Below are 56,284 nucleotides of genomic sequence, written 5' to 3' on the forward strand. Positions count from 1 at the left end.
GGCCAGGAACGAGGTGATCCGCTCCGACGTGGCCACGGTCCTGCGCGGCAGCGGCCCGTCTCCGACGACGGCGAGCAGCCCGTGCGCCCGCAGGGGCGAGGACGGCCCGACCCAGTGCGGTCCGGACAGTGACGGGATGCGGCACAGCTCCAGGGCGAGCCCGACGCTGGCCCGTCCGTCGCTCCCGGGTCCGGACAGCAGCTCGAACGCGCGGGCGAGGTTGGCGTCGAAGTCCGGGGCGGCGGCGACGGCCAGCAGCCGCAACGAGGTGTCGTCGAGGCCGAAGGCCCAGCCGATCCGCGCCAACGGGTCCCGACGCTCGGTCGGTCCGGTGGCCTCTGCCGGTCCGGTGGGCTCGGTGGCCGGTGGCCGGCCGTAGTCGGCGGCGAGGACCCGGAGGATCGCATCGAGGGCATCTCGGACGTCCGACCCCACGTGGTCGACGCGCCGATGCACGGCGGCGACCACCTCGGTCGCCACCTCGGCCAAGCGTTCGTGCACGACGCCGCCTCGCTCTCTCCTGCCGGACTCAGCTCTGGTATCGCTCCCGCGGCAGCAGCGCGCAGGTGATGCGGGAGGTGCACACCCGCTTGCCGTCCTCGTCGGTGATGACGACCTCGTACGACGCGGTGGTCCGGCCGAGGTGGATGGCGGTGGCCGTGCCGGTGACCGTGCCCGACGTCGCCGAGCGGTGATGGGTCGCGTTGATCTCGATGCCCACCGACAGCTTGTCCGGGTGTGCGTGGACGGCCGAGCCCACCGACCCGAGGGTCTCGGCGAGCGCCACCGAGGCGCCGCCGTGGAGCAGCCCGTAGGGCTGGGTGTTGCCCTCGACGGGCATCGTGCCGACCACCCGCTCGGCGGAGATCTCGACGAGCCGCACGCCCATCTTCTCGTTCAGCCCGCCCATGCCCTGGGGCATGGCGGCGACGTAGTCCTCGATGCTCAGCTCGCCCTGCTGGCCGTCGTGTTGAGGGGTGCTCATGGCCCCATCCTGCCTGTCCGTGGGCGCCGCTAGAGTCGCAGGGTGCCACGCCTGCTGCTGCTCGACGGTCACTCGCTCGCCTACCGCGCCTTCTTCGCGCTGCCGGTGGAGAACTTCTCCACCACCACCGGCCAGCACACCAACGCCGTCTACGGCTTCACCTCGATGCTGATCAACGTGCTGCGCGACGAGCAGCCCACCCACGTCGGCGTCGCGTTCGACGTCTCCCGCCAGACGTTCCGCCTGGAGGAGTACTCCGAATACAAGGCGAAGCGCAACAAGACGCCGGGGGAGTTCAGCAGCCAGCTGCCGCTGATCGAGGAGGTCCTCTCCGCGCTGCGCATCCCGTTCCTGAAGAAGGACGGCTACGAGGCCGACGACATCATCGCCACGCTGGTCACGCGGGCCCTCGCGGACGAGGAGATGGAGGTCCTGATCCTCACCGGCGACCGCGACTCACTCCAGCTCGTCACCGACCGCTCGACGGTGCTCTACCCGATGCGCGGCGTCTCCGACCTGGCCCGGATGACCCCCGCGGCCGTCGAGGAGAAGTACGCCGTGCCGCCGGCTCGCTACCCCGAGCTCGCCGCGATCGTGGGGGAGACCTCCGACAACCTGCCGGGCGTGCCGGGGGTCGGCCAGGGGTTCGCCGCGAAGTGGATCAACCAGTACGACGGCCTCGACAACGTCATCGCGCACGCCGACGAGATCACCGGCAAGAAGGGCGAGGCGCTGCGCGCGCACCTCGGCGACGTGATCCGCAACCGCCGGCTCAACGCGCTGGTGCGCGACCTCGACCTCGAGGTCGGACCCGCCGACCTCGTCGTACGCCCGTGGGACCGCCACGAGGTGCACACGCTCTTCGACGGCCTGGAGTTCCGGGTGCTGCGCGACCGGCTGTTCGAGACGCTGAGCTCGGAGGAGGAGATCGACGACTCGGGCTTCGAGCTCTCCGGCACGGTGCTCGCCGCGGGCCAGGTGGGCGGGTGGCTGGCCGAGCATGCGGCGACCGGCGACCGGGTCGGGCTGCACGTCGTCGGCCGCTGGGGCTCCGGCACCGGCGAGGTCAGCTCGCTGGCCCTCGCGACGGCCGACGGCACGGCCGGGTGGATCGCGGTCGACGAGCTAGGGACCGACGACCAGGCCGCGCTCGCCGGCTGGCTGGCCGACGCCGAGCGACCCAAGGTGCTCCACGACGCGAAGGGGCCGATGCTGGCGCTGTCGGCGTGGGGGATGCCGCTCGCGGGCGTCGTCCGCGACACCGCGCTGTCGGCGTACCTCGCCCGGCCCGACCAGCGCTCCTACGACCTCGCCGACCTCACGGTGCGCTACCTCAAGCGCGAGCTCAAGCAGGGCGGCGTCGACGACGGACAGCTCAGCCTGGGGCTCGACGACGAGGTGACCGGCGAGATCGAGATGCTGCACGCCCGTGCCGTGCTCGACCTGGCGGCGGCCCTCGACGACGAGCTCGAGGAGCGCGGCGGCACCCGGCTGCTCGCCGACGTCGAGCTGCCGCTGGTGGACCTGCTGGCCGACATGGAGCGCACCGGCATCGCCGTCGACGTCGACCACCTCGAGACGCTCGAGAGCCACTTCGCGGCCGAGGTGCGACAGGCGGCCGACGACGCGTACGCCGTGATCGGCAAGGAGATCAACCTCGGCTCGCCCAAGCAGCTCCAGGTGGTGCTCTTCGACGAGCTCGACATGCCGAAGACCAAGCGCACCAAGACCGGCTACACCACCGACGCCGACGCGCTCCAGGCGCTCTACGTGAAGACCGAGCACCCGTTCCTGCTGCACCTGCTCCGCCACCGGGACGTGTCGCGGCTGCGGCAGACGATCGAGGGGCTGCTCAAGACGGTCGCGGGCGACGGGCGCATCCACACGACGTTCAACCAGATGATCGCCGCCACCGGCCGGCTCTCGAGCACCGACCCCAACCTGCAGAACATCCCGATCCGCACCGAGGAGGGTCGCCGCATCCGCGAGGGCTTCGTGGTCGGTGCCGGCTTCGAGTCGCTGATGACGGCCGACTACAGCCAGATCGAGATGCGGATCATGGCGCACCTCTCCGAGGACGAGCTGCTGATCGAGGCGTTCAAGTCGGGTCGTGACTTCCACTCGATCACGGCCGCGCGGGTCTTCGACGTCCCGGCCGACGACGTGAACGTCGAGATGCGCGCGAAGATCAAGGCGATGAACTACGGCCTGGCCTACGGCCTGTCCGCCTTCGGCCTCGGGCAGCAGCTCGGCATCGACCCGAGCGAGGCGCGCGGGCTGATGGACGAGTACTTCCAGACCTTCGGCGGCATCCGCGACTACCTCGGGGGCGTGGTCGACGAGGCCCGCAAGACCGGCTTCACCGAGACCATCTGGGGGCGGCGCCGCTACCTGCCCGACCTCACCAGCGACAACCGCCAGCGCCGCGAGATGGCCGAGCGGATGGCGCTCAACGCGCCCATCCAGGGCTCCGCGGCCGACCTCATCAAGGTCGCCATGCTCAACGTCGACCGCGCCGTCACCGAGGCCGGCCTGAAGTCCCGGATGCTCCTCCAGGTCCACGACGAGCTCGTCTTCGAGGTCGCCACGGGGGAGCAGGAGGCACTCGAGACCCTGGTGCGCGACCAGATGGGCGGCGCCGCCGGCCTCGCCGTCCCGCTCGACGTGTCGGTCGGCTTCGGCCGGAGCTGGCACGAGGCAGCTCACTGAGCCCGGATCGACCGGCTCAGCGGGTCCCAGGCGTCACCGGCATACCGGCCTCGTCGTCCGGGACCGGTTCCCGGAGCCGCCAGAAGCTGACCGCCGTGAGCACCACCAGCAGGACGGCATCCACCACGAGCACACCGACGAGCAGCGTCCCGACGGTCGTCGCCTGAACCGTGGCGATCAGCAGCAGCGCGACGCCGCCCCAGACCAGGTACGTCGAGCGCGTGCCCCGCCTCGCGAGGACGGAGTAGACGAGCAGCTGGATCATCGCCAGCACCGTGCCGAGGGCGGCGAACAGCCACAGCCTCGACTCGACCTCGGCGTACTCGGTGCCACCGACGAAGATCATCGCGACGTCGGAGAGCAACCACGCCCCGAGCACGCAGGCGACGCCGAGCGCCGCCACCAGGGACAGGCTGCGGACGAGCGCGAGACGCCGCTGTCCGGCAGTCGCCATCGACGGGAACGCCACGACCACGACGAACTGCGGCAGGAACAGCACCGCCTTGGTCAGGATGAGGCCACCGGCGTAGAGGCCGGCGTCGTGAGGGTCCAGCACGTTGCGGGCGACCACCACGTCGAGGTTCGAAAGCAGGTAGAAGCCGAGCAGGGTGAACGAAGCGATGCACGCCTCTCGCGCGATCGGCCGGGCGAGGTGCTCGTCGCTGGTCGCGCCCGGACCCCGATGGGCGCGGAGCGCCCCCCAGCCGATGATCACCGGCACCCACAGGCCGAGCATGACGCCGAGCATCGCGCTGGTCTCCGTGGGGCTGACCAGGATGCACACCGTGCCGATGGCGATCCGCGGGATGCCGACACCGAGGTAGAGCAGTCCCAACGGAAGCCAGCGTCGCTCTCCCTGCAGGATCCCGCCCTGACCGCCTGCGACGGACAACGGCACCGCGGCGACCGCGAGCAGGAGCGCGGGCAGGATGCTGTCGAGCTTGAGGATCTCCTTCACCGCGGGCGACAGCACGATCATCAGCGCGCCAAGGGCGAGCGACGCGCGATGGGTGACCCTCAGGACCTGTCGCTCGATCTGCGCGACGTGCCAGGGCTGCTCGGCGATCCGGCGGGCCGCCGTCGCCTGCAGGCCGAGCTGGAGCACAGCGAGCACCATGAGCAGGGCCATCAGGCTCGCGATCGCGCCGTACTCGCTGGGGCCGAGCACGCGGGCGGCGACCATCTGGAACCCGTACGTCGCGATGTTCATGACCCCCATCGCGACGGCGATGCCGGCGCTACCGCGGAAGATGGAGCCGCCGTCGGATCGCAGGGTCGAACCGGTGGTCACGGGTTGCAGCGTACGGTGCCCCACCGCCGTTGCCGAACCCGCCCGCTCGCGGCCAGATGTGCCGGTCAGAGGTGGAGGCGGACGCCACGCCCTAGACTCCCGGCCGTGACGACGCCCGGCGCCCTGCTCCAGACGATGCGCCCGCGGCAGTGGGTCAAGAACGTGCTGGTCGTCGCCGCGCCTCTCGCGGCTGGTGCCGCGGGCGACCCCGCGGTCCTGACGTCGACGCTGCTGGCATTCGTCTCGTTCTGCTTAGCGGCCTCGGCGATCTACCTCGTCAACGACTGTGCCGACGTCGCGGCGGATCGGTTACATCCGCTGAAACGGAAGCGTCCCGTCGCGTCCGGCGCTCTCCCGGTGCGGCGAGCCCTGCTCCTGGCGGCGTTCCTTGCGGTCTGCGCCCTCGGCGTCGCCGCACTTGCTCGATGGGAGCTCGTGCTGATCGTCGCGAGCTACGTCGCCATGATGGTGCTGTATTCGTATTGGCTGAAGCACGAGCCGGTCGTGGACTTGCTCCTCGTCGCCGGCGGCTTTCTGATGCGCGCCGTCGCCGGTGGCCTGGCATCGGGCCTACCCATCTCGGACTGGTTCCTGCTGGTGGCGGGCTTCGGTTCGCTCTTCGTCGTGGCAGGCAAGCGCTACTCTGAGTTGCACACGCTCGGCAGCGAGGCCGGGACCCGGAAGTCGCTGGTGCGGTACACCGCGTCTTACCTGCGGTTCAGCTGGGGCGTCGCCGCCGCGGTCACGATCACCGGATACTGCCTCTGGGCATTCGAGAACTCGAACATGTCGTCCGTCCTGCCGTGGCACAAGCTCTCCATCGTCCTCTTCGTCGCCGGCATCCTGCGCTACGCGGTGGACGTCGATGCCGGAACGGCGGCGGAGCCTGAGGACATCGTCTGGCGCGACCGGGTCCTGCAGGGCATCGGCGTTGGGTGGGTCGCCCTGGTTGCACTCGGGGTGGCCGGTGTCTGAGCGAAGCGGTCTGCTCACCGGGTGGGGTGGCACCTCGGGCAGTCGAGGCCAGCTACGACAGGTGAGCGCCGACGAGGTTGCGGCAGTCCTAAGTCGTGCCGGCGAACGCGGGGTGATCGCGCGTGGCCTCGGTCGCTCGTACGGCGACCCCGCCCAGAACGCCGGGGGCGAGGTGCTCGCCCCGCTGCCGGGAGCGATCGCCGAGCCCGCCGAGGACGGCACCGTCGAGGTCTCGGCCGGCACCAGCCTGCACGAGCTGATGCGCTTCCTGCTGCCCCGCAGCCGGTTCCTGCCCGTCACGCCCGGAACCCGCTACGTCACGGTCGGAGGCGCGCTCGCGTGCGACGTGCACGGCAAGGGCCACCACCGCTCGGGCAGCTTCGGCGACCATGTCGCGTCGTTCGATCTCGTCCTGCCCGACGCGTCGCTGCGGACCGTGACCCCCGACGACGGCGACCTCTTCTGGGCGACCGTCGGCGGGATGGGCCTGACCGGGATCCTCACGTCGGCTCGGCTGCGCACCGTGGCGGTCGAGAGCGGCTACATCAGCGCAACGACCCAGCGACTCCCCGACATCGACTCCCTGCTGGCGGAGATGGCCTCGTCCGACGACGAGTTCGCCTACTCGGTCGCGTGGATCGACACCGAGGCCGGCGGCCGGGCGCTGGGCCGCTCCGTGCTGTCCCGCGGCGACCACGCGACCCGCGCCCAACTGACCGGCCGGGCCGCGACCGAGCCGCTGATCGTCCCCGGGGAGCCGCGGTTGGCGGTGCCCTTCGTCCCGCCGGTCGGGTTGGTCACGCGGGCGACGTCGCGCGCGTTCAACGAGCTGTGGTTCCGCAAGGCACCCCGCTTCCGGAGCGGCGAGATCCAGTCGATCGGTGCCTTCTTCCACCCGCTCGACGGGGTCGCGCACTGGAACCGCCTCTACGGGCCGCACGGGGTCGTGCAGTACCAGCTCGTCTTGCCAGAGGACCGCGACGACGTGCTGCGCTCGCTGCTGGCGCAACTCGCGGGTGACCGGCACCCGACGTTCCTCGCCGTGCTCAAGCGATTCGGCCCGGGCAACCAGGGCTGGCTCTCGTTCCCGACCGCCGGCTGGACGCTCGCCGTGGACCTGCCGGTCCGGCCCGGCCTCGCTCGCCTCCTGGACCGCTTCGACGAGGTGGTGGCCGCGGCGGGCGGACGCGTCTACCTGGCCAAGGACGCGCGTCTGCGTCCCGAGTTGCTCGACGCCATGTATCCCGCGGCGGCGCGGTTTCGCGCACTCCGGAGCGACCTCGACCCGCACCGCCGGCTGCAGTCCGACCTCGGTCGTCGGCTCGCCCTCTGAACCGGAGATAGTAGTCACCATGATCGACGCGCTCGGCCAACCTCGCACCGTGCTCCTTCTCGGCGGGAGCAGCGACATCGCCCGCGCCCTTGCCCGCGCCTGGGCGCGCGAGCGCGCCGGCCTGTACGTCGTGCTCGCCGCCCGCCCGGGACCGGGCCGCGCCGCCGCGGCCGCCGAGCTCGCCGCCCTGGGCTGCGAGGTGGAGGAGGTCGACTTCGAGGCGACCGAGATCGCGGCGCACCCGGCCCTGGTCGAGGAGGTTGCGGCGGGCCGGGACATCGACGTGGCCGTCGTCGCGTTCGGTGTGCTCGGCGACGAGGAGCGTGCCTGGCAGGACCACGCCGTGGCCGTCCGGCTCGCCGAGGTCAACTACGTGGCGCCCGTGAGCGTCGGAGTCTGCCTGGCGCAGCGGCTCGGCCGCCAGGGGCACGGCGTGGTAGTGACGCTGTCCTCGGTGGCGGGGGAACGGGTGCGCCGCTCGAACTTCGCCTACGGCGCGTCGAAGGCCGGGATGGACGGGTTCTACCTCGGCCTCGGCGAGGCTCTGCGCGGCTCGGGTGCCCGGGTCCTCGTGGTCCGCCCCGGATTCGTGCACACGAAGATGACGGAGGGCCGGAAGCCCGCGCCGCTGGCCGTCTCGGCGGACGAGGTCGCCGACGCCGTGGTCCGGGCGGTCGCCGAGGGCGACGACCTGATCTGGGTCCCGCGCGCGATGCGCGGCGTCATGTCCGGGCTGCGGCACGTGCCGCGAGCGCTGTTCCGCAGGCTTCCGCTCTAACCCCGGACCTCAGTACGGGTCTGCGGCGCCGTGGTGGCCCAGCCACCCTGCTGCACGGCGCAGCCGCAGCCGCAGCAGCACCTTCACGACGAGGTTTCGCAGCCACCACGGCACCTCGCGCAGCGGCCGCAGGCGGTCGGCCGGCGTCGGTGGCGCGACCTCGATCCGCGCGAGCGACCCGGTGCGCCCGACGTACCGGAGCCGCCGCGACAGGGGGAGCACGCTCAACAGACCGAGCGTGACGCCCAGCGACGAGAAGGCGTCGTGCACGAGCACCCAGCCGTGCGGCCGAACGTGCGCGGCCCACCGGACGTCGTCGCGCAGGCTCCAGACGTCGTGCTTGCCGTCGACGTAGACCGCAGCGACGGTGGAGGACCAGCGCGACCTGACCTCGCGGCTGGTCGCGACGCGGACGTCGACGCGGTCCGTCACCCCCGCCGTCTCGAGGTTCGCGCGGAACGTCGCCTCCGTGCCGGGCCCCCCGTAGCGCCAGTCCGCCGGGAACGGGTCCACGGCTACCAGCCGGCCGCCCTCCGGGAGCGCCCGGGCCAGCACGACCGCCGAGCGTCCGTGGTGGCTGCCGATCTCGACGATCGTCCCATCCGGCCCGACCTCACGCGCCACCGCGTCGAGGACGCGCGCCTGGTCGCGGGTGAGCCAGCCCGGGAGCCGGTCCGCGAGGGCGAACGTCGCGTCGAAGTCGGTCACGTCGAGGAGGATAGGGGGCTTACGCTCCTCGCTGTCCGGTGGTGAGCGACGACGGAGGTGTGGTGCGAGGCGAGGGGCGCTGGCGTGGGTTGCTGCTCGACGGCTGGCCCCTGCTGCTGGCCGTCCTGCTGACGCTGCCGCTGCTGACCCGGACCGGCCACCCGCTGGCGCGCGACCTCGTCTTCGTGCCGCACCAGCCCTGGACCGACGCGACCCTGGGCCTTGGAGGATCGGCTCCCCGGGCCGTGCCCCTCGACGCGGCCGTATCGCTCCTGACGGCTCACCTGCTCGACGGCGGCATGGTCGCGCGGGTGTCGATTCCGCTGATCCTGGCGGTCGCGGGATGGGGTGCCCACCGCCTGGTGTGCGACCTCGGCCTGGTGGCCCGGCTGGCGTCCGGCGGCCTCGCCGTCTGGAATCCCTACGTCGTGGAGCGGCTCGCCCTCGGGCAGTGGGCGCTGCTGACGGCGTACGCCGCGCTCCCGTGGCTCGTCGTCGCCGCGCACCGCTACCGCGAGTCGGGCGCGATCCGCGACCTCGGCGCCACGACCGGCTGGCTCGCGCTGGCGTCGCTGACCCCGACGGGTGGGGTGATGGGCGGGGTCGCGGCCGCCATCGCCGGTTTCGGCCGCGCCTCCAGCGGCGTGCGTCTGCTCCTCGTCGTGCTGGCGCTCCAGCTGCCGTGGCTGGTCCTGTCCTTCCTCGGATCTGCGTCGCTGACCTCCGACCCCGACGGTGTGCCGGCGTTCGCCGCAGACGCAGAAGGCCCGGGGGGACCGTTGACGGCGCTCTTCGGCCTGGGTGGCGTCTGGGACTCGCGGAGCGTGCCCGGCTCGCGCGAGGGCTGGTGGACGGTGGCCGGCGCCGTCGTCGCCGTCCTCGCGCTCGTCGCCGGTTGGCGCGGCCTGCGCCGGGTCTGGGGTCGACCGCTCTTCACCCGCGTCGTCGTCCTCGGCGGCCTGGGGCTGGCGCTCGCCGCGCTGCCTGTGCTACCCGGCGGCGAGGCCCTGCTGACCTCCATCGTCGAGCGCGTGCCCGGCGGCGGCCTGGCACGCGACAGCCAGAAGTTCCTCGCGCCGTACGTCGTACTGGTCGTGGCGGCGCTGGCCGCGACGGTCGACCGGGTGGCCCAGCGGGCCGCAACGGTCGGTCCCGAGCTGGTCGCCGCGGTGGCGCTGGTGGCCGTGCCGTTGCCGCTCCTGCTGGTGCCAGACGGCACCAGCCTGGTCTGGAAAACCGTCGATCCGGTGCACTACCCGTCGGGCTTCGACGCGGTCGCAGAGGTCATCGATGGCAACGACCGCACCGTCGTCACGCTGCCATGGCGCTCCTACCGCGCCTTCTCGTGGGGTCACGGCCTGGTGTCCTCGGACCCGGCCGTCCGGTGGTTCGACACCGACGTGCTCGTCTCCGATGAACTCGCCGTCGGCTCGCGCACCATCAGTGGTGAGAGCCCACGAGCGGCCGCGCTCGGGGCGGACCTCGTCCGGCTGCCGGTCGCTGCGGCGCTCCGCGCCCATGGGGTGCGGTGGGCGCTGGTCTACCGCGACGACCCCGACGCGGGGAGCCTCGACCTCGACGGCCTGCGCGTCGTCTACGAGGACGACGACATGATGCTGCTGGAGACCCCCGGCGCGACCGCCGGACCTCCGTCCGTGAGTGCCGCTCGACGGGGCGCGGCCCTGGCGTCGTACGGCGTCGCCGGGGTGGTCGCTCTGGCCGGGATCCTGGCCGCCAACTGGCGCCGTCGGAATGCCCCCCGCGACCGGGCCACGTTGCTATAGTGGCCGCGGCTCAGAGGGAGCCCGCCGAAAGGACTCGCCGTGCTGTTGTTCGTCAAGTTGCTCGCCCCGGTTCTCGCGGGTGGGCTCGCCGGTGCCGTCACGATGTACGGCGTGGTCTCGTCGCAGACCTCGACCCCCGACAACAACCCGGCGAACCAGCAGATCCTCACCTACGGCGACTGATCCAGCTCCGCCGAGGCAGTGCTCGGCGCGACTTCTCGAGGACGTCCTCGACGACGTCGGCGGCGTGTGGCCACGTGAACTCGGCCGATCGGCGACGCGCCGCCTCCCCCAGCCGTTCGCGACGTTCCCCATCGGCGACGAGCGCTCTCGCGGCCTCGACCATCTGCTCGCGGTCCGCCACCAGCACCCCGGTCTGCCCGTCCACGACGGACTCACGCACCCCGCCGGCGCTGGTGTAGGCGATCGTCGGCGTACCCTGCACCGCTGCCTCCATCACGGCCAGGCCCCAGCCCTCCTTGACCGACGGCAGGAGCATCAGCCAGGCGCCGGCGAGCAGCCGGTCCCGGACGTCGGCGGACACGTGACCGTGCATCGTCACCCGATCCGCGACGCGCCGCTCCTGCAGGTCTTCCTCGAGGCGGTCTCGCCACCATCCGTCCCCGATCACGTCCAGGTGCAGGTCTGGAATCTCGCCAGCCAGGCGCTCCACGACCTCGAAGGCGTCCTCGACCTGCTTGTGGGGCACCAACCTGCCGAGGACGACGATTCGTGGGGCCGTGGAGCGCGGCACGCCCGAGGGGGCACCGTCTACCCCGTTGCGCACGATGGTGATTCGCTCCGCGGGGACGCCGATGCGCACCAGGTCCTCCCGCGATGCCTCGGACACGGTCAGATGCGGCACGCGGCGGTAGAGACGTGGTGTCAGCCGATGCTCGATGGCCCAGCCGATCCGGCCGCGCACGCCCGGGTAGATGATCTCCCACTGCCGGTCGTGAGTGTGGTGGACAAGTGCCACGACGCCATGCCGACGAGCGAGAGGTGATCCGAACGGCAGTCCGTTGATGACGTCGACGACGACGTCGTAGCGGCGCCCGTAGGCGGCCAGCCAGGCGAGCGCTCGCGGGTAGACGGTCAGCCGGCCGCCGCGACGTACGATCCGGACTCCGGCGACGTCATCCGCTGCGGTGCTGCCCGGGTGGCGCGCGCACCGGATGGTGACGTCGTGTCCACGCCGGGCCAGGTCGCGTGCGATCTCCTCGACGAAGACCTCCGACCCACCTCCGTCGGGATGGGTGGAGTCGCGCCAGGTCAGGAACACCAGCCGCATCAGCCGCCGGACCGGTCCCGAGTCGCGGCCATCAGATCACGGCACAACACCGGCGTCAGGCCTCGCAGGGTGCGTGTCGTGACCCCCGTCGCCGTGCGCGGCGCGCTGCGATCTGCCGGAACCAGCTCCGGCAGCCGGACGAAGCCCTCCTCGACCTCGCGCGACGGCAGGTACCCGACGAAGCCGCCGGGGGTCGCGCCCACCTCGGCGTAGCCCAACTCGGGATCGTTGCGCACGCCGACTCGGACGGTCCGCGGCTCGAGCAGCTCGAACCACTGCCCGGTGAAGGTCCGCTCGCTGGTCCGGATGATCACCCGGGCCTGGTCGTCGCCGATTTGGAGCTCGACAGCCCGCTTCATGTCCAGGTCGAGCTCCACGAGTGGGACCACGCCCGGCTGGGCGTCCTCGTCGACGACGACCTCGACGACGACCGCACGTTCCTGCACGGTCTGCCATGGCTCGTAGGTGTCCCCGGTGTTGAGGTAGAGAGCGTCGCAATCGCCGCGGATCCACAGGTCGTCGGTGCTGCCGCCCGAGGGCAGTTCCTCGGAGAGGGTCGTACGGGCGGCGGTGGACGCTGGGTCCAGCCGGTGTTGCAGCTCGACGAAGCGCGCCAGCTGTGGCCCGCCGCCGGTGAGCGCCGCGTTCCAATACCCGACCAGCATGTTGGCGGCGATCGAGTACGCCGTGAGCACGGCGGCGACGCCGACGAAGACGGTGGGAGTCCACGAGCGACGACGCCCGAGCCACTGCACCGCGACGACGGTCGTCACCGTGGCGCCGAGGACGAGGGCTGGCACGAACTCGCTGGTGTAGCGATGCGCGAAGTACCCGTAGCCCATGACACCGCCGGTCGCGAGGACGCCAGCGGCCAGCGGGATCCGCAGGAGCCGCCGTGCCCGGTCGACCCCGGGACGGAAGAGCACGACGGTGCTGATCACGGTGAGCAGGAGCGCCCAGGGCATGAAACCGGTGACGCTGCCGGTGCGGTAGCTCTGGTCGATCACGGCCCCGCCGTACGCCGTCGGGGCGGCCGCGGGCTGGGTGATCCACGGGAAGTAGTCGACGAAGCGCACGCCGTCGGGTCGGAAGTAGGCCATGAACGACGACGTGAAGAACTGGGGGCCGGTCAGGGTCCCGTTGTTGGCGTCCAGCACCTCACGGCGGTGCTCGTTGACGCTCGTCCAGACCTGATCGTCCAGCGGGAAGAGAAAGGGGTGCCGAAACTTCAGCACGTTGATCGCGATGGCTATGGCCAGCGGCACCGCTCCAGCGGCGATGGTGCCCATCGCAGCCCATCGCCGACCCGGCTGCAGCCGCCCGGTCAGCAGCCAGATGCCGGCGCCGATGGTGGCGAGCGCCATCGCCCAGCCATCGGTCGTCCGGGTGAGGAGTGTGCCGAGCACGAACGCCGCCAGCCAACAGATCGACCTCCGCGCCGGGTCGAGGAGGACCCGCACCATCCAGTACATCGAGCCGATCGCGAACGGGATCGTCCACGCATACACCTCGTGGAAGGCCCACGGCAGCGACGCGACGTAGGTGAGGCTCGTCCCGCCGGTCGCGAGAGCGAGCAGCACGCTCATCGAGACCGCTTCGACCCGGCCGAGTGGTCCCGGGGCGAGCAGATCACGGACGAGCCAGACCAGCTTCGCCGACATGACCAGCATCAGGACGAACCCGAGCAGCATGGAGAGAAGCGTCAGTCTGCCGTCGTAGTCGTCGGTCGTGGACAGCACCGGCATGCGCAGGATCGCGGGCCAGGGAGGGAAGTACAGGTAGTCGTGTCCACGCTGCACGAATGCCTCGATGCCCACGTAGCCCGTGGGCACCCACAGGTGACCGTCGAGCAGCGCTCGACCCTGGATGTCAAAGAAGTTCGAGGCGTAGCCGAGCGGGTTCGCGGTGCGCGTGAGCCTGGTCCCGTAGTCGAACAGGGTCAGCAGATACGCAGCAGCCCCCACGGCTAGGCCGGCGGCGGTCGCGATCACCCGCCGACGGGAGCCCTCTTCAGGGGTCAAGCCCGCTCCAGGCGGTAGAGGAACTGGTAGCCGAACATGGTCGGCCAGACGCGGGTGGCGAGCCGGTCGATCGCCGCGACCCTGCGGACCACGCGAACCAGCAGGTTGTCCTGACCGGTGCGGTCGAGCACGTCGACCGGGGATCCGACGACGCGGCGCTCGACGATGCGCATCCCGGAGCGTCGTACGAGGCGCTCGAAGCTGGCTCGGGTGAAGAAGCGCACGTGCCCGTTGTCGAGCAAGCCACGTTGGTCGTAGTCGAAGCGCCCGATCGCCACCCGGGTGCGGGGGTACCAGTGGGCGAAGTTGGGCACCGACACGATGACCTCACCGTCCTCCACCAGGCGGTCGGCTAGGTCGGCGAGGAGCGACTGTGGGTCGATGACGTGCTCGAGCACGTCGCCGGCGACGATCGTGCGGTAGTCGCGGCCGACCTCGGCGGGGAGCCCCTGGTTCAGGTCTGCCTCCACGAAGCGGTCCATCCGCTCTGACACGCCCATGTGCTTAACGAGGTCGACACCGGTGACCCGGTGTCCGAGCCGGCCGATCAGGGCGGCGAACTGGCCGTCGGAGCAGCCGACGTCGAGGACGCCGGTGGGCGGCACCTGGCCGAGCCAGTCGAGCATGACGCCGTGCGACGAGTGCTCCGACGGCTTCAGCTCATAGGCACGCTCGTCGCGACCCGCTTCGATCGGCGTCCCGAACCCGAGGCCGCGGAGACGATACTTCAGGACGTCGAGCGTGACGTCCTTTGCGTACTTCATTCCGTTCACGTAGCAGATCTCGTCGCCGTAGTAGGTGGGGATCGGCACCTCGGCGATCCGCTTTCCCTGGGCGTGCAGCCCGAGGATGATCTCGGTGTCGAAGTCGAAGCCGTCGGAGTACGACGCGAGATCGAGGTCGACGAGCGCGTCGACCCGGTAGGCACGGTAGCCGCTGTGCCACTCGGTCAGGTCGAGGCCCACCAGCCTGTTCTGGACGCCGGTGAGGATCCTGTTGCCGACGTACTTGTAGAGCGGCATGCCTCCCGCGCGGGCGCCGCCCGGCACCATCATCCGCGATCCGAACACGGCGTCCGCATCTCCCGCCGCGAGCGGGGCCACCAGATCCTCGATGTGCTCGGGGGCATACTGGCCGTCGCCGTGCAGGAGCACCACGACGTCCAGTTCCTGCTCGATCGCCCAGCCGTAGCCGTGCTTCTGATTGCCGCCATAGCCGAGGTTCTGCTCGTGCCGCACGATCGTGAGTGGGAGAGTGGAGCCGCTCTGGAACCGAAGGCCCACCTCGTAGGTCTCGTCGGAGCTGGCGTCGTCGCAGACCAGGACGTGATCGACCTTGCGTGCAAATCTGGCGGGCATGCGGGCGAGGGTTTGCACGAGCGTGCCGGCGGCGTTGTAGGCGACCACGAGGACCCCGACGCGGGGGCTGCCGGGCACCGGGTCCTGCCGGACCTCGATCGCCTGTCGGCGGTGTTCGTCCAGGTGGTGCGTGGACATCCCTCTCCCTCGGCCCTCCGCCAGCCGACGGTGCGACTGTCCCTTGAAACGAAGGTCGCGGGGATCTTAACCGGTCAGTAGCAAACGTCGTGGTTCTTCGTGGCATCATTCCGCGCATGTCCGACTCGCCGCTCGTCGACTACGAGGCCCTCGAGGCCGATCTCGACGCCGCATCCGCCGCCTATCGCGCCGCAGACCCATTCCCGCACACGGTGGTCGACAACGTCCTCACCCCGGTGGTGTTCGACAAGGCGGTCGCGGAATTCCCCGGCATCGAGGACGAGTTCTGGAAGGGCTACCTGCACGTCAACGAGACCAAGTACTCCAACACCGAGCCGGACACCTGGGGTCCGACGCTCCACGACGTCGCCCAGGAGTTCTGCTCGCAGCGCTTCGTCTCCTATCTCGAGAAGCTCACCGGCATCGAGAACCTGATGCCTGACTGGACCATGGACGGCGGCGGTCTGCACCAGACCCTGCGCGGCGGCCACCTGAACATCCACGCCGACTTCACCACGCACCACCGTCATGAGAACTGGGCGCGGCGGGTGAACATCCTGCTCTATCTCAACCACGAGTGGCTCGACGAGTGGGGCGGCGAGCTCGAGCTCTGGGACCGGGACATGCGCGAGTGCCGTGCGACCGTCACTCCGGCGGGCAACCGCATGCTGGTCTTCAGCACTGCCTACGACACCTTTCACGGTCACCCGGACGGACTGAACTGCCCTTCGGACGTGGCCCGCCGCTCGATGGCGCTCTACTACTTCACCCAGGAGGAGCACGCCGTCCGTCGGGCCACGAACTACCAGGCCCGTCCTGACGAGAGCCGCGCACGAAAGGCGGCGATCGCGGCCGACCGTACGGCGCTCGATCTCTATGACCGTGCCAAGCGTCGACTCGGCATCTCCGATGAGCGTGCGCAGCGGCTCATGGCCAGGATCGACCGGTTCCGGCGGCGCCACCGCTGAGTGACGCCGCTCAGGCAGGCAGATCCCGCTCAGCCTGGTTGCGGACCTGGTGGTCCTCCCGGTCGGCTGGGGTTCCCGCGGACGTGCCGCCCCCCGGCTCGTGCCACCAGCGGCGGGCTCGCCCGACGACGTACCGCGGGATGCCGCCGTCGAGCTCGCCCCAGCGCGGCGACTGCAGCAGGCGCTGAACACGGGTCTCGACCAGCCGCTCGCTCAGCTCGGCAATCACGAACGTCGCCATCAGCGCAACGACGGTGCGCATCTCCCAGCTCCAGTCCACGGTGTGCCGGCTGACGAACCAGAAGATCGGGTAGTGCCAGAGGTAGAGGCTGAGCGAGCGCCGCCCGAGGACGGTCAACGCCGGATTGCCGAGAATGCGATCGAGCAGGCGCGGCGCGGTGGCGACGACGGCGGTCACGACGAACACCAGAAGCGTCGCGTCGAGCAGCGCCCCTGGCCAGCCCACGAAGCCGTCGCCGTCGTCGGCCAGGATCAGCACGGGCACGAGCGCGACGCTGCTCAGCACGAGCAGCGGCCGAGTGAATCGTCGCCAACCGCCCACATAGGTCAGTGCCACCGCGGCGAGGGCGCCCGTGAGCGGCGCATCCATGCGCGTAGTGGTCTGCAGCAGAGCCTGGTAGGCGCCCTCGGAGTCATAGACGTGGACGCGCCACGCGATCGAGGCGAGGAGCAGGGCGCCGAGCGTCGCGGCGAGCCATGCGCGGTGCCGTGCCATCAGGTATGCCAGCACGAGCACCAGCAGGAAGATCTGGAAGTCCACCGAGAGGTACCACAGGTGCCCTAGGTCGGGTCGGGCCGACAACGGGCTGGAGACGAGGTACCAGTTCCAGGTGTACGTCGCGATGCGCAGCGCGGACGTGCCGGTCTCGTTCTCGGGATACGACGAGGCGTCGTCGGTCGCTGTCACGATGAGCACGACGAGGAGCAGCACGAGGAGCTGGCCGCTGAGCCGCACATACCGGCGAACGGCGATCACACCGATGTGCAGCTCCGCCCCGCTGTCTTGATGACGGAGGATGGATCGGGTCGCGAGGAAGCCGCCCACGATGAAGAAGATCGACACGGCGAAGTTGCCGCTGGTGAAGAAAGGCTTGAGCCACTCGTTGGACAGCAGGTCGTCGGTCGGCCACAGCGCCCAGCCGTGGGAGAGGATGACCAGCACGATCGCGACGCCCCGGATGCCGTCGAACAGGCGGTGTCGGGACTCCGGCGTCGCCGCGGTTCTCTGCATGCGCAAACCATAGATCTCGAGCGCTGCTAGTGTGCCGTGACCTCGAACGGGAAGGCCCTTCTTGCGCAGAATCGTCGGCATCGTGCTCGCATTCGTCGGCGCGTTCGTCATTGCCGTGGCGGTGCTCGGGCAGACCTTCTTGCCGGACCGCCTGTTGGAGACCCCGCTCGACGCTGCCCACCACCGGACGATGGAGGGCGATGCCGAGGTGGCGGGGAGGACCGTGCCGGTGCGCGTGAGTCGGGTGGCGACGGTCGACGACGCCCGGTCCGACGGCGACGTGGCCACGTGGCGCCGTCTTACCTGCGCCGTCGTGGTCGAACCGGTCGGAACTCCCGACTGCCTGTCGTCTAAGGACTCCGACGGTCGGCTTCTCGAGGCCACCCTCGACGACATCGCGACGGATCGCCGCACCGGTGCGGCCATCGACGATCCGGAGTACGTGCCGCCCGACGCACAGCCCCGCTCGGGTCAGGTCGAGCGCTGGCCGTCCGATGCCCGCCGTGCCGACTACTCCTATTGGTATGAGCCGGCAGGCGCCGCTATCGAGACGGCGTACGACGGCACGGAGGAGATCGGCGGAGTCTCCTGCTACCGATATGTGGCCGAGCTTGCCGGCCAGTCGTCGGCCACCGACACGGGCGAGTTCGCGGGCTACCTGTCGGGCACCGTCACGCTGTGGGTCGAGCCGTCCACAGGGACGATCGTGCGTCAGGCCGAGGACGTTCGCCGTAGTGCGGGATCGCCGGCCCGGATCACCGTCGAGAGCACGGCTGCCACCGTCCAGGCGATGGCGGACAACGCGCGCGACCTGCGCGACCGCGTGGAGATGCTCACTGGCACGCTCCCGCTGGTCGGGTACCCCGTGGGTGTGGTCCTGCTCCTGCTTGCGGGCGTCATGGTGAAGCCGCGCCGCCCGCGGTTGCCCGGTCAGCGCCGCCGGGCCGCGGAGTCATTGCCGACATATCGTGTATGAACCGGTCTGATCGAAGGTGATGCGCATCATCGCGTTCCGAGCGGAACTTGCGACGTGGACGGGTGACCCTGGCTCAACCGTCCACTCGCGGGGGACGCTCTCGGCCTCGGCGCGCACTAGTTGGGTGCGGACCTTCGTCGATGGGGAGTAGACGATGATCTCGTTCCCGTTCGGGCCGGTGTCGAGCTCGAGCGCTGGCGTACCACCGGCCGGCGCCGAGTAACGGTGGCATCCGGGCTCGGCGTGGATCGTGCCCTCGAACCCGAGCGCCAGGCGGACCGTGGACGGTGCGCCGAGCCATGCGGTCTGCGGGCCGACCGAGACCATCGACAAGCTCTCGGCGTCGATCCGCCCCTGCTCGGTGGCCTTTCCGACGACGGCCGCACGGCCCTCCGGGGTCAACAAGAGGCTCGCTCGTAGGTACGGGTTCAGGCCAGGGTCGAGTTGGTCGGTCAGCACTGCCTCGTCCGCGTCCGCCGCCGCGACGAGTCCGGCGATCCGGTCCTTCCACGGCGTGCGGAACGGGGTCTGGTCCTCGTCGTAGATCCTCATCAACGTCGCGGCGTTCAGCGTGTAGAAGATCAGCGTGATGGTGACGATGATGGCCGGGATCCACCACGCGACGACGAGCGCCCTGGCCAACAGGGTGAGGCACAGGGCCAGGGACGGGACGAGCATGATGATGGTCAAGTAGGCGTATCGGCCCGATGTCGCCCAGTCCAGGCCGGCGCTGACCCGCGTGGTGGCGGCCAGCATCTGGAAGAGCGCACCGACGACACCCGCGGCGGCCAGGATGCGCATCGTTTCCGGGGCGCCGCGCGCCACGAGAGGCAGCACGATCAGCAGGACCAGCAGCACGCCGCCCGTCTCGGGCACGCCCGACATCGTGCCGAGGGCGTGGGAGAGCCCGGTCCAGAAGAACTCCGGGATCTTGAGGTAGTCGCCGCGGCTACTGATCGTGACTGGCATGTCGGTGCGCCCGATCAGCAACCACCATATGCCGAAGGCCAGTGCCGGCACGCTCACGAGCGCCAGGCCGGCGCGGAACGAGTGGCGCAGAGCGACGTACGTCGCGACGAGAGCCACCATCGAGACGCCGGCGCCGGAGAAGGACAATGAGACGATCAGCAGGAGCCAGGCGGCCAGCCGTGCCCTGGGTACGTCGCCTAGGACGACGTACACGAGCAGGGCGACGAGTCCGAGGAGGGTGGAGGCGAGCAGGTTCATCACCGTCGCCCACAACAGGGCCTCGGCGCCCGCTCCCATGAACGCGACCAGCCACGCCACGACCAGGCCGACAGCCGTGCCCGCACCGGCCCGTCTGACGAGGTGGTAGGACACGACGACGTTGCCGGCGTGTAGCGCCCAACAGACGGCCACGTACGGCAGGTAGTTCATCCCCGCAAGGGAGAAGAGGAAGCGGTAGACGAGGACGACGCCCGTGGACCAGTGGCCGTAGTGCGGGAGCCACATGCCGTCGTCGGCGCCCGAGACGGTGCCGCGGTGCAGCAGGAAGTCCCAGTCGTCGCCGCCGAAGTAGAGGTCGCGAGCGAAGTAGTAGGACATCGCCGTCGACCCGGCGATCGCCGCGCCGATGACCAGGGCCGGGACGAAGTGGCGCAGCGATCGCAGCCGAGAGAGCCGCAGTGTCGAGACCCGGTGGGAGACCTTCCGGGCCACCACCCGGACATCCGCGCTGCGCGCCACGCTCGTCGACACCCGGCCGGCTCCTTGCTGCTGTCTCCCGCTCACGAACGGCCAAGTCTCGCACAGCGACGCGACCCGGCAGCGCAGGTCAAGCACGCCTTCGCCCAGGGTGTCGCGCCGCCGCTTTCGCCGACGCGGCACCCAGAAAACTGTTGGGTAACAACATGTTCTAATATGGTGTGGCCTGCGTCACTCGGCTGCTACTGTGCGCCGACCGTTCGCGTACCGGGAGGGGCACTTCGTGCGTAGGATCTTGGCAGTCATCCTCATGTTCCTGGGGATGTTCCTCGTGGTCATCGGGGTCCTGGCGCAGGTCTACGCGCCCGACCGTCTCGAGAGGACGCCCCTCGATGTCCACAATGTCACGCACCTTGCCGGAACGGCGGAGCTCAGCGGTGAGAGTGTGCCGATCAGGGTCACGAGCACGACAGTCACGGACTCGGAGGCTTCCGATGACGATGTCGTCGTGTGGAAGAACTCGAGCTGTGTGGTGAAGGACCAGAACGACGTCCCCGACTGTGTCTCGAGCGACGATCCAGACGGCCGCTTGATCTCGGCCTCCGAGGACGAGTTCGCGACCCACCGAGTCACGGGGCTCGCGGTCACGGGCAGTGCCTATGTGCCAGATTCGATGCACGAGGGGCTCATCAACAAGTGGCCGTTCAACGCCGAGAAGAAGACGTACCCGTACTGGGACGACACGACGGGCTCTGCACAGGACGCAGTCTTCGATCGGACCGAGGACCTTGACGGCGTGGAGGTCTACGTCTACAAGATGACGATTGACGCCACGCCCGCCCCGATCACCGACGACGTCGACGGCATCTACAGCGCCAACACCGAGTTCTGGGTCGAGCCGCGCACTGGTGACATCCTCAATCAGATCGAGGACCAGACTCGGACGACGACCGATGGTGACCCGGTCCTGAGCATCCAGGCCGAGTTCACCGACGAGCAGAAGCAGGACAGTGTCGAGAGCGCTAAGGACAATCTGGCGTCTCTCGACTTGCTCGAGAAGTGGGTTCCGATCGTCGGGTACGTTGCCGGCGGCATCTGTCTGATCGCCGGCATCCTCTTGGCGGCGGCCGGGCGTCGCCAAGAGCAGACCCCGGGTGCGCGCAAGAGCAGGGCGGAGCAGGTCTCGGTCTGACGGGGCGTACGCGTCGAGACGGGTGGTCGATCAGGCGCCCAGGCGGGCACCGAACAGCGCCGTGCCCGGGGTGAACCGCCCCCGCACGCCGGACCAGCCGCCCCAGACGCGGTCGTGGCCTTCCGGCCACTCGGGCTCGAGGAGGTCCGTGATGACGAAGCCGGCGCCGGCGAGCAGGGAGACCCAGTCGCCAAGCGTGCGGTGATGCTCGACGTAGGACACGATCCCGGTCGCGTCGTCGACCTCGACGTACGGCGTGCGGTCCCAGTAGGACTGGCTCGCGGTGAGGCCGGGCTCGTCGGGGTCGTCGGGGAACATCCACCGTGTCGGGTGGGTGATCGAGAAGGCGAAGCGCCCTCCGGGGCGGAGCACCCGCGCGGTCTCGGTCACGGCGACGTCGATGTCACTCACGAACTGCAGCGCTCCGAACGACGAGAACACCACGTCGAACGAGTCGTCGCGGAAGGGGAGTGCCGTCGCGGTCGCCAGCACCGATGGCACGGGCATCGCGGTATCGAGATCGATGCGTCGCGAGTGCTGGAGCTGGCGGAAGGACAGGTCGAGGCCGTACGCGCGACCACCCTGCGAACGGATCCAGCGCGAGCACTGGCCGGCGCCCGACCCGACCTCGAGGACGTGGCGGCCGGCGAGATCGCCGAGGACCCCGGCCTCTGCCTCGGTCAGCCCCTCGGGGCCCCACACGAAGCCGACGTCGCCGAGGAACTCACCGTGGGTGGCCTGGTACTCGTCGGCGTACCGGTCCCAGTCGGGCCCGTTCGCCCGCCGCGACTCCTCCTCCGAGACCGGCCGGCGCTCGACCCGCACGGGGGGCTGGTTCTCCACGCCTCGGAGCGTAGTCCCGGGTGGGTCGCGGCCTCGCGGGCGGGCGCGGGTTGGACGCGCGCGCGGCGCGCCGCGTAGGCTTTAGGTTGCGCCGGAGGTCTGCCCGGGTCCCAGACGGAGCGGACGCTGTGCTCGCTATCTCTCCACCATCCGTGAGGGAGTGGTGAAACCGACCTTTCGACGTGCCCGCACGACATCATCCATCCAAGGACAACACTTCCTTATGACGAGCAGCATCTCGACCCTCCCCGACATCACCGACGCGCCGCAGGTTGCGGTCAACGACATCGGGTCGGAGGAGGACTTCCTCGCCGCGATCGACGCGACCATCAAGTACTTCAACGACGGTGACATCGTGGATGGCACCATCGTCAAGGTCGACCGGGACGAGGTCCTGCTCGACATCGGCTACAAGACCGAGGGCGTCATCCCCTCGCGTGAGCTGTCGATCAAGCACGACGTCGACCCCAACGAGGTCGTCGAGGTCGGCGACAAGGTCGAGGCCCTGGTCCTCCAGAAGGAGGACAAGGAAGGCCGCCTGATCCTGTCCAAGAAGCGCGCCCAGTACGAGCGCGCCTGGGGCACCATCGAGCAGGTCAAGGAGGAGGACGGCGTCGTCGAGGGCACCGTCATCGAGGTCGTCAAGGGCGGCCTGATCCTCGACATCGGCCTGCGCGGCTTCCTGCCCGCCTCCCTCGTCGAGATGCGCCGGGTCCGCGACCTGCAGCCGTACGTCGGCCAGACGCTCGAGGCGAAGATCATCGAGCTCGACAAGAACCGCAACAACGTCGTGCTCTCGCGTCGTGCGTGGCTCGAGCAGACCCAGTCCGAGGTCCGCCACGGCTTCCTGACCCAGCTCCAGAAGGGCCAGATCCGCAAGGGCGTCGTCTCCTCGATCGTCAACTTCGGTGCGTTCGTGGACCTCGGCGGCGTCGACGGCCTCGTCCACGTCTCCGAGCTGTCCTGGAAGCACATCGACCACCCGTCCGAGGTCGTCGCCGTCGGCGACGAGGTCACCGTCGAGGTCCTCGACGTGGACATGGACCGCGAGCGGGTCTCCCTGTCGCTGAAGGCGACGCAGGAGGACCCGTGGCAGCACTTCGCCCGCACCCACCAGATCGGTCAGATCGTGCCGGGCAAGGTCACCAAGCTGGTGCCCTTCGGCTCGTTCGTCCGCGTCGAGGAGGGCATCGAGGGCCTGGTGCACATCTCCGAGCTCGCCGAGCGCCACGTCGAGATCCCCGAGCAGGTCGTGCAGGTCAACGACGGCGTCATGGTCAAGATCATCGACATCGACCTCGAGCGTCGCCGGATCTCGCTGTCGCTCAAGCAGGCCAACGAGACCGCGGCGGCCGCGGACGTCGAGGAGTTCGACCCGACGCTCTACGGCATGACCGCGACGTACGACGAGCAGGGCAACTACGTCTACCCGGAGGGCTTCGACCCGGAGACCGGCGAGTGGCTCGAGGGCTACGACGAGCAGCGCGCGACCTGGGAGGACCAGTACGCCAAGGCGCACGCCCGCTGGGAGGCCCACGTCAAGCAGCAGGCCGAGGCCAAGCAGGCCGAGGTCGAGGCCGGCGAGGCCACGTCGTACTCCTCCTCCGCCGAAGCGGAGGAGACCGACGCCGGCGGCTCGCTCGCCTCCGACGAGGCGCTGCAGGCGCTCCGCGAGAAGCTGACCGGCGGCAACTGATCTCCGCAGCCTGAAATAGCGCTGACCCGCCCGAAAGTTTCGGGCGGGTCAGCGCTATTTCAGGGTCAGCGTGCGAGGGGGGCCAGGAAGCGGCTGTCCTCGAAGTGCGAGACCGGCGGGCGCTGCGGCCCCCGGCCGTCCCTGACGATGAGGCGCACGGTCGCCACGCTCATCGCCAGTGCGATCAGGAGGAGGATCATCAGGAAGGTCATGGCAGTAATCATGCGCCGATCGTGATCCTGCCACGAGTGGCAGAAAAGCCATCATGCGTTGATTTCCTGCCACGCTTGCGGCAGGCTGTCCGGGTGCGCAAGGTGGCCGTGATCGTGCAGGAAGGAGCGGAGCCCTTCGGGCTCGGCTCGCTGGTCGAGGTGTGGGGCGAGCCCTACCACCCCGAGGACGACAACCCCGTCTTCGATTTCCAGATCTGCACGCCGCGCCCGGGCCGGCTGCGGGGTCGCTCCGACTACGACCTGTACGTCGAGCGCGGGCTCGAGGCGACCGAGGACGCCGACCTGGTCTGCCTGAGCCCGAAGTACGACTTCACGAACCACGACCCGGTCGTCCTCGACGCGCTGCGGGCGGCCGACGCGCGCGGCGCGACGATCTACGCGCACTGCTCCGGGGTCTTCGAGCTCGGCGGCGCCGGGCTGCTCGACGGGCGCGAGTGCACCACCCACTGGCGCTACACCGACCGGCTTGCCGCGGCGTACCCGGAGGCGAAGGTGTGCCCCGACGTCCTCTACTGCCACGACGGCAACATCCTCACCGGCGCCGGAGCGGCGGCGGGGATCGACGCCTCCCTGCACCTGATGCGCGACCACTTCGGGGCGAAGACGGCGGCGATGACCGCGCGGCGGATCGTGGTGCCGCCGCACCGCGACGGCGGCCAGGCGCAGTTCATCGCGAACGCCGTCCCCGACTGCGACGCCGAGACGCTCGGCCCGCTGCTCCAGTGGATCGTCGAGCACCTCGGGGAGGACCTCGGCGTCGACACCCTCGCGCGCCACAACCACATGTCGCCACGCACGTTCGCGCGCCGGTTCCGCGCCGAGACCGGCACCACCCCCCACGCCTGGGTGACCCGCCAGCGGGTGCAGGCGGCCGAGGAGCTGCTCGAGCGCACCGACCACTCCATCGACTGGATCGCCGACGAGGTCGGCTTCGGCAACGCCGCCACGCTGCGCCACCACTTCGCGCGCGTGCGCGGGCTCAGCCCCCAGCAGTACCGGCGCCGGTTCGCCGGCTGAGCCCCGGGCGGCCGGATCCGTCTGCCGGGAACTCGCCCGGCTCCGCGGACATGACGGGGTGTGCGAGGAGGAGAGGTGGCGACCGAGGGTGACGAGCTCGCGCTGGTGACGGCGCTGCGCGAGGACGACCCCGAGGCGCTGGCGACCCTCTTCGACAGGTACGGCGACCGCATCTACAACCACTGCTTCCGGGCCACCGGCGACTGGGCCGACGCCGAGGACGCCACGGCGTCGGTGTTCCTGGAGGTGTGGCGGCACCGCCGTCGCGTGCAGGCGCACGACGGGTCGGCGCTGCCGTGGCTGTACGGCGTGGCGACCAACGTCTGCCGCAACCTGAACCGGTCGCGGCGCCGTCGGCTCCGCGCCGTCGCGGCGCTGCCCCGGCCGGAGGTCGCACCCGACCACGCCGAGCAGGTGGTCGACCGGCTCGGGTCGTCCGCGCGGATGCGCGCGGTGCTCGACGCGATCCGCGAGCTGCCGCCGCGCGAGCAGGAGGTGCTCGGCCTCGTCGCGTGGTCGGGCCTGTCCTACGAGCAGGCGGCCGCCGCGCTCGACGTACCCGTCGGGACCGTGCGGTCCCGGCTCTCCCGGGCGCGCGCCCGGCTCACCACCCAGACGTCCCGAGGAGCCCGCGATGACTGACCCGACCCCGCCGCCCGACGAGCCGATGCCCGACCAGGCGCGCGCCCGGATCCGCGCCGAGCTGCTCGGCGCCGCCCAGGCCGAACGCCGGAGCGGGCCGCGCCGCTGGGCGATCCCGGTGCTGGCGGCCGCGGCGGTGCTGGTGGTCGCCGGAGCAGCCGGCTGGGCCGTGCGGGCCGGCAACGGCGATGGCGGTGGTGACAGCGGTGCGCCGGCGGGTGGCGCCACGTCGGCGTCCGAGTCGCCCGTGGAGTCGGCGGCGCCCAGCGAGACCCTCGGCGAGAGCATCGAGGCCAGCAAGGTGCCCGGCACCCAGGAGGACCACCGGGTCGACGTCAAGGAGCTCGGCTGCGCGGAGACCGTGACGAGCACGCTGCCGGGGGCCGAGCAGGTCGCGACGTTCCCGGACGTCGACGGCCACGCCACGTCGGTCTGGGTGCAGGGTGACCGGTTCACGGTCTGCGACGTCGTCGGCGGGATGACGACCACCCATCGTCCGCTCCCGCTCGTGCCGCGGGCCTCGCGCGAGACCTTCCGGGTCAGCTCGGCCTACCTGCCGGCGCACGGCGGCGGCTTCGAGGTCACCCGGCTCGCGGCGGGCGTGGTCCCCGACGGCGCGCCGGCGTACGCCGTCTCGTACGCGTTCCCCGACGGCGCGTCCGTGGACGCCGAGCTCACGACCGGCTCGGACGGTCGGAGGTACTGGCGGGTCCTGCACAGCCACGCCGACGACGGCGGCAACGAGACGAAGGAGCCGCCGATCACGGCGACGCTGCGACTCTCGGGCACCGAGCACGTCTACACCCTGCGCTGGGGCCTGGACACCTGCGCCCAGGCCAACCACGGCTGCTGAAGGGTGGTGCTGGCACCACCACCGATTGGGGGCCTTCCCTGATGTTGCGGAGGCGGTGGCGCCGGTTGACTTGACGTGTGAGCACGATTGCGACCTTCGTCGGCAACCAGATCAGCGCGTGGGCGACCCGGGACGGCCTCGACCTGCGCAAGCTCCGCTTCGTCCCGGGCGTCGCCAAGTATCCACTGCAGCGCGACGGCGTCGACCCGGTGCCCCGGCTCGTCGCGGCGGAGCCGGTCACCCGGCTGGTCAGCCTGTTCGGGACGGACGTCTGGCTGGTCAGCGGGTACGACGCGGCCCGGTCGGTGCTCGCCGACGGGCAGACCTACAGCAACGACCTGCGGCCGCTGGTCTCGCGCGGCGGCCGCACCGCCGCCGAGCAGATCGGTGGGCTCGGGATGACGGACCCGCCCGACCACACGACGCTGCGGCGACTCCTCACGCCCGAGTTCACCCGTCGCCGGCTGGCGCGCCTGCAGCCGAGCATCGAGCGCATCGTCGAGGAGCGGCTCGACGCGATGGCGCGGCAGCGCGGTCGGGTCGACCTGGTCGCGGAGTTCGCGTTCCCGGTGCCGTTCGAGGTGATCTGCGAGCTGCTCGGCCTCCCGGCCGGCGACCGGGCCGCCTTCCGCCGACTGGGCGTCGCCAGGTTCGACCTGAGCAAGGGCAGCGCGGGCTCGTTCGGGGCGGCCGCCGCGTCGCGCGGCTTCCTGATCGACGCCGTGGCCCGCCAGCGCCGTGACCCGGGCGACGGGCTGATCGGGGCGCTGCTGCGCGAGCACGGCGACGAGCTCGACGACACGGCGCTCGGCGGCCTGGCCGACGGCGTCTTCCTGGGCGGCTACGAGACCTCCGCCAGCATGCTCGCCCTGTCGGCGCACGTGCTGATGGAGCATCCGGACGTCCGCGCCAGGATCGTCGCCGACCCGGACGCGGTGGACGAGACGGTCGAGGAGCTGCTGCGGCACCTGACCGTCGTCCAGGTGGCGTTCCCGCGCTTCGCCCGCTTCGACCACCAGCTGTCCGGTCAGCACATCCGCCGCGGTGACGCGGTGCTCGTGTCGCTGCTGGGCGCCAACCGGGACCTTGCTCCGGACTTCGCGCCCGGACGCGACGGCGCTGGCCACCTGGCCTTCGGCCACGGCATGCACCGCTGCATCGGCGCGGAGCTCGCGCGGATGGAGCTGCGCACCGCGCTGCCGGCGCTGGCGGCGCGGTTCCCGCACCTGCGCCCGGCCACCCGGCGGCTCCGCTTCCGCAAGCTCTCGGCGGTGTACGGCGTCGACCGGCTGCCCGTGCGGCTCCGCTAACCGATCCCCAGGTCGGCGACGAGCTGGTCGACGACGTGGGCGAAGTGGGCGTCGTAGTCGAGGACGCCGCGGTACATGTGCCCGAACAGCTCGAGGCTGAGGTGGCCGAACACCGTCGACCACGCCATCAGCCACCGGACCGTGCGCTCGTCGGCGACGGGGGAGTCGAGCGCCTCGCGGACGCCGGCGAGCGCGTCGTGCTCCGCGGTCGCCACGGTGCGGGCGGGGGCGCCGAGCGGCCGGTCGGTCTCCTCGGCGGCCTGGGCCAGCCGGAGGAACGCGCCGGTCACGCGCGCCGCCGACGGGACCGTCGTCTCCGGCGCCGCGTAGCCGGGGACGGGGGAGCCGTAGAGCAGGGCGTACTCGTGCGGGTTCGCGCGCGCCCAGTCGTGGATCGCGTGGACGACGGCGCGGAAGCGGCCCGCGAGGTCGTCCCGATCCGGCACGGACCCGTCGGCCGCCTCGACCGCATCGCCCAGCTCGTCGTACGACTCGACGATGAGCGCCGTCAGCAGGTCGTCGCGGCTGGGGAAGTAGCGGTAGACCGCCGAGGACACCATGCCGACCTCGCGGGCGATGGCGCGCAACGACAGGGCCGCCGGTCCGACCTCGGCGAGGTGTCGGCGGCCCGTCTGCTGGATGGCCCGGGTGGTCTCGATGCGGTTCTCGGCGCGGGAGCGTGGCGTCACGGGACCACCATCGCACATTTCGAGAGCGGTGCTCTTGCTTTCCGGTTCGGAGTGTGTCAGCCTTCGGGAACTGAGAGCGGTGCTCTCTTCTTGAGACTCCAGGAGGAACCATGCCCGACCTGCACGTGATCGTCGGCGCCGGCCCGGTCGGCCGCGCCACCGCCATCCAGCTCGCCGGCGAGGGCCACGAGGTGCTGCTGGTCAGCCGCTCGGGGTCCGGCCCCGCGGTCCCGGGCGTACGCCGCGAGGCGGTCGACGCCGCGGACGCCGACCGGCTCACCGAGCTCACCACCGGCGCCACGGCGCTCTACAACTGCGTCAACCCGCCCAGCTACACCGTCTGGCCGACGTTCTGGCCTCCGGTCGCCGCGGCGTTCCTGACCGCCGCGCAGCGCACCGGCGCCACGCTCGTGACCGCCTCGTGCCTCTACGCCTACGGGCCGGTCGACGAGCCGATGGTCGAGGGGATGCCCGACGCCGCGACGACGAAGAAGGCGCGGATCCGCGCCCGGATGTGGGCCGAGGCGCGCGCCGCCCACGAGGCCGGCCGGATCGCCGCGGTCGAGGTGCGCGGCTCCGACTACATGGGGCCGTGGGTCGCTCCCGCCAGCGGCCAAGTCGCCCGCGTCACCGCCGCCGCGCTCGCGGGCAGGACCGTGCGGGTGATGGGCCGGCCCGACCGGCCGCACTCCTTCACCGACGTGCGCGACATGGGTCGCGCGCTGGCCGCGGTCGCCCAGGCGCCGCGCACCTGGGGCCGGGTCTGGCACGCCCCCACGAACGCCCCGCGCACCCAGGCCGAGGCGGTCGCCGACGTGTGTCGCGCCGCCGGCCGCGAGCCGGTCGCGGTCAAGCCGTTCCCGCGCTGGGTGCTGGGCGTCGGCGGCGCCGTCGTACCCGTGCTGCGCGAGCTGCGGGAGACCGAGTACCAGTTCACCCGGCCCTACGTGCTCGACTCGAGCGCGATCGCCCGCGAGCTCGGGCTCGAGCCGACGCCGTGGGCGGAGGTCTGCCGCGCGAGCGCGCTGGGGCAGCCCTCTACCCTGACGCCATGCGAGTCGGACTGACCGGTGGCATCGCCTCGGGCAAGAGCACGGTCTCGGCGATCCTGACCGAGCTCGGCGCCGTGATCATCGACGGCGACCAGCTGGCCAGAGAGGTCGTCGAGCGCGGGACGCCGGGCCTCGATCAGGTCGTCGCGGCCTTCGGTCCGGAGATCCTCACGGCGCAGGGCGACCTCGACCGCCCCAGGTTGGGGCAGATCGTCTTCAACGACGAGGCGCGGCGCAAGGTCCTGGAGGGCATCGTGCACCCGCTGGTCTTCGAGAGGTACGCCGCGCTCGAGGCCGCCGCCCCGAAGGACGCGGTCGTCGTGCACGACATCCCCCTCCTGGCCGAGTCCGGCCGCGCCGACACCTTCGACGCCGTGATCGTCGTCGAGACCCCGGCGGAGGTGCAGGTCGAGCGGATGCTCCGCGACCGCGGCTGGACCCGTGCCGACGCGGAGGCCCGGATCGCCGCCCAGGCCACCCCCGAGCAGCGCCGCGCGATCGCCACCCACCTGATCGTCAACGACGGCTCCCGCGAGGACCTGCGCACGCGGGTGGAGGAGGTCTACGCGGAGCTGGCGGGATAGCTGGCCGAAATGGTCTCGACCCGCCCGAGCGCTTCGGGCGGGTCGAGCGGCTGGCGGCCGGGTGTCAGGCTGCCAGGTCTGGGTCGCCGAGGCGGCGGAGCTTCTGGAGAGCCTCACGCTCGAGCTGGCGCACCCGCTCGGCGGAGATCCCGTGCTTCGTGCCGATGTCGGCGAGCTTGTGCTGGCGACCGTCGACGAGGCCGTAGCGGGAGCGGATGATGTCGGCCGCGCGGTCGTCGAGCTGCCCGACGAGGCGGTTGAGCCGCTCGCGGGACTCGACGTCGAGCACGGTCAGGTCGGGACCCGGCGAGGTCTCCTGGGCCATCAGGTCGCCCAGCGAGGTGTCGCCGTCCTCGTCGACCGGGGAGTCCAGCGAGACGTGCTCGCGGCCCCACGACATCAGGTCGAGGACCCGGTCGAGGTCCATGCCGAGCTCGGTGGCGATCTCCTGCGGCTCGGGGTCGCGGCCGAGCTGGCGCTCCAGGGTGCGGCGGGCGCCGCCGACCTGGTTGAGCTCCTCGACGACGTGCACGGGGAGCCGCACGACGCGCGCCTGCTGGGCGATGCCGCGGGTGATCGCCTGCCGCACCCACCAGGTCGCGTACGTCGAGAACTTGTAGCCCTTGGTGTAGTCGAACTTCTCGACCGCACGGATCAGGCCGGTGTTGCCCTCCTGGATGAGGTCCAGCATCGGCATCTGGGCGCGGCCGTACTTGCGGGCGATCGAGACCACCAGTCGCAGGTTGGCCGTGATGAACGTGTCGACCGCCTTGTGGCCCTGCTCGGCGAGCCACTCGAGCTCCTCCTGGGTCGCGGTCATCGGTGCGCCGCCCTTGCGGCGGCCGACGCGGCCCTCGGCGAGCAGGTGCTCGGCCATCAGGCCGGCTTCGATCGTCTTGGAGAGCTCCACCTCGGCGGCGGCGTCCAGCAGGGGATTGCGCGCGATCTCGTCCAGGTAGAGGCCAACGCTGTCACGACCCTCGATCTCGCGCGTGGCCGGAGCGGTTCGGGTAGCCATGGCACGCCCTCCTTCCGTTGTGGACGGCGCCGTTGCGCCCTCACACGTCTTCAACAACGTCCACGGTGACCACAGGATTCCCGCGGCAAACGTGGCTCCTTCACCCCTCACGACGTGCGGGAGGCTTGAAGAGTTGCGTCGACGGCGTACTCTCAGGGACTTCTCAGGGGAGCCCTCAGGGCGTGACCCCGGCCAGGCCCATCCGGTCGAGGATCCAGGCGAGCGTGAACGACCGGTCGTGCCAGGACTTGTACCGTCCCGACACGCCGCCGTGGCCGGCCGCCATCTCGGTGCGCAGCAGGAAGTCCCGCCGCCCGACGGCGGTCGCACGCAGCCGCGCGACCCACTTCGCGGGCTCGACGTAGAGCACCCGGGTGTCGTTGAGGGAGGTCTCGGCGAGGATCGGCGGGTAGTCGACGGCGGCGACGTTGTCGTACGGCGCGTAGCCGGCCATGTAGTCGTAGACCGCCGGGTCGGCCTCGGGATTGCCCCACTCGTCGTACTCCGTGACGGTCAGCGGCAGCGTCGCGTCGAGCATCGTCGTGAGCGCGTCGACGAAGGGCACGGCCGCCACGATGCCCGCGAACCGCTCGGGCGCCTGGTTGGCGACGGCGCCCATCAGCAGGCCGCCCGCGCTGCCGCCCTCGGCGACCAGCGTGCCGGCGGTCGTCCACCCGGTGTCGACGAGGTGGCGGGCACAGGCGACGAAGTCGGAGAACGTGTGCTGCTTGCGGAGGAGCTTGCCGTCGTCGTACCACCGCCGGCCCATCTCGCCGCCGCCACGCACGTGCGCGATCGCGAAGGCCGCGCCGCGGTCGAGCAGCGCGAGCCGCGCGATCGAGAAGTAGGGGTCGATCGAGGTCTCGTAGGCGCCGTACCCGTAGAGCAGGGTCGGCACCGGCCGGGTGCCGCCGCCCACGTCCTCGCGCGATCCGCGCCTCGCCACGATCGAGATCGGGACCCGCTCCCCGTCGTCGGCGGTCGCCCAGAGGCGGTGCTCCTCGTAGTCGTCGGGGTCGTAGCCGCCGAGGACGGGGGTGCGCCGCAGCAGGGTCAGCTCGCGGGTGCGGACGTCGTAGTCGTAGACCGACGAGGGCACCGCCATCGTCGTGTAGCCCAGGCGCACGACCGGCTGCCGGAAGCCGGGGTTGCCGGCCGAGCCGACGGTGTAGACCGCGTGGTCGAACTCGACGAGGTAGTCGTCGCCGAGCCCCTCGGGACCGAGCTCGAGGATGCGCAGCTGGGTGAGGCCGTCGCTGCGCTGGTGCACGACGAGGTGGCCGGCGAAGGCGTCGACGTCCTCGAGGCGGACGGCGGGGTCGTGGGGGATGAGCGGACGCCAGTCGCCGGGCGGGGTCGGCGCCACCGGGGCGGTCGACAGCTCGAAGTCCGCGCCGGTGTGGTTGTGCATGACCAGGAAGAGGTCCTCGCCGCCGATGACGGCGTGGTCGAGGGAGTACTCGAGCCCCTCGCGGCGCTCGGCGAAGACACGCCAGCCGGCGTCGGGGGAGTCGGCGTCGAGGAAGCGGTACTCGCTCGTGGTCTTCGAGCCGGCGGCGACGACCAGGAACCGGTCGCTGCGGGTGCGGCCGACGCCGACCCAGAACCGGCCGTCGGTCTCGTGGTGGACCAGCTCGTCGTCGGCCTGCGTCGTGCCGAGCCGGTGCCGCCAGATCTTGTCGGCGCGCCAGGACTCGTCGGTGGTCGTGTAGTAGAAGTTCTCGCCGGCACGGTCCCAGGTCGCGCCACCCAGCACGCCGGTGATCTCGTCGCCGAGCAGGTCGCCGGTGGTCAGGTCCTTCACGCGGATCGTGTAGCGCTCGTCGCCCACGACGTCGGTCGAGTACGCGAGCAGGTTGCCGTCGGGGCTGACCGACGACCCGCCGAGCGAGAAGAACTCGTGGCCCTGCGCGAGCGCGTCGAGGTCGAGCACCACCTGCTCGCCGGGGAGGGCCGGTCGGTCCGGGGCGGTGTCCTCGGCCGGCCGGGGCGGGGTCCAGTCGTCGGGGTCGGTGACGGGGACGCGGCAGCTCGCGCCGTACTCGCGGCCCTCGAAGGAGCGCCCGTAGTACCAGTAGCCCCGGTTGCGGGTCGGCACCGACAGGTCGGTCTCGCGGGTGCGGGCCTTGATGCCGTCGAAGATGGCCCGGCGGAGGTCGGCGAGGTGGGAGGTCTGCTCCTGGGTGTGGGCGTTCTCGGCCTCGAGGTAGGCGACCACCTCGGGCGACTCCTTGTCGCGCAGCCACTCGTAGTCGTCGGTGCGGGTGTGGCCGTGGATCTCGGTGCTCGTGGGTCGTCGGTCGGCGACGGGCGGCTGCATGCCGCGACGATAGCGTCGGGTGCATGGCACCGCGGACAGTGGATCTGAACGCCGATCTCGGGGAGGAGGTCACCGACGACGCCGCCCTGCTCGCGGTGGTGACCAGCGCCAACGTCGCGTGCGGCTACCACGCGGGCAACGCCGCGATCATGCGTGCGGTGTGCGCGGACGCCGCCCGGCTCGGGGTGGCGGTCGGTGCGCAGGTGTCCTACGACGACCGGGAGCACTTCGGACGGGTCGCGCGTGACGTCTCCTACGACGTGCTCCGCAACCAGGTCGCCGACCAGGTCGGCACGCTGGCGGAGATCGCCGCCGCGGCGGGTACGGCGGTGCGCTACGTCAAGCCGCACGGCGCGCTCTACCACCGGGTGATCGACGACGACGAGCAGGCCGCGGCGGTGCTGGCCGGGTCGGCGGACCTGCCGGTGCTCGGCATGCCCGGGGCGTTCCTGCGGCGCGCGGTGCGCGCCGGGCGCGCCGCCTTCCGGGAGGGGTTCCCCGACCGGGGCTACACGCCCGACGGGCGCCTGGTGCTGCGCTCGGAGCCGGGGGCGCTCGTCGAGGAGGAGGACCGGATCGTCGCCCAGGCGGTGTCGTTGGCCGCCGACGTCGACTCCCTGTGCCTGCACGGCGACAGCCCCGGTGCGGTCGACCACGCCCGCGGCGTACGGGCCGCCCTCGAGGACGCCGGGGTGGTGCTGCGCGCGTTCGTGTGAGCCGTCCACAGGTTGCTCCACAGGTCTGGACCGACGGGTGTGCACTGTGTGCTCCTGTGGTGGATGGCCGGGCAGGACCTGTGGATGGCGCTGTGGACTCCGCGGACCCCCTTGCCGGGTGTGACCCGGGCCACGTAGAACTCTCCTCACCAGCCGACCGGCAACGGAGGGCTGGGGATCGGACAGGCACGAAGGTCCGCACCGCGGGGCAGCCCGCAGCGTCCGCCCGGTGACGGGGCGGCGGGACCGGAGGACCTGACCGGTGGGCCGGACGTCACCTACCCGGCCGAGCGAGGGCCCCCGGTGCTCATACCACCGGGGGCCCATCCGCATCTCCGCCCGGCGCGGACCACACTGATCCCATGCACCTGCGACCGGTCGGCGCCACGGCGCTCCTCGTCGAGGTGGCCGGGCCGGCCCAGGCGCTCGCCCTCGCCACGTGGGCGCGCGCGGCGCGGGTCGAGGCGGTCGAGGTCGTCCCGGCGGCGGAGAGCGTGCTCTTCGACGGCGTGCCCGACGTCGAGGCACTCGGCGCGCTGCTGCGCGGGTGGACGCCGACGTCGGAGACGCCGGTCGGCGAGCTGGTCGAGGTGCCCGTCACCTACGACGGGGCGGACCTGGCCTTCGTCGCCGACGCGTGGGGCACCGACGTCGCCGGGCTGGTCGCCCGGCACACCGGGCTGGAGTTCGTCTCCGCGTTCTGCGGGTTCGCTCCGGGGTTCGCGTACCTCGACGGGCTGCCCGCCGAGCTCGCCGTGCCCCGGCTGGACTCACCGCGTCCGCGGGTGCCGGCGGGCTCGGTCGGGCTGGCCGGCCGGTGGTGCGGCACCTACCCGACGGCGTCGCCGGGCGGCTGGCGGCTGCTCGGCCGCACCGACGCACCGCTGTGGGACCCGTCCCGAGACCGGCCGGCGCTGCTGGCGCCCGGCACCCGGGTCAGGTTCGTGGCGGCATGAGTCTCCACGTGCTCGCGACCGGTCCGCTCGTCACCGTCCAGGACCGGGGCCGCCTGGGGCTCGCCCATCTCGGCGTCCCGCGCGCGGGTGCGCTCGACGTGCCCGCGGCAGAGCTGGCCAACCGCCTGGTGGGCAACGCCGCCGACGCCGCGGTGCTGGAGGTGCTGCTCGGTGGGCTGTCCCTGCGGGCCGACGCGGGCTGCTGGGTGGCGGTGACCGGCGCGCCGGTGCCGCTGGACATCGCCGGCTCGGCCCGCGCGCACGCCCGGGCACACGCTCGGGCGGAGTGGCTGGCGACCGGCGAGACCCTCACGCTGGGTACGCCGACGAGCGGGCTGCGCAGCTACGTCGCCGTCAGTGGCGGCGTGGACGTCCCGCCGGTCCTCGGCTCGCGCTCGACGGACACGCTGGCGTGGGTGGGGCCGCCCCGGGTCGAGTCGGGCACGGTGCTGCCGGTCGGGCGTCCTCGCGGCGCACCGCGACCGCTGGACACTCCCCGCGCCCCGCGCCGCGGTGCGCTGCGGGTGACGGCCGGGCCGCGGGCCGACTGGTTCGACGACGACGCGCTGGACCGGCTGTGCGCCACGCCGTACGTCGTCTCGGCGGACTCGGACCGGATCGGCCTGCGCCTCGACGGGCCGGCGCTGCCGCGGCGACGCACCGACGAGCCGGTCAGCGAGGGGATGGTGCTCGGCGCGGTGCAGGTGCCGCCGAGCGGGGTGCCGGTCGTCTTCCTCGCCGACCACCCGCCGACCGGCGGCTACCCGGTGCTCGCCCTCGTCGACGAGGCCGACCTGTGGCAGTGCGCGCAGCTGCGGCCGGGGGAGGACCTGCGGTTCACCCGTCGTCGGGGGTCGCCGGCCGCCACGCCGTGAGTGCGGGGTCGTCGTCGGGGTAGCTGCGCACGGGGCCGGCCGGCGACTCCGCGGTCTCGAAGCGGACCGTGACGACCCCGCGTCCCGCTCCCCACACCCAACCGCGACCCATCTCGGCGTGCACGACGTCCATCCCGGGCGACCAGGTGCGCCGCGAGTGGTGCGGCACCGCGACCTCGGGCAGCTCCTCGTCGTCCTGCTCGGTCTCGCCGAAGAGGTCCTCCTGCACCCAGTCGGCGAGCCCCGACACGCCGACACCCAGCAGCCGCACGCCGCCCGAGGTGTCGAGGTCGCCCAGCAGCGAGCGCGCCAGCCGGGCGATCGTCGCCGGCACGTCGGTGGGCGAGGGCAGGGTGGTCGACCGGCTCAGCGTCGTGAAGTCGTGCATTCGCACCTTGATGGTGACCGTCCGCCCCGACAGCCCGGCCTTGCGCAGCCGCCGGGCGACGTCGGCGGCCTGCCGGGCCAGGAGCTGCTCCATCAGGCGGCGATCGGTGAGGTCGTGGTCGTAGGTGCCCTCGACGCTGACCGACTTCGCCTCGCGCTCGGCGACCACCGGGCGATCGTCCTGGGCCCGCGCCAGCGCGAAGAGCCAGTGGCCCGAGGCGTTGCCCAGCAGCCGGACCAGCTCGTCCTCGCTCAGCGTCTCGAGCTCCGCGATCGTGTGCACGCCCACGCGGCGCAGGCGCTCGGACGTCGCCGGACCGACGCCGGGGATCACCGACACCTTCATCGGTCGCAACAGGTCGCGCTCGGTGCCCGGCGCGACCACGACGAGGCCGTCGGGCTTGTCGAGGTCGCTGGCGACCTTCGCGATGAACTTCGACGTCCCGATGCCGACCGAGGCGGTCAGCCCGCCCGTCGCCGCGACGACCCGGGCGCGCAGCTCCTCGGCGAAGGCCGTCACGCCCGCCACCGACAGCTGACCCAGCACCGGGTGTGCGTCCCGGTCGACCGCCGCGAGGTCGACGAACGCCTCGTCCAGCGACAGCGGCTCGACCAGGGGCGAGACCGACCGCAGCAGGCCCATCACCTGCTCGCTGGTCTCCCGGTAGGCGTGGAAGCGGCCACTGAGGAACGCGGCGTGCGGGCATCGCGACCGCGCCTCCCTGGTCGACATCGCCGAGCGGACGCCGTACTTCCTCGCTTCGTACGACGCGGTCGACACGACGCCCCGACCGCCGACGCCGCCCACGACGACCGGCTTGCCCCGCAACGACGGCTTGTCGCGCTGCTCGACGGCGGCGAAGAACGCGTCGAGATCGAGGTGCAGCACCGACGCAACCGCTCGCACCCGCGCAACCTATCGCGGGGCGCCGACGTCGGTCCGCCGGCCCGCTTTGCGCCCACACACGCGTCTCCGACCGGCTTCTCCACAGCTGCCTGCGCCAGCGGTCTCCGACGTCGGACGCAGCGGGGACCGTCGTGGCATGACCGCAGACCGTGCCGCCCATCCCGACGACCAGCCCGACGACCAGCTCGACGTCCAGCCCGACGTCCAGCCCGACGTCCAGCCCGACGACCAGCCCGACGACCGGCCGGGACCGATCCCCATGACCGCCCACAGTCCCGAGGACGTGCTGGCCGTCGTGCCAGTGGTGCTCGGGTTCGAGCCGTCCGAGTCGATGGTGATGCTCACCTTCGGCGCCGACCCACCCTTCCACGCCCGCGTCGACCTGCCGACGCGGTTCTGTGACGTCACCGACATGGCGAGGATGCTCGCGGAGCCGGCTCGCGAGCACGGCGCTCCGCACGCGTTCCTCGTCGTCTACAGCGCGCGGGGCCCGTTCGCCGACCGGGCGCTGCGGGCCACGGCCCGGGTGCTCGCCGACGTCGGCGTCGAGGTCATGGCCGGCCTGCGCGCCGACGGGCGCCGCTGGTACGCCGTGCCGTCCCGCTCCGACGTGTCCTACCTGGGGGTGCCCTACGACCTGTCCGCGCACCGGTTCGCCGCCCAGGCCGTCTTCGAGGGGCGGGTCCTGCACTCCTCCAGGCAGGAGCTCGCGGCGTCGATCGCCCCGGACACCGGCCGGGTCGGCCGCGTGGTCGCCGCGCTGGCCGCGCTGACGGGCGAGCCGGCGCCCGCGCTCGAGGAAGGACTCTGGGCGCGCGAGCTCGTGGTGCGTCATGTCGCACAGTCGACGTGCCTCGACGACCACGAGGTCGCCCGGCTGCTGCGCGGCATGCTCGACGTCCGGGTGCGCGACGCCGCGTGGTCGCCGCTGCACCGCGCCCGGGCCCGCGAGCACGTCGAGGTCTGGTCCGACGTCGTCCGTCGGGCGCCGGACCCGCTGGTGCCGGCGCCGGCCGCCCTGCTGGGCTTCGCCGCCTGGCAGGCCGGCCACGGCGCGCTCGCCTGGTGTGCGGTCGACCGCTGCCTCGAGGTCGATCCCGACTACTCGCTGGCCAACCTGGTCGCGGAGCTGCTCACCCGGGCCGTGCCGCCGCAGACCTGGGAGGGCGACTTCGACTGGACCATGGGCATGTCGCAGGACGTGTCCCAGGACGCGTCGCAGGACGTGTCGGAGGGCATGTCGCCGCCGGGGGAGGGGTAGTGCTCCGCCATGGGCAGGGTGCGCACGGTCGGCGTCGAGGAGGAGCTGCTGCTCTTCGACCCGGCGACGCGCGAGGTGGCCGCGGCCGCACCCGCGGTCCTCAAGGAGTTCCGCGAGCACGGGCGCGGCCGACGGCCGCCGCGCGCGGCGACCGACGAGCTCGACCAGGAGCTCTTCCGCCACCAGCTCGAGACGCGCACCGATCCCGAGACGGACCTCGACGCCGTCCTCGCCCAGCTCGTGGCGGGCCGGCGCACGGCCGGGGACGCCGCGCGGGCCGCGGACCTCCGGGTCGGCGCGTGCGGGATCGTGCCGCTGGGCGGCGACCGCTCGGTGGTGAGCCCCAACGACCGCTACCGCGACATGGTCGACACCTACGGCGAGGTCGCCCGCACCGGGGGGACGTGCGGCATGCACGTCCACACCCAGATCGAGTCCGACGACGAGGGCGTGGCCGTGATCGACCGGATCGCGCCCTGGCTGCCGGTGCTGCTCGCGCTGAGCGCCAACTCGCCGTTCGCGGAGGGACGCGACTCCGGCTACGCGTCCTGGCGTGCGCAGGTGTGGTCGCGGTGGCCGAGCGCCGGGCAGACCGAGGCGTTCGGCTCGGTCGAGGGCTATCGCGAGGTCAGCCGGATGCTGGTCGAGACCGGGGCGGCCCGCGACGCGGGGATGCTCTACTTCGACGCTCGGCTCTCCGAGGGGCAGCCGACCGTGGAGGTGCGCGTGTGCGACGTCTGCACCGATCCGATGCGTGCCGTCTGGATCGTGGCCCTGGTCCGGGGCCTCGTGGAGACCGCCGCCGCGGACCGCGAGGACGGCCGATCGCTGCCCCACTGGCGTCCCGAGGCGCTGCGAGCCGCGCACTGGCGCGCCGCCAGGTTCGGCATGTCCGACGCGCTCGTCGACCCGCGGACCCGGCGGCTCGCACCCGCACGCGAGGTCGTCGGGTCGCTCGTCGACCACGTGCGCCCCGCCCTGGACGCGAGCGGCGACCTCGGCCGGGTCGAGGGGATGCTCGAGCGGGGCGTCGGCGACAACGGCGCGACCCGCCAGCGAGCCGCCTACGAGCGCCACGGCGATGTGGCGGCAGTCGTCGACGACCTGATCGCCCGCACCGAGGGCTCCTGGCAGACCCCCGGGAAGCTCTAAGGTCTGGTCATGGGCGAAGAGGTGGAAGCTCAGGAGTTCTCCCGCGCCGACCGGACCCGCCACCGGGAGAAGGTGCGCCGCAACCTCGACGTCTTCGCCCGGATGCTGCGCGAGGCGCGCTTCGACACCGACGACCCGATGACCGGCCTGGAGGTCGAGCTCAACCTGGTCGACGAGGCCGGAGACCCGGCGCTCCGGAACGCCGAGGCCCTGGCGGCGATCGCCGACGAGGACTTCCAGACCGAGCTGGGCCAGTTCAACATCGAGATCAACGTGCCGCCGGCGAAGCTGCGCGAGGGCGGGCTGACGACGTTCGAGGGCAGCCTGCGGCGCAGCCTCAACGACGCCGAGTCGAAGTCCGCGGCCGTCGGCGCCCACATGGTGATGATCGGGATCCTGCCGACGCTCGCCGAGGGACACATGAGCGTCGACAGCCTCAGCGCGAACCCCCGCTACATGCTGCTCAGCGAGCAGATCCTCAACGCCCGCGGCGAGGACATCACGATCACGATCGACGGCTCCGAACGCCTGCGCACGACGGCCGACTCGATCGTGCCCGAGGCCGCGTGCACGAGCACCCAGTTCCACGTGCAGACCTCGCCCGACCAGTTCGCGGCGTACTGGAACGCCTCCCAGGCGATCGCAGCGGTGCAGGTCGCACTGGCGGCGAACTCGCCCTACCTGCTCGGTCGGGAGCTGTGGCGCGAGACCCGGATCCCGCTCTTCGAGCAGGCCACCGACACGCGCAGCGAGGAGCTGAAGGCCCAGGGCGTGCGGCCGCGCGTGTGGTTCGGCGAGCGGTGGATCACGACGGTCTTCGACCTGTTCGAGGAGAACGTGCGCTACTTCCCGGCGCTGCTGCCGGTCGACGACGAGGAGGACCCGCTCGCGGTGCTCGAGGGTGGGGGCACCCCGAAGCTCGCCGAGCTGCGGCTGCACAACGGCACCATCTATCGCTGGAACCGCCCGGTCTACGACGTCGCCGACGGGGTGCCCCACCTGCGGGTGGAGAACCGGCTGCTCGCCGCGGGGCCGACGGTCGCCGACACGATGGCCAACGCGGCGTTCTACTTCGGTCTGGTGCGGGCCCTGGCCGAGAGCGAGCGCCCGCTGTGGTCGCAGATGTCGTTCAGCGCGGCGGAGGAGAACTTCCACGTCGCGGCCCGGCAGGGCATCGACGCCCAGGTCTACTGGCCCGGTGTGGGTCAGGTGCGGGCGACCGAGCTGGTGCTGCGCCGGCTGCTGCCCCTGGCGCGGGAGGGGCTCGCCTCGTGGGGTGCGTCGACCGCCGAGAGCGACCGCCTGCTCGGGATCATCGAGGAGCGCTGCCTGCGCGGCACCAACGGCGCGGAGTGGCTCGTCGGCCGGGTGCGGGCCGAGGGGGAGCGGGACCGCTACGACGCGCTGCGCGCGGCCCTGCTCGAGTACCGGGAGCGCATGCACACCAACGACCCGGTCCACACCTGGGACTGACCGGCCCTCAGCGCTGCCGCAGCCGCTTCCACTCACGGCGTACGCCGGAGCGCGGGTCCAGCCAGCCGTGCCGGTTCACCACGACGAGGGTGAGGTCGACCCCGGCCTCGCCGGTGGCCGCGCGGGCCGCGGCGAGCCACGCGAGGTCGACGTCCTCGACCTCCAACGGCCCGGGCCGGGTCAGCCAGAGCATCGGGACGGCGCCCGTGACGGGCGCGTGCCTGCGGGCCGTGCGCAGCATCGCGGCGACGACGTCGCAGCGCAGCGTGTGGTCGAGCACGTCTCCGGCCTCGACGGCGAACACCTCCTCCCGCGCGCCCGGCCAGCCCACGTGCAGCAGGGGCGGGTGCACGCGCCGCTTCTCGCGCTGCGCGTGGTCGAGCACGGCCCGGCGCAGCACCGTGGTCAACGGCGGACCCACCGGCTCACGGATGCCGTCGGTGCTGCTCGCGCGGACGCTCATGCGGGGTCTCCCGTCGTCGGTGTCCAGCCTCACCCGCGACGTCGTCGTCACGCAGGCGTCGTCCACAGGCATGCGTGCCCGACTCCGGATCGGCTACGGTGCCCGTGGGCCACCGGCCCGAACTCGGCGGGACCCGATATCTGAGCTGTGGAGGATCGATGGGCAAGGTCGTCGTGGGCTACGTGCCCAAGCCGGAGGGTGAGGCCGCGCTCCGCACGGCCGTGGCGGAGGCCCGGCTCCGCGGCGCCAGCCTGGTCGTCGTGAACTCCCACCGCGGCGGCGCCGACTTCGACGCCGACGCCTCCACCCAGGTCGACCGCGAGATGAGCGCCGTCCGCAAGACGCTCGACGGGTCGGGGGTCGAGTACGAGATCCGCCAGCTGGTCCGCGGGTTCGAGCCGGCCGAGGACCTGATCAGCATCGCCGAGGCCAGCCGGGCCGAGCTGATCGTGATCGGGCTGCGGCGCCGTTCGCCGGTCGGCAAGCTGATCCTCGGCAGCAACGCCCAACGCGTCCTCCTCGACGCCCACTGCCCCGTGCTCGCCGTGAAGGCCGACTGACGCTCGCATGGCCACGATCCACATCACCGGCGACGAGCACGCCGACCAGGTCCTGACCGACGACCCGTTCGCGCTGCTGGTCGGCATGATGCTCGACCAGCAGTACCCGATGGAGCACGCGTTCCGGGGGCCCGCGAAGGTGCTCGACCGTCTCGGCACCCTCTCGCCCGCGCAGATCGCGAGCGCCGACCCCGAGCAGTTCGCGGCGCTGTGCACGACGCCGCCGGCGATCCACCGCTTCCCCGGCTCGATGGCCGCGCGCCTGCAGACCCTCGCCGCCCTGGTCGAGGAGAGGTACGACGGGCACGCCGAGCGGATCTGGACCGAGGCGGCCGACGGCAGGGACCTGCTGAAGCGGATGATGGAGCTGCCGGGCTTCGGCAAGCAGAAGGCACAGATCTTCGTGGCGCTGCTGGCCAAGCAGCTCGACGTGCGGCCCGCGGGCTGGGAGGCAGCGGTCGGCGCGTACGCCGAGGAGGGCTACCGCTCCGTCGCCGACGTCGTCGACCCGGTCAGCCTGCAGAAGGTGCGCGACTACAAGAAGCAGAAGAAGGCCGCGGCGAAGGCGGCCGCGGCCACGTGAGGGACGGCGTCGTCACCGGGCCCGGGATGCGTCTCATGCTCCGAGCTCGACCTGGCGCTTGAGCAGCTCTGCCGCGTTGCGCAGCGAGACGATGTCGCCGACGAGCCGGTGCATCTCGGCGCGGCACTCCCGCATGAGCGGGTTCCCCGGCCCCTCCGCGGAGCGCAGGTGGTCCTGCAGCGCCGACGCGTGCTGCAGGGCCGTCGCGGCCGATCGGTCGACGAGCTCGACAACGTCCATGCTCTACCCCCAGTAGGCCCATCCCGGCGCACGCGCCGGACTCCCCCCGGTCCACCTGCCCGATCAGGCCTCCCAGAAATCCATTGAGACACTACTTGCGTGCAGGTGCGGGCGAATGGCCCCGAGGGACGGCCGATTTACCCGACTTGGGGGACGGTCGCGACCTTCCGGCGGCCGACGAAATATGGTCGGGTGTTGTCGGATTCAGGGATGCCTCCCCGGTCCGCACACCGGCGGCGTGGCTCGACCGCCGGATCCCCCCGACACACCGAGCCGCGAAGGAGTGCCGAGTGCACATGGTCAACGTCCTCACCGTCTCGTCGGGCCTGCCCATGGCGCTCAAGGACGCGCTGCTGACTCGCGCGGAGGCGGTCCTCAACGACCACGGCGCGTCGCGGATCTGGATCGACCCGGCGCAGCCGGGGACGACCGTGCTGGCCGAGTTCCCGGCCGCGCCGGCGTCGGTGGTGGGTGACCTCGTCGGCGGCGTCCCGGCCTGACGTTCCGGCCAGACGTTCCGGCCAGACGTTTTGGCCAGACGTTTTGGCCAGACGGGTGGGGATTGCCGGATCCGCTGGGGGCGCGTGGCAGAATGGTCGACGCGGCTCTTGACGACACCGGGATGGGCCGCGCCCATGATCTGGTCGGAACGTCGTTTCACGAGAGGTGTTCGTGTCCTCGAACGCGCGCAAGTTGCTCCCTGCCGAGGTGCTGTCGCACCCGTCCGTCGTGGCCCTCATCGAGCGAGGGAAGCCGACGGGAACCCTCACCCCCGACGAGGTCCGGCAGGCCAGTGAGGACGCCGCGGTCGAGCCGCGTCATCTCAAGGCGCTGCTCGGGCACCTGAGCTCGCTGGGGATCTCGGTGCACCTGCCGGTCGCCACGACCCGCGCCGTCGCGGCGACGTCGACGCGCAAGACGACCACGGCCAAGGCGGCGAAGGCGCCGGCGAAGAAGGCCGCGCCCGCCAAGAAGGCGGCCGAGAAGCCTGCCGCGAAGAAGACCGCGTCGCAGCCGGCCGACCAGCCCGACGGCGCCAAGGTCGAGCCGGCCGGCGAGGTCGTCATCGGCCCCGACGGCAAGAAGGTCCTGCCCGACATCTCCGACGAGCAGTTCGAGAAGGACGTCGCGTCCGACCCCTCCATCGAGGAGGACGAGAAGGAGGCGTCGTTCGTCGTCTCCGCGGCCGACGACACCGACGAGCCCGAGCAGCAGGTCATGGTCGCCGGCGCGACCGCCGACCCGGTCAAGGACTACCTCAAGCAGATCGGCAAGGTCCCGCTGCTCAACGCCGAGATGGAGGTCGAGCTCGCCAAGCGCATCGAGGCCGGCCTCTTCGCCGAGGAGAAGATCGCGAAGGGCGGCAAGACCGCGGCCAAGCTCGAGGAGGAGCTCGAGTGGATCGCCGAGGACGGCCGCCGCGCGAAGAACCACCTCCTCGAGGCCAACCTGCGCCTGGTCGTCTCGCTGGCCAAGCGCTACACCGGCCGCGGCATGCTCTTCCTCGACCTGATCCAGGAGGGCAACCTCGGCCTCATCCGCGCGGTCGAGAAGTTCGACTACACCAAGGGCTACAAGTTCTCGACGTACGCCACGTGGTGGATCCGCCAGGCCATCACCCGCGCGATGGCCGACCAGGCCCGCACCATCCGCATCCCGGTGCACATGGTCGAGGTCATCAACAAGCTGGCCCGGGTGCAGCGCCAGATGCTCCAGGACCTGGGTCGCGAGCCCACCCCGGAGGAGCTGGCCAAGGAGCTCGACATGACCCCCGAGAAGGTCATCGAGGTCCAGAAGTACGGCCGCGAGCCGATCTCGCTGCACACCCCGCTGGGCGAGGACGGCGACTCCGAGTTCGGCGACCTGATCGAGGACTCCGAGGCGATCGTCCCGGCCGACGCGGTGTCGTTCACGCTGCTCCAGGAGCAGCTGCACGCCGTGCTCGACACGCTCTCCGAGCGCGAGGCCGGCGTCGTGAGCATGCGGTTCGGCCTCACCGACGGCCAGCCGAAGACCCTCGACGAGATCGGCAAGGTCTACGGCGTGACCCGCGAGCGGATCCGCCAGATCGAGTCCAAGACCATGTCGAAGCTGCGGCACCCGAGCCGGTCGCAGGTCCTGCGCGACTACCTCGACTGATGCTGCGGGCCCGCGCCACGCTCGCGTCCGCCGTGGCGGGCGGGCTCGTCGCTGGGCTCCTGGGTGGAGGCCTGCTCGTCGCCGGTCTGGTGGCGCCGGCAGGCGCGGCGGAGGCGACCTACGACGATCCCGCCGACGCGACGGCGTCGCTGACCGACATCCGCCGCGTCGACATCGCGCACACGACCACGAAGCTGCGGGTGGTCGTCGGGTTCACCGACCTGCGCCGCCGCTCCGAGGCCGGACCGTCGGGCCTGACGATCCTGATCGACACCGACAAGGAGCGGCGCGGCGCCGAGCTCGGGCTCAGCACGGGCCTCCAGAAGGGCACCGACTACCAGCTGATGCGGATCCGCCGCGGTCGTCCGGTCGGCGAGCCGCTGACCTGCCCGCACCGGGTGCGCCTGGGGTTCGCGGGCGACCGGTTGACCTTCGACGTCTCCCGCACGTGCCTGGAGGAGCCGGCGCGGGTGCGGCTCCGGGTGAAGATGCGCGACGAGTTCGACTCCTCCCACCCGGTCGTCGACTGGCTCCGCAGGCCAAACTCCTGGACCCGGTGGGTCCTCAGCTCCTGACCCGGTCGAGGTCGGCGAGCGCGCGGAGCGCCGCCCGGTGGCCGCACATGCCGTGGACGCCCGGGCCCGGAGCGGTGGACGACGAGCACAGGTAGACGCCCGGCACGCCGGTGGCGTACGGCGCCCGTCGTACCAGCTGGGGCACCGACACCATCCCCGAGGCGATGTCGCCCTGGACGTAGTTGGGGTTGTAGGCCGCGAACCCGACCGGATCGGTGACGTGCTGCCCGACGATGCGCTCGCGCAACCCCGGTGCGTACCGCTCCACGTGCTCGAGCACGACGGAGGTCGCGTCCCCGGCGAAGCCGAGCGGCACGTGGGCGTAGACCCACACGGGGTGCACGTCGCCGGCCGAGCGGGAGGGGTCGGCGAGGTACTGCTGGCCGACCAGCACGAACGGCCGCTCCGGCAGCTCACCGCCCGCCACCCGAGCCTCGGCGTCGGCGATCACCTCGAACGTCCCGCCGACGTGGACGGTGCCCGCGCGCCGGCACGCCTCGGCCGTCCACGGCACGCCGCCGCGCACGGCCAGGTCGAGCTTGTGGGCCGCCATGCCGTAGCGCCACCGCGGCCGCGGCCGGCGGGCGATGTCGGCGAATCCGGTCGGCGAGGTGTCGAAGAGCGCCACTCGGGCGTCGGGCAGGTCGTCGAGCGAGCGGACGCGCACTCCGGTGCGGATCTCGCCGCCGAGGGAGCGCAGCAGGCCCGCGAGCGCGTCGGTGATCGCGCGCGAGCCGCCCTCGGCGACCGGCCAGCCGTGCCGGTGCCCGGCGGCGATCAGCGCGGCCCCGATCGCCGAGGTGGTCGGTCGGTCCAGCGGACGACAGATGTGCGCCGCGCAGCCGGCGAGGAGTGCCCGGGCGGCGTCGGTGCGGAACGCGCGCGCCAGCACCGAGGCGGGCAGTGCGGCGCGGAGCCCGAAGCGGGCGAGCGGCACCGGTCGCCGCGGCACGTGCACGACCGGCCCGAACACGTCGGGTGCGACGTCGTCGAAGCTCCGGGCGAGCGGACCGAACACGGACCGCCAGCGGCGACCGTCGGCACCGAGGCCTCGGGCGGTCTCGTCGAGGTCGCGCACCAGCACCGCCGCCGTACCGTCGTCGAGCGGGTGCGCGAGGTCGACCTCGGGCCAGCGCCAGACCAGGCCGTGGTCGGCCAGCGGGAGCGAGCGGAGGTACGGCGAGCCGACGCCGAGCGGGTGGATGGCCGAGCAGACGTCGTGGCGGACCCCGGGGACGGTCAGCTCCGCGGAGCGGGTGCCACCGCCGATCTCGTCGTGCGCCTCGAGCACGACGACCGTCAGCCCGTGCTGGGCGAGCGTGACCGCCGCGGCGAGGCCGTTGGGCCCCGAGCCGACGACGACGGCATCCGGGGTCGGGGCGGTCGTCATGTCACCACGGTTCCCCGAGGCGCCCGGAGCATCAGCCCGCCGCGACCAGGACGACGGCGCCGGCGCACAGCGCGAGCCCGACGGCCTGGGCGCGGTGCACCGGCTCGCGGAGCACGGTCGCGGCGAGCAGCACCGTGAAGCCGGGGTACAGCGAGGTGATGACCGCGGCCACGGTCAGGAAGCCCTGGTGGGTGGCGACCTGGAAGAGCCCGGTCGCGAGCGACCCCAGGGCGCCGCTGATGACCCCGCCGAGCGCGTAGCGGTTGCGCGGCACCCAGTCCTGCCGGAGCGCGACCGCGACCAGGATGATCGCGCCGCCGGCGACCAGCTGGTTGAGGGCCAGCGGCAGCCAGCCGGCCTCCTCGGGGATCTGGGCGAGCGCGGCGAAGAGCGATCCGAAGCCGGCGCCCGCGAGCACGCCGTCGACCAGTCCCGAGCCGGGGCCGATCGGGGGGCCGTCGTCGGCCGGCTCGCGCGAGACCAGCCAGATGGCCGGCAGGGCGGCGAGCACGCCGAGCCAGACCAGGGCGCCGGGCCGCTCGCCGGTCGCCACGCCGACGACGACCGGCACCAGCACCGCGCCGAGCCCCGACACCGGCGCCACGACGCCCATCCGCCCCGAGGAGAGCCCGCGGTAGAGGAACGCGGTGCCGAAGCCGTTGCCGATGCCGGCCACGACCGCCCAGCCCAGGTCGCCCGCGGTGGGGGAGCCCCCGTCGACGAGGGCGACCAGCAGCACCAACACGGTCCCGGCCAGCTGCGCGAGCAGGGAGACGGCCCACGGGCCGCCGCGCTTGGAGAAGATGCCGCCGTTGAAGTCGCCGAGCCCGTACGACGCGGCGGCGAGCAGCGAGACGAGGATCGTCATGTCGCGACGACGCCGCCGATCCAGACCAGGGTGGCCGCCGACGCGGCCACGAGCTCGATCACGATGGAGAGGCCCACCGCCTTGAGGGAGTGCACCGTCGACGGCCACGCCTCCCGGCGGCCGACCCGGGCCAGCTCGGCGAGGTAGACGCCGAGCACGAAGCCGACGAAGAGCCCGACCACCGGGACGACGAAGAAGCCGACCACGCCGAGCAGCACACCGACCCACTGGGTGGTGGCCGGGATGCCCGCGACCTGAAGCCGGCGACCCGGCACGACGTACTTGACCACGGCGCCGACCACCACGAGCCCGGTCGCCACGGCGAAGACGGTCCACGCCGTGACCCCGCCCTCGGCCCAGGCCCAGACGAGCACGCCCGCCACGACCAGCACCGAGCCGGGCAGGATCGGGACGATGATGCCCACCAGCCCGACCGCCACGAGCACGGCGGCGAGCAGGGTGGTCGCGGTCACAGGGAGCAATCTCCCACAGTTCGCCGACAGCGAAATGCACCGCGGCCCCGGACACGTGGTCCGGGGCCGCGGTGGTGTGGTCTGGGTCGGTCGGGGTCAGCGCTCGTCGTCGGCGGCGCTGGCCGGGGTGTTGGACAGCTTGTGGGTCTCGTCGACGACGTTGGCGGCGATCTCCTTCAGCTTGTCACCGTGCTCGCGGGCGTGGTGGGCGCAGAAGAGCAGCTCACCGCCCGACTGGAGCTCCACGCGAAGGTAGGCCTGGGCTCCGCAACGGTCGCAACGGTCCGCTGCGCTCAGCGCCGCGGTGCTGGGGGCAACTGCAGTGGTCACATCGGCCTCATTTCTCGTACTGCCTCGGTGTCTGCCACAACGTAGCCATCGACTCCAAGATTCCCGTCCTGGTGCTGATGAGCGGTGGTGCGGAACACGTCGATCCAATCACGTTCCACCTTCCCTCATCGGCACATTTCCATGCCTTGAAAGGGTGTCGGTGCACAAAATCGGTCTCTGGTCCAGAGGTGTGGTCGAGTCTGACGCGCCGGACCCGGATCCCGTTGCGGAACCGGCCCGACGACTGCCGATCGTGTCCACATCGTGACGTGGGTCCCCCGCGGTGGCGCCCGGGGAAGCGCCCTCCACGCTAGACCGCCGGGTCGGCAGGCGTGCCTGCACCGGCGGCCGGCGTGTCGCGGGTAGATTCGGGGATGACGCACGACCGGATCCGCCGTACCTCTCGCAGGAGCCCCACGATCGCCGACAACACCTACAACGCCGCACACCTCCTCGTCCTCGAGGGCCTCGAGGCGGTGCGCAAGCGCCCGGGCATGTACATCGGGTCCACCGACACGCGGGGTCTCATGCACTGCCTGTGGGAGATCATCGACAACGGCGTCGACGAGGCGCTGGCCGGAGCGGCCCACCGGGTCGAGGTGACCCTGCACCCCGACGGCTCCGCGGAGGTCCACGACGACGGCCGCGGCATCCCGACCGACAAGGAGCCCAAGACCGGGCTTCCCGGCGTCGAGGTCGTGGCGACCAAGCTCCACGCGGGCGGCAAGTTCGGGGGCGGCTCGTACGTCGCGACCGGCGGCCTGCACGGTGTGGGCCTCTCGGTCGTCAACGCGCTGTCGGCCCGCATGGACATCGACGTGCAGCGGTCGCCGTCCGAGCAGGGACTGTCGTTCCGCCACGGCACGCCCGGGGTGTTCGCCGCCGAGGGCCCGGACGCGGCGTTCGAGCCGAAGTCGGGTCTCACCCGCAAGGGGAGGCGGGTCGCGAAGGGCAGGAGCGGCACCCGGATCCGCTTCTGGCCCGACCGCCGGATCTTCACCAGGGACGCCGAGTTCGTCTACGACGAGCTGATCGGGCGCGCACGACAGACGTCGTTCATCGTCCCGGGCCTCGAGCTGGTGATCCGCGACCTGCGCGGCACGGGACCGGACGGGGGCCCGCGGGAGGAGAAGTTCCGCCACGACGGCGGCATCGCGGAGTTCGCGGACTTCCTGGCCCCCGACGAGCCCGTCACCGACATCGTCCGGCTGCAGGGGTCCGACACCTTCATCGAGACCGTGCCGCTGCTCGACGACAAGGGGCACATGACGCCGCAGGACGTCGAGCGCGAGCTCCACGTCGACATCGCGGTGCGCTGGGGCACCGGCTACGAGACCGTGCTCCGGTCGTTCGTCAACGTCATCGCCACCCCCAAGGGCGGCACCCACGTGAGCGGCTTCGAGAGCGCCATCACCAAGACCTTCAACGACGCGATGAAGGCCACGAAGGTCCTCAAGGTCAACGACGACGACGTGATCAAGGACGACGTGCTCGAGGGCATCACCGGCGTCGTGACAGTGCGGCTCGCGGAGCCGCAGTTCGAGGGGCAGACCAAGGAGATCCTCGGCACACCCGCCGCCCGCACCGTCGTACGCCGCGTCGTGTCGGCCGAGCTGAAGAGGTTCCTGACCTCGACCAAGCGAGCCGAGAAGGCCCAGGCCAAGCTGGTCATGGAGAAGGTCGCCGGCGCGGCCAAGACCCGCGTCGCGGCGCGGCAGCACAAGGAGACCCAGCGCCGCAAGAACGCACTGGAGTCGTCCGCGCTGCCCTCCAAGCTCGCCGACTGCCGGGCCGCCGACAACGACCGCACCGAGCTGTTCATCGTCGAGGGCGACTCGGCGCTCGGCACCGCGAAGCTCGCGCGCAACTCGGAGTTCCAGGCGCTGCTGCCGATCCGCGGCAAGATCCTCAACGTCCAGAAGGCGTCGGTCGGCGACATGCTCAAGAACACCGAGTGTGCCTCGATCATCCAGGTCGTCGGCGCGGGCTCCGGGCGGACGTTCGAGCTCGACGCCCGCCGCTACGGCCGGATCATCTTCATGGCCGACGCCGACTCCGACGGCGCGCACATCCGCTGCCTGCTCGCGACGCTCTTCTTCAAGTACATGCCGGACCTGATCGCCGACGGGCGCGTCTACTCGGCCGTTCCGCCCCTGCACCGCATCGAGCTCGCCAACCCGAAGAAGGGGATGGACAAGTACGTCTACACGTACTCCGACGACGAGCTGCAGCGGAAGCTGGCCGACCTGAAGAGGAAGAACGTCAGGTGGAAGGACCCGGTCCAGCGCTACAAGGGCCTCGGCGAGATGGACGCCGACCAGCTGGCCGAGACGACGATGGACCCGCGGCGGCGTACGCTGCGTCGCCTGACCATCGACGACGCCGAGAGCGCAACCGGGATCTTCGAGCTGCTGATGGGCTCGGACGTCGCGCCGCGCAAGGAGTTCATCGTCCAGGGCGCCTACGAGGTCGACATGGAGACGCTGGACGCGTGATCAGGCGCTGCTGAGGCGGTGCTTGTCCTCCTGGTTCCGCAGCACGAGCCTCGAGGCGAAGATGTAGAGCGGCTCCCGATCGCCCCAGGCGGGCACGAGCCCGACGAAGTCGTAGCTCTGGTTGGTGGTGAGCTCGATCATCGTGGCCTCGATGTAGTGGTGCTCCGGCGCACGCCCCGACCGGCCCTGGTAGTGGCTGCGCCCGACCGCGATCATGTCCGAGTGCGTCAGCACGTTGTAGTCCGCCATGCAGCGCGTCCCTCCTTCGTCCGGGAGACCCATCGGCAGCCGCGGCGGGAGTCTGAACCATCCAGGCCCGGAACGGGTCGGTCAGGCCAACCGGTCGAGCAGGCCCGTGTCGACGTCGTAGAGGAACCCGCCCACCTCGACGGTGTCGGGGACGAGCGGGTGCGAGACGACCTTGTGCACGTCGTCCTCGAGGGCGGCCAGCTGGTCGGGCACCATGCTGAAGGGCTGCCAGGAGACGTCCTGGCCCGCCGCGGCGCCGATCCTCTCGCGCACCTGGTCGAGGGTGGACGACGCCATCGCGCACCGGGTGTGGGGGATGACCAGGACCCGGTCGACGTTGAGCAGGTGGACGCCGAGCACCAGCGCCTCGAGCGCCTGCGGCGTCACCCGCCCGCCCGGGTTGCGGAAGATCTTCGCGTCGCCGGGCTGCAGCCCGATCATGCCGAGCGGATCGATCCGGGAGTCCATGCAGGTCACGATGGCGACGCCCGCGCGCGCCACCCCGTCGAAGCCGCCGTAGGCGAAGTCGGTCGCGAACTCACGGTTGGCTGCCAGCAGGTCGTCGAAGCTCACGTCGGTGACGGTAGCGGACGCTCAGCCGGCCGACCGCAGCAGGTCGCCGGTCGAGATCGCCCGGGTCGGCGCGCTGCGGAAGAGCACCAGCGCGAGCGCGCCCGCGACCACGGCACAGATCGCCGCGCCGGTGAAGACCGTCTGCTCCTGCGCGATGCCGGCGAGCTTGAGCAGCCGGGTGAACTCCGCGCAGCGGCTGCCTCCGTCGCACACGTCGCGGACCGACGGCACGTCCGCCTGCTCGGCGTAGTAGCGACGCAGCCCGATCGTGGTGAGCGCGGAGATGCCCACGAGCATCCCGACCATCCGCGAGACCACGACGAAGGCGCTCGCCAGCCCGTGCACCTCGTGGTCGGTGCTCGCCAGCACGGCCGCGTTGACGGGCGCGAGCGCGAGCCCGAAACCGAGCCCGGCGAGCACGAGAGGCAGCGTCGCGACCGGGCTCTCCAGGGACTCCAGGTCCCAGGTCGCCATCCAGAGGAAGCCCGCCGCCGCCAGCGCCATGCCGGCGGCCGTCACGACGCCGGCGGGCAGCCGGTGGGTGAGGTAGCCGCCGAGCACCGCGCCGACCGGCAGCGCCACCAGGAAGCGGACCAGCACGAGTGCCGCCATCAGCTGCGAGCCGGGGTAGACCGTGGTGCGTGCGAAGAGCGGGATGTCGATCAGTGCCGCGATCAGGGCCGCGCCGACGAAGAAGCTGACGAGCATCGCGCCCCAGGCGGGGGTACGCCGCATCGCGCCGGCCGGCACGAGCGGGCGCTCGACGCGGCGCACGTGCACGACGAAGCCGACCGCGGCGAGCGCGGACGCGAGGAGGTACCAGACGCCCTGGTCGGAGAAGACCTGCACCTTCGGGTCGGCGGTCGCGAAGGCCAGCACGATCCCGGCCAGGGCCATCGCGAGCAGCAGGGCGCCGAGCGCGTCGGCCTCGCGCACGGTGGCGATCCACCCGCGGATGTCGAGCAGGGGCCGCCGCGCGGTGCAGCAGCGCACGACGAGCAGCACGAGCGCGACGATCGCGACGGTGCCGAGCGGGGTGAGCCAGCGGCCGTCGCCGGCGTACGGGATGAACAGCTGCCCGTAGGTGAGGTCGCGCATGAGCTGGCTGGGCTGGACGAAGACGAGCGCCCCGGCGACCAGCGTGACCAGGGCGAGGGCGAGGCCGATCCAGTCGAACCGCACGGTGGCTGAGGAAGGCGCGCCAGCGCCTGTCTCGAAACCACCCAATCGCCTGACGGCGACGGCGAGGGCGAGGCCGACGACCAGGTTGATCAGGAAGATCACCCGCCAGTCGGCGACGGCCAGCACCAGGGCGCCGAAGAGCGGGCCGAGGACGCTGCCGATCTCCTGCACGGCCGAGACCAGCCCGAGGGGTACGCCGCGGCGCTCGGCGGGGTAGAGGTCGGCGACCAGCGCGAGGGTGGCGGGCACCAGGCCGCCGCCGCCGACGCCCTGGAGGAAGCGGCCGGTCACCATCGTCGGCATGTCGTAGGCCAGCGTGGTGAGCAGCGAGCCGAGCGCGAAGACGACCAGGGCCGCGACCAGCACCGGCACCCGCCCCCGGAGGTCGGCGACGTGGCCGATCAGCGGCAGCATCGCGACGTACCCGAGCAGGAAGCCGGAGACGATCGGCGCCGCCCGCTGCAGCTGCTCGACCGGGATGCCGGCGCTGGCCATCATGTCCGGCAGGGCCAGCACGACCACGTAGGTGTCGGCGGCGGCGAACGCCACCGCGATCGCGGCCAGGCCCAGCAGGACCCGCGGCGACCTGGTCACGGCGCCGTGATGTCCTGCTCGGTGCCGTAGTCGTCGAAGGTCACCGTGTAGGTCATCGAGTCGGCGTCCTCGTAGAAGACGCCGGTCAGGTCGGCGCTGCGCAGCTCGCCGTCGTCGGTGATCGTGTACGTCGCGTCGAAGTCGCCCGTGGCCGTCGGGATGACGTTCTTTACGACATCGGCGGAGACCGTGCCGGTGTACTCGGTGAGGACCTCCTTGTTGTCCTCGCCGCCGCGGACGCTCTCGCCGGCCTCGAGGTCCTCGGTCGCGTCGAGCAGCGAGGAGAAGCCCGCGTCCGGGCTCATCAGCTGCGCAGGGTCGGGCGCGCCGTACTCCGCCGGGTCGATGTCCTGCCACCCGGTCGTGAGCGGCAACTGGACGTGCACCTTGCCGTCGACCGCGACGACCGGCACCTCGAAGGCCTGCCCGGACAGCACGACGGTGATCGTGCCGTCGAAGGCCGGTGCGTGGGTGCCGACGCCCTCGGCCTTCTCGACGCCGGTGACCCCGTCGGGGAGGTCGTCGGTGCTGAGCGTCAGGGCGACGCCGCTGGTGTCGTCGAGGGTCTGCTTGGCGGCCGCGAGCGCCTCCTCGGGCGACCGGTCGGCCTCGCCCCCGTCGTCGCCACCGCAGGCGGACAGCGACAGCGCGAGGAGACCGGCAACGAGAGCCGCGGGCAGGAGGGTGGTACGCACGCGGTCAGCCTTCCACACGGACCCGCGACGCGACCGGCGCGGCACAGGCCACGAGCGGCTGACTGGCCGGCGTGCCGGACCCGTCTCGCTTGCCCGTCGCGGCCGGCAGGTCGACCGGCGCGCCACTGGCCGCCGCGGCCCGGGCCGGCGCCGTGCCGACCCACGCGAAGACCAGGGTGTCCTCGCCCTTGAGGAAGCGATGGCAGCGGACGCCGCCGGTGGCACGTCCCTTGGCGGGGTACTCCGAGAACGGCGCCACCTTCAGCGCTCCGGGCTCGGTGCCGGGCAGCGCGGTCGAAGAGCCGGACGACGTGACGACGACCGAGCCGTCCGGGGCGTCGGGGTCGACGGCGCCGAACCACACCACCCGCTGACCGGCCGCCAGCCGGATGCCGGCGATGCCGCCGCCGGAGCGACCCTGCGGCCGCACCGAGTCGGCGCCGAAGTGGAGCAGCTGCGCGTCGGAGGAGACGAAGCAGAGCGTCTCGGAGCCCGTGACCAGCTCGACGGCCCCGACGACCTCGTCGCCCTCGGCGAGCCGGATCACCTCCCACTCCTCCCTGCCCAGCACCTCGGGGTTGACCCGCTTGACCGTGCCCTGGCGGGTGCCGAGCGCGAGCCCCGGGCCGTCGGTGCCCAGCGTGCACAGCGCGAGCAGCCGCTCTCCGGTCTCGAGGCCGAGGATCTCGCTCACCGGCAGGCCGCCCGCGAGGTGGGGGTCGTTGGCGGTGTCGGGCAGCTGCGGGAGCTCCAGCACCCCGATCTTCACCAGCCGGCCGGCGCTGGTCAGACCGCCGACCTCACCGCGCGCGGTCGCGCGGACGGCCGAGACGACCACGTCGTGGTTGGCGCGTCCGCCGCCGTGGCCGGGCTGCTCGGCGTTCGCCGTGCGGGCCAGCAGGCCGGACGACGACAGGTAGACGAAGCACGGGTCGTCGGCGACCTCGAGTGGTACGGCCGCCGCGCTGACCGTCGTACCGGCGGACTCGAGCAGCACCGTGCGCCGCGGCGTGCCGTAGGTCTTCGCGACCTCGGCCAGCTCGTCGGAGACGACCTTCCAGCGGAGCCTCTCGTCCTCGATGATCGCGTCGAGCTCCTCGATCGTGCGGCGCAGCTCGTCCTGCTCCTTCTCCAGCTCGATGCGGGAGAACTTCGTGAGCCGGCGCAGCGGCATGTCGAGGATGTAGTCGGCCTGGATGTCCGAGAGGTCGAAGACCGAGATCAGCCGCTCCTTGGCGGCCGCGGCGTTGTCGCTGGACCGGATCAACTGGATGACCTCGTCGATGTCGAGGATCGCGACCAGCAGGCCCTCGACCAGGTGCAGCCGGTCGGCGGCCTTGCGGCGACGGAAGACCGAGCGGCGCCGGACCACCTCGAAGCGGTGGTCGAGGAAGACCTGGAGCATCTCCTTGAGCGGCATCGTGCGCGGCTGGCCGTCGACCAGCGCGACCGCGTTGATGCCGAAGG

The 56,284-nt window shown here is 71.8% G+C and carries 54 protein-coding genes (2 of these 54 only partly in view); 28 read left to right on the forward strand and 26 right to left on the reverse strand.

All coding sequences use genetic code 11. The features are described 5' to 3' along the window. A protein-coding gene (locus PZ894_RS06095) for an ATP-binding protein (protein ID WP_275743482.1) crosses the window boundary here: on the reverse strand, positions 1 to 501 show its 5' end (the start). It extends 1,242 nt beyond the left edge of the window; only the first 501 of its 1,743 coding nucleotides appear in the window; the start codon lies at positions 499 to 501; the stop codon falls past the left edge of the window. A gap of 28 nt (positions 502 to 529) precedes the next feature. Continuing rightward, positions 530 to 985: a hotdog fold thioesterase gene (locus PZ894_RS06100; RefSeq protein ID WP_275743484.1), complete on the reverse strand. Its 456-nt coding sequence runs from the start codon at positions 983 to 985 to the stop codon at positions 530 to 532. Between the two features lie 42 nt (positions 986 to 1,027). Here PZ894_RS06100 and polA point away from each other — a divergent pair, with 42 nt between their 5' ends. After that, entirely contained in the window at positions 1,028 to 3,694 is a 2,667-nt protein-coding gene (gene polA, locus PZ894_RS06105; protein WP_275743486.1) for a DNA polymerase I, read from the forward strand. A gap of 16 nt (positions 3,695 to 3,710) precedes the next feature. Here polA and PZ894_RS06110 read toward each other — a convergent pair whose 3' ends face one another. Beyond that, entirely contained in the window at positions 3,711 to 4,985 is a 1,275-nt protein-coding gene (locus tag PZ894_RS06110) for an oligosaccharide flippase family protein (protein ID WP_275743488.1), read from the reverse strand. A 105-nt stretch (positions 4,986 to 5,090) separates the two neighbouring features. On the opposite strand from PZ894_RS06110, the gene PZ894_RS06115 reads away from it, so the two are divergent. The 3 genes from PZ894_RS06115 to PZ894_RS06125 are packed head-to-tail and all read left to right on the forward strand — an operon-like array spanning position 5,091 to position 8,071. After that, positions 5,091 to 5,960: a decaprenyl-phosphate phosphoribosyltransferase gene (locus PZ894_RS06115; protein ID WP_275743490.1), complete on the forward strand. Its 870-nt coding sequence runs from the start codon at positions 5,091 to 5,093 to the stop codon at positions 5,958 to 5,960. Beyond that, positions 5,953 to 7,293 carry an FAD-binding oxidoreductase gene (locus PZ894_RS06120; protein ID WP_275743491.1) on the forward strand — a complete coding sequence of 447 codons (1,341 nt, stop codon included), beginning with the start codon at positions 5,953 to 5,955 and terminating at the stop codon, positions 7,291 to 7,293. Before PZ894_RS06115 ends, PZ894_RS06120 begins: the two co-directional genes overlap by 8 nt. 19 nt (positions 7,294 to 7,312) lie before the next feature. Then, positions 7,313 to 8,071, forward strand: coding sequence for a decaprenylphospho-beta-D-erythro-pentofuranosid-2-ulose 2-reductase (locus tag PZ894_RS06125; protein ID WP_275743493.1), 759 nt, complete (start codon positions 7,313 to 7,315; stop codon positions 8,069 to 8,071). Positions 8,072 to 8,080: 9 nt separating this feature from the next. Here the strand turns inward: PZ894_RS06125 and PZ894_RS06130 are convergent, their stop codons facing one another. Next, complete coding sequence (locus PZ894_RS06130) at positions 8,081 to 8,779, reverse strand: class I SAM-dependent methyltransferase (RefSeq protein WP_275743495.1); 699 nt, start codon at positions 8,777 to 8,779, stop codon at positions 8,081 to 8,083. Between the two features lie 62 nt (positions 8,780 to 8,841). On the opposite strand from PZ894_RS06130, the gene PZ894_RS06135 reads away from it, so the two are divergent. Together PZ894_RS06135 and PZ894_RS06140 are read left to right on the forward strand one after the other, a co-directional pair. Further along, positions 8,842 to 10,563: a hypothetical protein gene (locus PZ894_RS06135; protein ID WP_275743497.1), complete on the forward strand. Its 1,722-nt coding sequence runs from the start codon at positions 8,842 to 8,844 to the stop codon at positions 10,561 to 10,563. A gap of 39 nt (positions 10,564 to 10,602) precedes the next feature. After that, positions 10,603 to 10,746 (forward strand): hypothetical protein, encoded by a 144-nt coding sequence (locus PZ894_RS06140; protein WP_275743499.1) that lies wholly within the window; start codon positions 10,603 to 10,605, stop codon positions 10,744 to 10,746. Here the strand turns inward: PZ894_RS06140 and PZ894_RS06145 are convergent. From PZ894_RS06145 to PZ894_RS06155, 3 genes are read right to left on the reverse strand one after another with little or no spacing between them, the layout of a single operon-like run. After that, positions 10,730 to 11,854 (reverse strand): glycosyltransferase family 4 protein, encoded by a 1,125-nt coding sequence (locus PZ894_RS06145; protein ID WP_275743501.1) that lies wholly within the window; start codon positions 11,852 to 11,854, stop codon positions 10,730 to 10,732. The genes PZ894_RS06140 and PZ894_RS06145 overlap by 17 nt on opposite strands. Beyond that, entirely contained in the window at positions 11,854 to 13,875 is a 2,022-nt protein-coding gene (locus PZ894_RS06150; protein ID WP_275743503.1) for a hypothetical protein, read from the reverse strand. The genes PZ894_RS06145 and PZ894_RS06150 overlap by 1 nt, the downstream gene beginning before the upstream one ends. Then, positions 13,872 to 15,371 (reverse strand): bifunctional glycosyltransferase/class I SAM-dependent methyltransferase, encoded by a 1,500-nt coding sequence (locus tag PZ894_RS06155; protein ID WP_275743505.1) that lies wholly within the window; start codon positions 15,369 to 15,371, stop codon positions 13,872 to 13,874. The genes PZ894_RS06150 and PZ894_RS06155 overlap by 4 nt, the downstream gene beginning before the upstream one ends. A gap of 116 nt (positions 15,372 to 15,487) precedes the next feature. On the opposite strand from PZ894_RS06155, the gene PZ894_RS06160 reads away from it, so the two are divergent. Continuing rightward, positions 15,488 to 16,339, forward strand: a complete 852-nt coding sequence (locus tag PZ894_RS06160) for a 2OG-Fe(II) oxygenase (RefSeq protein ID WP_275743507.1) — start codon at positions 15,488 to 15,490, stop codon at positions 16,337 to 16,339. A 10-nt stretch (positions 16,340 to 16,349) separates the two neighbouring features. On the opposite strand, the gene PZ894_RS06165 is transcribed toward PZ894_RS06160, so the two are convergent. Next, positions 16,350 to 17,702: an acyltransferase gene (locus PZ894_RS06165; protein ID WP_275743509.1), complete on the reverse strand. Its 1,353-nt coding sequence runs from the start codon at positions 17,700 to 17,702 to the stop codon at positions 16,350 to 16,352. Between PZ894_RS06165 and PZ894_RS06170 the strand changes: the two genes are divergently transcribed. Further along, positions 17,674 to 18,567, forward strand: a complete 894-nt coding sequence (locus tag PZ894_RS06170; RefSeq protein WP_275743511.1) for a porin PorA family protein — start codon at positions 17,674 to 17,676, stop codon at positions 18,565 to 18,567. The genes PZ894_RS06165 and PZ894_RS06170 overlap by 29 nt on opposite strands. On the opposite strand, the gene PZ894_RS06175 is transcribed toward PZ894_RS06170, so the two are convergent. Continuing rightward, entirely contained in the window at positions 18,544 to 20,286 is a 1,743-nt protein-coding gene (locus PZ894_RS06175) for a hypothetical protein (protein ID WP_275743513.1), read from the reverse strand. The genes PZ894_RS06170 and PZ894_RS06175 overlap by 24 nt on opposite strands. A gap of 193 nt (positions 20,287 to 20,479) precedes the next feature. Here PZ894_RS06175 and PZ894_RS06180 point away from each other — a divergent pair, with 193 nt between their 5' ends. Continuing rightward, positions 20,480 to 21,424, forward strand: a complete 945-nt coding sequence (locus PZ894_RS06180; protein WP_275743515.1) for a DUF3068 domain-containing protein — start codon at positions 20,480 to 20,482, stop codon at positions 21,422 to 21,424. Positions 21,425 to 21,454: 30 nt separating this feature from the next. On the opposite strand, the gene PZ894_RS06185 is transcribed toward PZ894_RS06180, so the two are convergent. Next, positions 21,455 to 22,267 (reverse strand): class I SAM-dependent methyltransferase, encoded by an 813-nt coding sequence (locus PZ894_RS06185; protein ID WP_275743517.1) that lies wholly within the window; start codon positions 22,265 to 22,267, stop codon positions 21,455 to 21,457. A gap of 223 nt (positions 22,268 to 22,490) precedes the next feature. Between PZ894_RS06185 and rpsA the strand changes: the two genes are divergently transcribed. Then, the gene (rpsA, locus tag PZ894_RS06190) at positions 22,491 to 23,963 is read left to right on the forward strand and encodes a 30S ribosomal protein S1 (protein WP_275743519.1); all 1,473 of its coding nucleotides are present in this window, start codon (positions 22,491 to 22,493) and stop codon (positions 23,961 to 23,963) included. 65 nt (positions 23,964 to 24,028) lie between these two features. Here rpsA and PZ894_RS06195 read toward each other — a convergent pair whose 3' ends face one another. Next, positions 24,029 to 24,187, reverse strand: coding sequence for a hypothetical protein (locus PZ894_RS06195; RefSeq protein WP_275743521.1), 159 nt, complete (start codon positions 24,185 to 24,187; stop codon positions 24,029 to 24,031). A gap of 81 nt (positions 24,188 to 24,268) precedes the next feature. Here PZ894_RS06195 and PZ894_RS06200 point away from each other — a divergent pair, with 81 nt between their 5' ends. The 4 genes from PZ894_RS06200 to PZ894_RS06215 all read left to right on the forward strand — a co-directional run bounded on the left by PZ894_RS06200 (position 24,269) and on the right by PZ894_RS06215 (position 28,018). Further along, positions 24,269 to 25,213: a helix-turn-helix domain-containing protein gene (locus tag PZ894_RS06200; protein WP_275743523.1), complete on the forward strand. Its 945-nt coding sequence runs from the start codon at positions 24,269 to 24,271 to the stop codon at positions 25,211 to 25,213. 75 nt (positions 25,214 to 25,288) lie between these two features. Next, complete coding sequence (locus tag PZ894_RS06205; RefSeq protein ID WP_275743525.1) at positions 25,289 to 25,855, forward strand: RNA polymerase sigma factor; 567 nt, start codon at positions 25,289 to 25,291, stop codon at positions 25,853 to 25,855. Continuing rightward, positions 25,848 to 26,708, forward strand: coding sequence for a hypothetical protein (locus tag PZ894_RS06210; RefSeq protein WP_275743527.1), 861 nt, complete (start codon positions 25,848 to 25,850; stop codon positions 26,706 to 26,708). Before PZ894_RS06205 ends, PZ894_RS06210 begins: the two co-directional genes overlap by 8 nt. A gap of 77 nt (positions 26,709 to 26,785) precedes the next feature. Further along, complete coding sequence (locus PZ894_RS06215; RefSeq protein ID WP_275743529.1) at positions 26,786 to 28,018, forward strand: cytochrome P450; 1,233 nt, start codon at positions 26,786 to 26,788, stop codon at positions 28,016 to 28,018. Here the strand turns inward: PZ894_RS06215 and PZ894_RS06220 are convergent. Continuing rightward, positions 28,015 to 28,707, reverse strand: coding sequence for a TetR/AcrR family transcriptional regulator (locus tag PZ894_RS06220; RefSeq protein WP_275743531.1), 693 nt, complete (start codon positions 28,705 to 28,707; stop codon positions 28,015 to 28,017). The genes PZ894_RS06215 and PZ894_RS06220 overlap by 4 nt on opposite strands. 110 nt (positions 28,708 to 28,817) lie before the next feature. Between PZ894_RS06220 and PZ894_RS06225 the strand changes: the two genes are divergently transcribed. Together PZ894_RS06225 and coaE are read left to right on the forward strand one after the other, a co-directional pair. Further along, positions 28,818 to 29,774: an NAD-dependent epimerase/dehydratase family protein gene (locus PZ894_RS06225; protein WP_275743533.1), complete on the forward strand. Its 957-nt coding sequence runs from the start codon at positions 28,818 to 28,820 to the stop codon at positions 29,772 to 29,774. Beyond that, on the forward strand, positions 29,759 to 30,343 hold the full coding sequence (coaE, locus tag PZ894_RS06230) for a dephospho-CoA kinase (RefSeq protein ID WP_275743535.1): 585 nt from the start codon (positions 29,759 to 29,761) through the stop codon (positions 30,341 to 30,343). The genes PZ894_RS06225 and coaE overlap by 16 nt, the downstream gene beginning before the upstream one ends. Positions 30,344 to 30,407: 64 nt before the next feature. Here the strand turns inward: coaE and PZ894_RS06235 are convergent, their stop codons facing one another. After that, on the reverse strand, positions 30,408 to 31,361 hold the full coding sequence (locus PZ894_RS06235; RefSeq protein WP_275743537.1) for a sigma-70 family RNA polymerase sigma factor: 954 nt from the start codon (positions 31,359 to 31,361) through the stop codon (positions 30,408 to 30,410). 175 nt (positions 31,362 to 31,536) lie between these two features. Next, positions 31,537 to 33,681, reverse strand: coding sequence for a S9 family peptidase (locus PZ894_RS06240; RefSeq protein WP_275743539.1), 2,145 nt, complete (start codon positions 33,679 to 33,681; stop codon positions 31,537 to 31,539). A gap of 23 nt (positions 33,682 to 33,704) precedes the next feature. On the opposite strand from PZ894_RS06240, the gene PZ894_RS06245 reads away from it, so the two are divergent. The 3 genes from PZ894_RS06245 to PZ894_RS06255 all read left to right on the forward strand — a co-directional run bounded on the left by PZ894_RS06245 (position 33,705) and on the right by PZ894_RS06255 (position 36,228). After that, a complete protein-coding gene (locus PZ894_RS06245) occupies positions 33,705 to 34,397 on the forward strand; it encodes a 5-oxoprolinase subunit PxpA (protein WP_275743541.1) in 693 nt (230 codons plus the stop codon). 362 nt (positions 34,398 to 34,759) lie between these two features. Continuing rightward, complete coding sequence (locus PZ894_RS06250; protein ID WP_275743543.1) at positions 34,760 to 35,353, forward strand: allophanate hydrolase subunit 1; 594 nt, start codon at positions 34,760 to 34,762, stop codon at positions 35,351 to 35,353. Then, on the forward strand, positions 35,350 to 36,228 hold the full coding sequence (locus tag PZ894_RS06255) for a biotin-dependent carboxyltransferase family protein (RefSeq protein ID WP_275743545.1): 879 nt from the start codon (positions 35,350 to 35,352) through the stop codon (positions 36,226 to 36,228). Before PZ894_RS06250 ends, PZ894_RS06255 begins: the two co-directional genes overlap by 4 nt. Here the strand turns inward: PZ894_RS06255 and PZ894_RS06260 are convergent. Next, positions 36,191 to 37,522: a DNA polymerase IV gene (locus PZ894_RS06260; protein WP_275743547.1), complete on the reverse strand. Its 1,332-nt coding sequence runs from the start codon at positions 37,520 to 37,522 to the stop codon at positions 36,191 to 36,193. The genes PZ894_RS06255 and PZ894_RS06260 overlap by 38 nt on opposite strands. A gap of 136 nt (positions 37,523 to 37,658) precedes the next feature. Between PZ894_RS06260 and PZ894_RS06265 the strand changes: the two genes are divergently transcribed. Genes PZ894_RS06265 through PZ894_RS06275 form a run of 3 tightly spaced genes read left to right on the forward strand, consistent with a single transcriptional unit; the run spans position 37,659 to position 41,408 of the window. Continuing rightward, entirely contained in the window at positions 37,659 to 38,783 is a 1,125-nt protein-coding gene (locus PZ894_RS06265; RefSeq protein WP_275743549.1) for a DUF4192 domain-containing protein, read from the forward strand. A 9-nt stretch (positions 38,784 to 38,792) separates the two neighbouring features. Next, positions 38,793 to 39,935 carry a glutamate--cysteine ligase gene (locus PZ894_RS06270; RefSeq protein ID WP_275743551.1) on the forward strand — a complete coding sequence of 381 codons (1,143 nt, stop codon included), beginning with the start codon at positions 38,793 to 38,795 and terminating at the stop codon, positions 39,933 to 39,935. Positions 39,936 to 39,944: 9 nt separating this feature from the next. Then, positions 39,945 to 41,408, forward strand: a complete 1,464-nt coding sequence (locus PZ894_RS06275) for a glutamate-cysteine ligase family protein (protein WP_275743553.1) — start codon at positions 39,945 to 39,947, stop codon at positions 41,406 to 41,408. A gap of 7 nt (positions 41,409 to 41,415) precedes the next feature. Here PZ894_RS06275 and PZ894_RS06280 read toward each other — a convergent pair whose 3' ends face one another. Next, the gene (locus PZ894_RS06280; protein ID WP_275743555.1) at positions 41,416 to 41,871 is read right to left on the reverse strand and encodes a hypothetical protein; all 456 of its coding nucleotides are present in this window, start codon (positions 41,869 to 41,871) and stop codon (positions 41,416 to 41,418) included. Positions 41,872 to 42,029: 158 nt separating this feature from the next. Between PZ894_RS06280 and PZ894_RS06285 the strand changes: the two genes are divergently transcribed. Beyond that, the gene (locus PZ894_RS06285; RefSeq protein ID WP_275743557.1) at positions 42,030 to 42,431 is read left to right on the forward strand and encodes a universal stress protein; all 402 of its coding nucleotides are present in this window, start codon (positions 42,030 to 42,032) and stop codon (positions 42,429 to 42,431) included. A 7-nt stretch (positions 42,432 to 42,438) separates the two neighbouring features. Further along, the gene (locus tag PZ894_RS06290; protein WP_275743559.1) at positions 42,439 to 43,014 is read left to right on the forward strand and encodes an HhH-GPD-type base excision DNA repair protein; all 576 of its coding nucleotides are present in this window, start codon (positions 42,439 to 42,441) and stop codon (positions 43,012 to 43,014) included. A gap of 33 nt (positions 43,015 to 43,047) precedes the next feature. On the opposite strand, the gene PZ894_RS06295 is transcribed toward PZ894_RS06290, so the two are convergent. Then, entirely contained in the window at positions 43,048 to 43,254 is a 207-nt protein-coding gene (locus PZ894_RS06295) for a hypothetical protein (protein WP_275743561.1), read from the reverse strand. 290 nt (positions 43,255 to 43,544) lie between these two features. Between PZ894_RS06295 and PZ894_RS06300 the strand changes: the two genes are divergently transcribed. The 3 genes from PZ894_RS06300 (at position 43,545) to PZ894_RS06310 (ending at position 45,968) form a co-directional block, all read left to right on the forward strand. Further along, on the forward strand, positions 43,545 to 43,754 hold the full coding sequence (locus tag PZ894_RS06300; RefSeq protein WP_275743563.1) for a hypothetical protein: 210 nt from the start codon (positions 43,545 to 43,547) through the stop codon (positions 43,752 to 43,754). Between the two features lie 166 nt (positions 43,755 to 43,920). Continuing rightward, the gene (locus PZ894_RS06305; RefSeq protein ID WP_275743565.1) at positions 43,921 to 45,393 is read left to right on the forward strand and encodes an RNA polymerase sigma factor; all 1,473 of its coding nucleotides are present in this window, start codon (positions 43,921 to 43,923) and stop codon (positions 45,391 to 45,393) included. Continuing rightward, positions 45,393 to 45,968 (forward strand): hypothetical protein, encoded by a 576-nt coding sequence (locus PZ894_RS06310; protein WP_275743566.1) that lies wholly within the window; start codon positions 45,393 to 45,395, stop codon positions 45,966 to 45,968. Before PZ894_RS06305 ends, PZ894_RS06310 begins: the two co-directional genes overlap by 1 nt. Here the strand turns inward: PZ894_RS06310 and PZ894_RS06315 are convergent. The 4 genes from PZ894_RS06315 to PZ894_RS06330 form a co-directional block, all read right to left on the reverse strand. After that, positions 45,958 to 47,358 carry an NAD(P)/FAD-dependent oxidoreductase gene (locus tag PZ894_RS06315; protein ID WP_275743568.1) on the reverse strand — a complete coding sequence of 467 codons (1,401 nt, stop codon included), beginning with the start codon at positions 47,356 to 47,358 and terminating at the stop codon, positions 45,958 to 45,960. The genes PZ894_RS06310 and PZ894_RS06315 overlap by 11 nt on opposite strands. A gap of 31 nt (positions 47,359 to 47,389) precedes the next feature. Then, positions 47,390 to 48,226 (reverse strand): EamA family transporter, encoded by an 837-nt coding sequence (locus tag PZ894_RS06320; protein ID WP_275743570.1) that lies wholly within the window; start codon positions 48,224 to 48,226, stop codon positions 47,390 to 47,392. Continuing rightward, entirely contained in the window at positions 48,223 to 48,699 is a 477-nt protein-coding gene (locus PZ894_RS06325; protein ID WP_275743572.1) for a DUF456 domain-containing protein, read from the reverse strand. The genes PZ894_RS06320 and PZ894_RS06325 overlap by 4 nt, the downstream gene beginning before the upstream one ends. Positions 48,700 to 48,795: 96 nt before the next feature. After that, positions 48,796 to 49,029 carry a hypothetical protein gene (locus tag PZ894_RS06330; protein WP_275743574.1) on the reverse strand — a complete coding sequence of 78 codons (234 nt, stop codon included), beginning with the start codon at positions 49,027 to 49,029 and terminating at the stop codon, positions 48,796 to 48,798. A 494-nt stretch (positions 49,030 to 49,523) separates the two neighbouring features. Between PZ894_RS06330 and PZ894_RS06335 the strand changes: the two genes are divergently transcribed. Next, a complete protein-coding gene (locus PZ894_RS06335; protein WP_275743692.1) occupies positions 49,524 to 51,524 on the forward strand; it encodes a DNA topoisomerase IV subunit B in 2,001 nt (666 codons plus the stop codon). Here the strand turns inward: PZ894_RS06335 and PZ894_RS06340 are convergent, their stop codons facing one another. The 5 genes from PZ894_RS06340 to PZ894_RS06360 form a co-directional block, all read right to left on the reverse strand. Beyond that, positions 51,525 to 51,773, reverse strand: coding sequence for a hypothetical protein (locus tag PZ894_RS06340; RefSeq protein WP_275743575.1), 249 nt, complete (start codon positions 51,771 to 51,773; stop codon positions 51,525 to 51,527). It lies immediately after the preceding gene. An 81-nt stretch (positions 51,774 to 51,854) separates the two neighbouring features. Continuing rightward, the gene (locus PZ894_RS06345) at positions 51,855 to 52,346 is read right to left on the reverse strand and encodes a carbonic anhydrase (protein ID WP_275743577.1); all 492 of its coding nucleotides are present in this window, start codon (positions 52,344 to 52,346) and stop codon (positions 51,855 to 51,857) included. Positions 52,347 to 52,367: 21 nt separating this feature from the next. Next, positions 52,368 to 54,122, reverse strand: a complete 1,755-nt coding sequence (locus PZ894_RS06350; protein WP_275743579.1) for an MFS transporter — start codon at positions 54,120 to 54,122, stop codon at positions 52,368 to 52,370. Continuing rightward, the gene (locus PZ894_RS06355) at positions 54,119 to 54,817 is read right to left on the reverse strand and encodes an LppX_LprAFG lipoprotein (RefSeq protein ID WP_275743581.1); all 699 of its coding nucleotides are present in this window, start codon (positions 54,815 to 54,817) and stop codon (positions 54,119 to 54,121) included. Before PZ894_RS06355 ends, PZ894_RS06350 begins: the two co-directional genes overlap by 4 nt. A gap of 4 nt (positions 54,818 to 54,821) precedes the next feature. Then, positions 54,822 to 56,284 carry the 3' portion of a DNA topoisomerase IV subunit A gene (locus PZ894_RS06360; RefSeq protein ID WP_275743583.1) on the reverse strand. The gene runs 1,012 nt beyond the window's last position, so only the last 1,463 of its 2,475 coding nucleotides appear in the window; its start codon lies beyond the right edge, outside the window; it ends in the stop codon at positions 54,822 to 54,824.

The sequence above is a fragment of the Nocardioides sp. YIM 152315 genome, from assembly GCF_029210375.1.
In the GTDB taxonomy this organism is placed as follows: Bacteria; Actinomycetota; Actinomycetes; order Propionibacteriales; family Nocardioidaceae; genus Nocardioides.

What these genes read in the sequence shown, in the direction of transcription:
- PZ894_RS06290 (WP_275743559.1), top strand. Translation starts at nt 42,439, where the DNA reads ATGGCCACGATCCACATCACCGGCGACGAGCACGCCGACCAGGTCCTG.
- PZ894_RS06155 (WP_275743505.1), bottom strand. Translation starts at nt 15,371, where the DNA reads ATGTCCACGCACCACCTGGACGAACACCGCCGACAGGCGATCGAGGTC.
- PZ894_RS06125 (WP_275743493.1), top strand. Translation starts at nt 7,313, where the DNA reads ATGATCGACGCGCTCGGCCAACCTCGCACCGTGCTCCTTCTCGGCGGG.
- PZ894_RS06320 (WP_275743570.1), bottom strand. Translation starts at nt 48,226, where the DNA reads ATGACGATCCTCGTCTCGCTGCTCGCCGCCGCGTCGTACGGGCTCGGC.
- PZ894_RS06240 (WP_275743539.1), bottom strand. Translation starts at nt 33,681, where the DNA reads ATGCAGCCGCCCGTCGCCGACCGACGACCCACGAGCACCGAGATCCAC.
- PZ894_RS06280 (WP_275743555.1), bottom strand. Translation starts at nt 41,871, where the DNA reads ATGAGCGTCCGCGCGAGCAGCACCGACGGCATCCGTGAGCCGGTGGGT.
- PZ894_RS06310 (WP_275743566.1), top strand. Translation starts at nt 45,393, where the DNA reads ATGCTGCGGGCCCGCGCCACGCTCGCGTCCGCCGTGGCGGGCGGGCTC.
- PZ894_RS06270 (WP_275743551.1), top strand. Translation starts at nt 38,793, where the DNA reads ATGGGCAGGGTGCGCACGGTCGGCGTCGAGGAGGAGCTGCTGCTCTTC.
- PZ894_RS06100 (WP_275743484.1), bottom strand. Translation starts at nt 985, where the DNA reads ATGAGCACCCCTCAACACGACGGCCAGCAGGGCGAGCTGAGCATCGAG.
- PZ894_RS06250 (WP_275743543.1), top strand. Translation starts at nt 34,760, where the DNA reads ATGCACCTGCGACCGGTCGGCGCCACGGCGCTCCTCGTCGAGGTGGCC.
- PZ894_RS06255 (WP_275743545.1), top strand. Translation starts at nt 35,350, where the DNA reads ATGAGTCTCCACGTGCTCGCGACCGGTCCGCTCGTCACCGTCCAGGAC.
- coaE (WP_275743535.1), top strand. Translation starts at nt 29,759, where the DNA reads ATGCGAGTCGGACTGACCGGTGGCATCGCCTCGGGCAAGAGCACGGTC.
- PZ894_RS06195 (WP_275743521.1), bottom strand. Translation starts at nt 24,187, where the DNA reads ATGATTACTGCCATGACCTTCCTGATGATCCTCCTCCTGATCGCACTG.
- PZ894_RS06225 (WP_275743533.1), top strand. Translation starts at nt 28,818, where the DNA reads ATGCCCGACCTGCACGTGATCGTCGGCGCCGGCCCGGTCGGCCGCGCC.
- rpsA (WP_275743519.1), top strand. Translation starts at nt 22,491, where the DNA reads ATGACGAGCAGCATCTCGACCCTCCCCGACATCACCGACGCGCCGCAG.
- PZ894_RS06335 (WP_275743692.1), top strand. Translation starts at nt 49,524, where the DNA reads ATGTACATCGGGTCCACCGACACGCGGGGTCTCATGCACTGCCTGTGG.
- PZ894_RS06245 (WP_275743541.1), top strand. Translation starts at nt 33,705, where the DNA reads ATGGCACCGCGGACAGTGGATCTGAACGCCGATCTCGGGGAGGAGGTC.
- PZ894_RS06210 (WP_275743527.1), top strand. Translation starts at nt 25,848, where the DNA reads ATGACTGACCCGACCCCGCCGCCCGACGAGCCGATGCCCGACCAGGCG.
- PZ894_RS06145 (WP_275743501.1), bottom strand. Translation starts at nt 11,854, where the DNA reads ATGCGGCTGGTGTTCCTGACCTGGCGCGACTCCACCCATCCCGACGGA.
- PZ894_RS06265 (WP_275743549.1), top strand. Translation starts at nt 37,659, where the DNA reads ATGACCGCAGACCGTGCCGCCCATCCCGACGACCAGCCCGACGACCAG.
- PZ894_RS06235 (WP_275743537.1), bottom strand. Translation starts at nt 31,361, where the DNA reads ATGGCTACCCGAACCGCTCCGGCCACGCGCGAGATCGAGGGTCGTGAC.
- PZ894_RS06315 (WP_275743568.1), bottom strand. Translation starts at nt 47,358, where the DNA reads ATGACGACCGCCCCGACCCCGGATGCCGTCGTCGTCGGCTCGGGGCCC.
- PZ894_RS06285 (WP_275743557.1), top strand. Translation starts at nt 42,030, where the DNA reads ATGGGCAAGGTCGTCGTGGGCTACGTGCCCAAGCCGGAGGGTGAGGCC.
- PZ894_RS06295 (WP_275743561.1), bottom strand. Translation starts at nt 43,254, where the DNA reads ATGGACGTTGTCGAGCTCGTCGACCGATCGGCCGCGACGGCCCTGCAG.
- PZ894_RS06165 (WP_275743509.1), bottom strand. Translation starts at nt 17,702, where the DNA reads ATGACGAACGCGCCGACGAATGCGAGCACGATGCCGACGATTCTGCGC.
- PZ894_RS06160 (WP_275743507.1), top strand. Translation starts at nt 15,488, where the DNA reads ATGTCCGACTCGCCGCTCGTCGACTACGAGGCCCTCGAGGCCGATCTC.
- PZ894_RS06275 (WP_275743553.1), top strand. Translation starts at nt 39,945, where the DNA reads ATGGGCGAAGAGGTGGAAGCTCAGGAGTTCTCCCGCGCCGACCGGACC.
- PZ894_RS06340 (WP_275743575.1), bottom strand. Translation starts at nt 51,773, where the DNA reads ATGGCGGACTACAACGTGCTGACGCACTCGGACATGATCGCGGTCGGG.